47 protein-coding genes are annotated in these 57,671 nt (G+C 61.7%); 19 read left to right on the top strand and 28 right to left on the bottom strand.

Features of this window, described 5'->3' with window-relative positions; translation table 11 throughout:
* Nucleotides 1-70: 70 nt before the first annotated feature.
* On the bottom strand, nt 71-2,920 hold the full coding sequence (gene uvrA, locus OPV09_RS00235) for an excinuclease ABC subunit UvrA (RefSeq protein WP_034754422.1): 2,850 nt from the start codon (nt 2,918-2,920) through the stop codon (nt 71-73).
* A 381-nt stretch (nt 2,921-3,301) separates the two neighbouring features.
* Between uvrA and ssb the strand changes: the two genes are divergently transcribed.
* Together ssb and OPV09_RS00225 are read left to right on the top strand one after the other, a co-directional pair.
* The gene (gene ssb / locus OPV09_RS00230; RefSeq protein WP_034754418.1) at nt 3,302-3,817 is read left to right on the top strand and encodes a single-stranded DNA-binding protein; all 516 of its coding nucleotides are present in this window, start codon (nt 3,302-3,304) and stop codon (nt 3,815-3,817) included.
* A 191-nt stretch (nt 3,818-4,008) separates the two neighbouring features.
* Nucleotides 4,009-4,491, top strand: a complete 483-nt coding sequence (locus tag OPV09_RS00225; RefSeq protein WP_338680105.1) for a DUF1203 domain-containing protein — start codon at nt 4,009-4,011, stop codon at nt 4,489-4,491.
* Here OPV09_RS00225 and OPV09_RS00220 read toward each other — a convergent pair.
* Nucleotides 4,488-4,904 carry a hypothetical protein gene (locus OPV09_RS00220; RefSeq protein ID WP_072457520.1) on the bottom strand — a complete coding sequence of 139 codons (417 nt, stop codon included), beginning with the start codon at nt 4,902-4,904 and terminating at the stop codon, nt 4,488-4,490. The genes OPV09_RS00225 and OPV09_RS00220 overlap by 4 nt on opposite strands.
* A gap of 233 nt (nt 4,905-5,137) precedes the next feature.
* Here OPV09_RS00220 and OPV09_RS00215 point away from each other — a divergent pair, with 233 nt between their 5' ends.
* Nucleotides 5,138-5,917, top strand: coding sequence for an acetoin reductase (locus OPV09_RS00215; protein WP_034754412.1), 780 nt, complete (start codon nt 5,138-5,140; stop codon nt 5,915-5,917).
* A 54-nt stretch (nt 5,918-5,971) separates the two neighbouring features.
* Here OPV09_RS00215 and OPV09_RS00210 read toward each other — a convergent pair whose 3' ends face one another.
* Both OPV09_RS00210 and OPV09_RS00205 read right to left on the bottom strand, forming a co-directional pair.
* Nucleotides 5,972-9,553: an ABC transporter permease/M1 family aminopeptidase gene (locus tag OPV09_RS00210; RefSeq protein ID WP_034754408.1), complete on the bottom strand. Its 3,582-nt coding sequence runs from the start codon at nt 9,551-9,553 to the stop codon at nt 5,972-5,974.
* Nucleotides 9,554-9,562: 9 nt separating this feature from the next.
* Nucleotides 9,563-10,474: an ABC transporter ATP-binding protein gene (locus OPV09_RS00205; RefSeq protein ID WP_338680103.1), complete on the bottom strand. Its 912-nt coding sequence runs from the start codon at nt 10,472-10,474 to the stop codon at nt 9,563-9,565.
* Nucleotides 10,475-10,729: 255 nt separating this feature from the next.
* Here OPV09_RS00205 and OPV09_RS00200 point away from each other — a divergent pair, with 255 nt between their 5' ends.
* Complete coding sequence (locus OPV09_RS00200) at nt 10,730-11,236, top strand: GNAT family N-acetyltransferase (RefSeq protein ID WP_338680102.1); 507 nt, start codon at nt 10,730-10,732, stop codon at nt 11,234-11,236.
* Nucleotides 11,237-11,242: 6 nt separating this feature from the next.
* On the opposite strand, the gene OPV09_RS00195 is transcribed toward OPV09_RS00200, so the two are convergent.
* A complete protein-coding gene (locus OPV09_RS00195) occupies nt 11,243-12,091 on the bottom strand; it encodes a hypothetical protein (protein WP_080698671.1) in 849 nt (282 codons plus the stop codon).
* 168 nt (nt 12,092-12,259) lie between these two features.
* Between OPV09_RS00195 and OPV09_RS00190 the strand changes: the two genes are divergently transcribed.
* Nucleotides 12,260-12,835 (top strand): GNAT family N-acetyltransferase, encoded by a 576-nt coding sequence (locus OPV09_RS00190; RefSeq protein WP_425324015.1) that lies wholly within the window; start codon nt 12,260-12,262, stop codon nt 12,833-12,835.
* The gene (locus OPV09_RS00185; protein ID WP_338680101.1) at nt 12,832-13,575 is read left to right on the top strand and encodes a metallophosphoesterase family protein; all 744 of its coding nucleotides are present in this window, start codon (nt 12,832-12,834) and stop codon (nt 13,573-13,575) included. The genes OPV09_RS00190 and OPV09_RS00185 overlap by 4 nt, the downstream gene beginning before the upstream one ends.
* A 5-nt stretch (nt 13,576-13,580) precedes the next feature.
* Here OPV09_RS00185 and OPV09_RS00180 read toward each other — a convergent pair whose 3' ends face one another.
* From OPV09_RS00180 to OPV09_RS00155, 6 genes are all read right to left on the bottom strand, one after another.
* Entirely contained in the window at nt 13,581-14,219 is a 639-nt protein-coding gene (locus OPV09_RS00180) for a hypothetical protein (protein WP_338680100.1), read from the bottom strand.
* 89 nt (nt 14,220-14,308) lie between these two features.
* Nucleotides 14,309-15,652 carry a sigma-54 dependent transcriptional regulator gene (locus OPV09_RS00175; RefSeq protein ID WP_338680098.1) on the bottom strand — a complete coding sequence of 448 codons (1,344 nt, stop codon included), beginning with the start codon at nt 15,650-15,652 and terminating at the stop codon, nt 14,309-14,311.
* Nucleotides 15,645-17,555: a sensor histidine kinase gene (locus OPV09_RS00170; RefSeq protein ID WP_034754394.1), complete on the bottom strand. Its 1,911-nt coding sequence runs from the start codon at nt 17,553-17,555 to the stop codon at nt 15,645-15,647. Before OPV09_RS00170 ends, OPV09_RS00175 begins: the two co-directional genes overlap by 8 nt.
* Nucleotides 17,556-17,790: 235 nt before the next feature.
* On the bottom strand, nt 17,791-18,783 hold the full coding sequence (locus tag OPV09_RS00165) for a porin (protein WP_051991521.1): 993 nt from the start codon (nt 18,781-18,783) through the stop codon (nt 17,791-17,793).
* A 108-nt stretch (nt 18,784-18,891) separates the two neighbouring features.
* Nucleotides 18,892-20,205 (bottom strand): dicarboxylate/amino acid:cation symporter, encoded by a 1,314-nt coding sequence (locus OPV09_RS00160; RefSeq protein ID WP_034754392.1) that lies wholly within the window; start codon nt 20,203-20,205, stop codon nt 18,892-18,894.
* 383 nt (nt 20,206-20,588) lie between these two features.
* Complete coding sequence (locus OPV09_RS00155; protein WP_338680096.1) at nt 20,589-22,922, bottom strand: catecholate siderophore receptor Fiu; 2,334 nt, start codon at nt 22,920-22,922, stop codon at nt 20,589-20,591.
* 294 nt (nt 22,923-23,216) lie between these two features.
* On the opposite strand from OPV09_RS00155, the gene nudC reads away from it, so the two are divergent.
* Nucleotides 23,217-24,050, top strand: a complete 834-nt coding sequence (nudC, locus tag OPV09_RS00150) for an NAD(+) diphosphatase (protein ID WP_070302960.1) — start codon at nt 23,217-23,219, stop codon at nt 24,048-24,050.
* A 76-nt stretch (nt 24,051-24,126) separates the two neighbouring features.
* The gene (gene folE, locus OPV09_RS00145; protein WP_034754386.1) at nt 24,127-24,693 is read left to right on the top strand and encodes a GTP cyclohydrolase I FolE; all 567 of its coding nucleotides are present in this window, start codon (nt 24,127-24,129) and stop codon (nt 24,691-24,693) included.
* 46 nt (nt 24,694-24,739) lie between these two features.
* Here the strand turns inward: folE and OPV09_RS00140 are convergent, their stop codons facing one another.
* Nucleotides 24,740-25,582 (bottom strand): AraC family transcriptional regulator, encoded by an 843-nt coding sequence (locus OPV09_RS00140; protein ID WP_254671597.1) that lies wholly within the window; start codon nt 25,580-25,582, stop codon nt 24,740-24,742.
* A gap of 170 nt (nt 25,583-25,752) precedes the next feature.
* On the opposite strand from OPV09_RS00140, the gene OPV09_RS00135 reads away from it, so the two are divergent.
* Entirely contained in the window at nt 25,753-26,154 is a 402-nt protein-coding gene (locus OPV09_RS00135; protein WP_338680094.1) for a hypothetical protein, read from the top strand.
* A gap of 60 nt (nt 26,155-26,214) precedes the next feature.
* Here the strand turns inward: OPV09_RS00135 and OPV09_RS00130 are convergent, their stop codons facing one another.
* Complete coding sequence (locus OPV09_RS00130; protein WP_046683244.1) at nt 26,215-26,580, bottom strand: hypothetical protein; 366 nt, start codon at nt 26,578-26,580, stop codon at nt 26,215-26,217.
* 312 nt (nt 26,581-26,892) lie between these two features.
* Between OPV09_RS00130 and OPV09_RS00125 the strand changes: the two genes are divergently transcribed.
* Nucleotides 26,893-28,539, top strand: a complete 1,647-nt coding sequence (locus OPV09_RS00125; RefSeq protein ID WP_338680093.1) for a methyl-accepting chemotaxis protein — start codon at nt 26,893-26,895, stop codon at nt 28,537-28,539.
* Nucleotides 28,540-28,543: 4 nt separating this feature from the next.
* Here the strand turns inward: OPV09_RS00125 and OPV09_RS00120 are convergent, their stop codons facing one another.
* Nucleotides 28,544-28,969 (bottom strand): hypothetical protein, encoded by a 426-nt coding sequence (locus tag OPV09_RS00120; protein ID WP_034754379.1) that lies wholly within the window; start codon nt 28,967-28,969, stop codon nt 28,544-28,546.
* Between the two features lie 179 nt (nt 28,970-29,148).
* Between OPV09_RS00120 and OPV09_RS00115 the strand changes: the two genes are divergently transcribed.
* The gene (locus OPV09_RS00115) at nt 29,149-29,847 is read left to right on the top strand and encodes a glutathione binding-like protein (protein ID WP_034754377.1); all 699 of its coding nucleotides are present in this window, start codon (nt 29,149-29,151) and stop codon (nt 29,845-29,847) included.
* Nucleotides 29,848-29,854: 7 nt separating this feature from the next.
* Here OPV09_RS00115 and uraH read toward each other — a convergent pair whose 3' ends face one another.
* Together uraH and OPV09_RS00105 are read right to left on the bottom strand one after the other, a co-directional pair.
* Nucleotides 29,855-30,265, bottom strand: coding sequence for a hydroxyisourate hydrolase (gene uraH, locus OPV09_RS00110; RefSeq protein ID WP_070302951.1), 411 nt, complete (start codon nt 30,263-30,265; stop codon nt 29,855-29,857).
* A 16-nt stretch (nt 30,266-30,281) separates the two neighbouring features.
* On the bottom strand, nt 30,282-30,776 hold the full coding sequence (locus OPV09_RS00105; RefSeq protein WP_338680091.1) for a heme-binding protein: 495 nt from the start codon (nt 30,774-30,776) through the stop codon (nt 30,282-30,284).
* Between the two features lie 138 nt (nt 30,777-30,914).
* Here OPV09_RS00105 and OPV09_RS00100 point away from each other — a divergent pair, with 138 nt between their 5' ends.
* Both OPV09_RS00100 and OPV09_RS00095 read left to right on the top strand, forming a co-directional pair.
* A complete protein-coding gene (locus OPV09_RS00100; RefSeq protein WP_338680090.1) occupies nt 30,915-31,625 on the top strand; it encodes a heavy metal response regulator transcription factor in 711 nt (236 codons plus the stop codon).
* On the top strand, nt 31,622-33,031 hold the full coding sequence (locus tag OPV09_RS00095) for a heavy metal sensor histidine kinase (protein WP_338680089.1): 1,410 nt from the start codon (nt 31,622-31,624) through the stop codon (nt 33,029-33,031). The genes OPV09_RS00100 and OPV09_RS00095 overlap by 4 nt, the downstream gene beginning before the upstream one ends.
* A 111-nt stretch (nt 33,032-33,142) precedes the next feature.
* On the opposite strand, the gene OPV09_RS00090 is transcribed toward OPV09_RS00095, so the two are convergent.
* From OPV09_RS00090 to OPV09_RS00080, 3 genes are all read right to left on the bottom strand, one after another.
* On the bottom strand, nt 33,143-36,481 hold the full coding sequence (locus OPV09_RS00090) for a DEAD/DEAH box helicase (protein ID WP_338680087.1): 3,339 nt from the start codon (nt 36,479-36,481) through the stop codon (nt 33,143-33,145).
* Nucleotides 36,482-36,669: 188 nt separating this feature from the next.
* On the bottom strand, nt 36,670-38,376 hold the full coding sequence (locus OPV09_RS00085) for a methyl-accepting chemotaxis protein (RefSeq protein WP_072457552.1): 1,707 nt from the start codon (nt 38,374-38,376) through the stop codon (nt 36,670-36,672).
* A 208-nt stretch (nt 38,377-38,584) separates the two neighbouring features.
* Nucleotides 38,585-39,475 (bottom strand): LysR family transcriptional regulator, encoded by an 891-nt coding sequence (locus tag OPV09_RS00080; protein WP_319993490.1) that lies wholly within the window; start codon nt 39,473-39,475, stop codon nt 38,585-38,587.
* Between the two features lie 112 nt (nt 39,476-39,587).
* Here OPV09_RS00080 and OPV09_RS00075 point away from each other — a divergent pair, with 112 nt between their 5' ends.
* Both OPV09_RS00075 and OPV09_RS00070 read left to right on the top strand, forming a co-directional pair.
* Entirely contained in the window at nt 39,588-40,769 is a 1,182-nt protein-coding gene (locus OPV09_RS00075; RefSeq protein WP_338680086.1) for a serine hydrolase domain-containing protein, read from the top strand.
* Entirely contained in the window at nt 40,766-41,956 is a 1,191-nt protein-coding gene (locus OPV09_RS00070; protein ID WP_338680084.1) for an MFS transporter, read from the top strand. Before OPV09_RS00075 ends, OPV09_RS00070 begins: the two co-directional genes overlap by 4 nt.
* Here the strand turns inward: OPV09_RS00070 and OPV09_RS00065 are convergent.
* The 3 genes from OPV09_RS00065 to OPV09_RS00055 form a co-directional block, all read right to left on the bottom strand.
* The gene (locus tag OPV09_RS00065) at nt 41,921-42,466 is read right to left on the bottom strand and encodes a DinB family protein (protein WP_331779014.1); all 546 of its coding nucleotides are present in this window, start codon (nt 42,464-42,466) and stop codon (nt 41,921-41,923) included. The two genes, OPV09_RS00070 and OPV09_RS00065, sit on opposite strands and share 36 nt — an antisense overlap.
* 31 nt (nt 42,467-42,497) lie before the next feature.
* A complete protein-coding gene (locus tag OPV09_RS00060) occupies nt 42,498-43,097 on the bottom strand; it encodes a MarC family protein (protein ID WP_034754361.1) in 600 nt (199 codons plus the stop codon).
* A gap of 118 nt (nt 43,098-43,215) precedes the next feature.
* Nucleotides 43,216-44,004: an AraC family transcriptional regulator gene (locus OPV09_RS00055; protein ID WP_083292680.1), complete on the bottom strand. Its 789-nt coding sequence runs from the start codon at nt 44,002-44,004 to the stop codon at nt 43,216-43,218.
* A 101-nt stretch (nt 44,005-44,105) separates the two neighbouring features.
* Between OPV09_RS00055 and OPV09_RS00050 the strand changes: the two genes are divergently transcribed.
* The 3 genes from OPV09_RS00050 (at nt 44,106) to OPV09_RS00040 (ending at nt 48,108) form a co-directional block, all read left to right on the top strand.
* A complete protein-coding gene (locus OPV09_RS00050) occupies nt 44,106-45,020 on the top strand; it encodes a DMT family transporter (RefSeq protein ID WP_338680083.1) in 915 nt (304 codons plus the stop codon).
* A 41-nt stretch (nt 45,021-45,061) separates the two neighbouring features.
* Nucleotides 45,062-45,976 (top strand): hypothetical protein, encoded by a 915-nt coding sequence (locus OPV09_RS00045; RefSeq protein ID WP_338680082.1) that lies wholly within the window; start codon nt 45,062-45,064, stop codon nt 45,974-45,976.
* A gap of 401 nt (nt 45,977-46,377) precedes the next feature.
* Entirely contained in the window at nt 46,378-48,108 is a 1,731-nt protein-coding gene (locus OPV09_RS00040) for a methyl-accepting chemotaxis protein (RefSeq protein ID WP_034754357.1), read from the top strand.
* Nucleotides 48,109-48,238: 130 nt separating this feature from the next.
* Here OPV09_RS00040 and OPV09_RS00035 read toward each other — a convergent pair whose 3' ends face one another.
* Both OPV09_RS00035 and OPV09_RS00030 read right to left on the bottom strand, forming a co-directional pair.
* On the bottom strand, nt 48,239-49,390 hold the full coding sequence (locus tag OPV09_RS00035) for an AI-2E family transporter (RefSeq protein WP_338680081.1): 1,152 nt from the start codon (nt 49,388-49,390) through the stop codon (nt 48,239-48,241).
* 162 nt (nt 49,391-49,552) lie between these two features.
* Complete coding sequence (locus OPV09_RS00030) at nt 49,553-50,563, bottom strand: hypothetical protein (RefSeq protein ID WP_338680080.1); 1,011 nt, start codon at nt 50,561-50,563, stop codon at nt 49,553-49,555.
* A 235-nt stretch (nt 50,564-50,798) separates the two neighbouring features.
* Between OPV09_RS00030 and OPV09_RS00025 the strand changes: the two genes are divergently transcribed.
* Nucleotides 50,799-51,056, top strand: a complete 258-nt coding sequence (locus OPV09_RS00025) for a hypothetical protein (RefSeq protein WP_338680079.1) — start codon at nt 50,799-50,801, stop codon at nt 51,054-51,056.
* Here the strand turns inward: OPV09_RS00025 and OPV09_RS00020 are convergent.
* From OPV09_RS00020 to dnaA, 4 genes are all read right to left on the bottom strand, one after another.
* Entirely contained in the window at nt 51,035-52,096 is a 1,062-nt protein-coding gene (locus tag OPV09_RS00020; RefSeq protein WP_070302912.1) for a GGDEF domain-containing protein, read from the bottom strand. The genes OPV09_RS00025 and OPV09_RS00020 overlap by 22 nt on opposite strands.
* 271 nt (nt 52,097-52,367) lie before the next feature.
* Nucleotides 52,368-54,866, bottom strand: a complete 2,499-nt coding sequence (gene gyrB / locus OPV09_RS00015; RefSeq protein WP_338680078.1) for a DNA topoisomerase (ATP-hydrolyzing) subunit B — start codon at nt 54,864-54,866, stop codon at nt 52,368-52,370.
* A 153-nt stretch (nt 54,867-55,019) separates the two neighbouring features.
* Nucleotides 55,020-56,126: a DNA polymerase III subunit beta gene (gene dnaN / locus OPV09_RS00010; protein ID WP_034754341.1), complete on the bottom strand. Its 1,107-nt coding sequence runs from the start codon at nt 56,124-56,126 to the stop codon at nt 55,020-55,022.
* A gap of 150 nt (nt 56,127-56,276) precedes the next feature.
* Nucleotides 56,277-57,671, bottom strand: a complete 1,395-nt coding sequence (gene dnaA, locus OPV09_RS00005; RefSeq protein WP_034754339.1) for a chromosomal replication initiator protein DnaA — start codon at nt 57,669-57,671, stop codon at nt 56,277-56,279.

Below are 57,671 nucleotides of genomic sequence, written 5' to 3'. Positions count from 1 at the left end.
GTGCTATCAAAAAGAGAAACGGGGCGGATTGCATGAGCAATCCGCGCCGTTTTTTATTGCGCTGCCGTCGTTATTGCTTCAGCAGCGGCCCCAGGTATTTACCCGTCACGCTGGCCGGGTTCAGTGACACGTCTTCCGGCGTGCCCGTGGCGATGATCTGGCCGCCGCCTGCGCCGCCTTCCGGACCCAGGTCGACGATCCAGTCGGCCGTCTTGATGACGTCGAGGTTGTGCTCGATGATCACCAGAGTGTTGCCCTGGTCGCGCAGGCGGTGGATGACTTTCAGCAGCAAGTCGATATCGTGGAAGTGCAAGCCCGTCGTCGGTTCATCGAGGATGTACAGGGTGCGGCCCGTGTCGCGCTTGGACAATTCCAGCGACAGTTTCACGCGCTGCGCTTCGCCGCCGGACAGGGTCGTGGCGCTCTGGCCCAGCTTGATGTAGCCGAGGCCCACGTCGAGCAGGGTTTGCAGCTTGCGTGCGATCAAAGGGACGGGCTTGAAGAATTCATGCGCTTCTTCCACCGTCATGCCCAGCACTTCCGTGATGTTCTTGCCCTTGTATTGCACTTCCAGTGTTTCGCGGTTGTAGCGCTTGCCGTGGCACACGTCGCACGGCACGTAGACGTCAGGCAAGAAATGCATCTCGACCTTGATCACGCCATCGCCCTGGCACGCTTCGCAACGCCCACCCTTGACGTTGAACGAGAAGCGGCCTGCGCTGTAGCCGCGTTCCTTGGCCGTCGGCACCGTGGAGAACAGATCGCGGATCGGCGTAAACAAGCCCGTGTACGTGGCGGGATTGGAGCGCGGCGTGCGGCCGATCGGCGCCTGGTCGACGGAAATGACCTTGTCGAAGTGTTCCAGGCCGCTGATCGACTCGTGCGGCGCCGGTTCCGTCTGCGAACCATACAAATGGCGCGACAGGGCCGGATACAAGGTATCGTTGACCAGCGACGATTTGCCCGAGCCGGACACGCCCGTCACGCATGTCATCAAGCCCACAGGCAAGCTCAGCGACACCTTTTTCAGGTTGTTGCCCGTCGCACCAGTAATGACCAACTGCTTTTCCGGATTGCTGGCGTGGCGCTTGGCCGGCACGGCGATTTTCAGCTTGCCGTTCAGGTATTGCGCCGTCAGCGATTTCTTGTTTTTGAGAATGTCTTGCAAGGTGCCTTCGGCGATGATTTCGCCGCCGTGCACGCCCGCGCCGATGCCCATGTCGACGATGTAGTCGGCCGTGCGGATGGCGTCCTCGTCATGCTCGACCACCAGCACGCTGTTGCCGATGTCGCGCAAGTGTTTCAAGGTTTCGATCAGGCGGTCATTATCGCGCTGGTGCAAGCCGATCGACGGCTCGTCGAGCACATACATGACGCCCGTCAAACCGGAGCCGATTTGCGACGCCAGGCGGATGCGTTGTGCTTCGCCGCCGGAGAGCGTGTCGGCGCTGCGGTCCAGCGACAGGTAGTCGAGGCCCACATTGTTGAGGAATTTCAGGCGTGAAATGATTTCCTTGACCACGCGGTCGGCGATCTCTTTCTTGGCGCCCGTCAGTTTCAGTTTTTCAAAGAATTCCAGGGTCTCGCGCAGCGGTTTTCCCGCCACTTCATAGATGGCGCGCTGCTGCTTGCCCGTGCCGACCTTGACGAAGCGCGCTTCCACGCGCAGGCGTGCGCCATCGCATGAGGGGCAGCATTTTTCATTGATGAACTTGGCCAATTCTTCCTTGACGGCCATCGAATCCGTCTCGCGGTAGCGGCGTTGCAGATTGTTGACCACGCCTTCGAACGTGTGTTCCTTGATGACGGTGCGGCCCCGTTCGTTGACATAGGTAAATGGAATCACTTGCTTGCCGGAACCGTACAACACGGCTTGCTGTGAATTCAAGTCCAGCTGCTCGAACGGCATGTCCAGGTCGAACTCGTAATACGCGGCCAGGTTCGACAGCATCTGGAAGTAAAACTGGTTGCGGCGGTCCCAGCCCTTGACGGCGCCCGAGGCAAGCGACAGGTTCGGGAACGCGACGATGCGTTTCGGGTCAAAGAACTCAATGTGTCCCAGGCCGTCGCATTCCGGGCAGGCGCCCATGGGGTTGTTGAACGAGAACAGACGCGGTTCCAGTTCCTGCAGGGAATAGCCACACACATTGCAGGCGAACTTGTTGGAATACACGTGCTCTTGGGCCGTATCCATTTCGTAGGCAATGGCGCGGCCATCGGCCAGGCGCAGGGCTGTTTCGAAACTTTCCGCCAGGCGTTGCTTGATCTCCTGGTTCACCTTGACCCGGTCGATGACGACGTCGATCGTGTGTTTTTCCGTTTTCTTCAGTTTCGGGAGATCATCGACTTCATAGATCTTGGCCGCATGCGTGCCGCTTTGCACGCGGAAGCGCACGAAGCCCTGCGCCTGCATCTGCTCGAACAGGTCCACGTGTTCGCCCTTGCGGTTGGCAACGACGGGCGCAAGTATCATCAGCTTGGTGTCTTCCGGCATGGCCAGCACGGCATCGACCATTTGCGACACGGATTGCGCGGCCAGCGCGTTTTCCGGATGGTCGGGGCAGTAGGGCGTACCCACGCGCGCATACAGCAGGCGCAGATAATCATGGATTTCCGTCACGGTGCCCACGGTCGAGCGCGGATTGTGCGACGTTGCCTTCTGTTCGATGGAGATGGCCGGCGATAGGCCCTCGATCAGGTCGACGTCGGGCTTTTCCATCAACTGCAAAAACTGGCGTGCATAGGCCGACAGCGACTCGACATAGCGGCGCTGGCCTTCAGCGTACAAGGTGTCGAAAGCCAGCGACGACTTGCCGGAGCCGGACAAGCCGGTAATCACGATCAGCTTATTGCGCGGCAAATCGAGATTGATATTCTTGAGGTTATGCGTGCGAGCGCCGCGAATGCGGATCTGTTCCATGTGATTGCCTTGCTTTCAGTGAGTGGTGCGGCCGGCGCATTGTGCCTGGGTGCGGATGAGGAGCCACAACGGGTCAACCTGTAACTATAGCCGGGTTTTGCTCTGCATGCCTGAGGCGTCCATGGGCGGATTGCGCCGCCGGGCGAACGTGCCCTGACAAAGTTTGATGCAGATGCGTACTGACGTTTGAATACTGTATATAATACCAGTATTCAAGTTTCTTGTTTTCACCTGCCGTGAAAAAAACGTGCCGCCGCACGGGAGAGGGCGTCCGCCAGAAAGCGGGTGCTTTGCGCCGCGTGGTCGCTTATAATCCTCGTTTAGTACACTAAACTAACGCGCGGGACACCGGCTCCCGCTGCAGTTCATCAGGAGTTATTCATGGCATCAGTCAACAAAGTCATCATCGTCGGCAATCTGGGCCGTGACCCGGAAATCCGCTACATGCCTAGCGGCGACGCGATCGCCAACATCGCCGTGGCCACTTCGTACAAATCGAAGGACCGCAACACGGGCGAACAAAAAGAATTGACAGAGTGGCACCGTATCTCGTTCTTCGGCCGTCTGGCGGAAATCGTCGGCCAATACCTGAAAAAAGGCTCGTCCGTCTACGTCGAAGGCCGTCTGCAAACCCGTAAATACACGGACAAGGACGGCGTCGAGAAGTACGCAACCGACATCATCGCGGAACAGATGCAAATGCTGGGCGGCCGTTCCGGCATGGGCGGCGACGCCGGCGGTGGCGATGACAGCTACGGTGGTGGCGGTGGCGGCGGCTACGACGCCCCGGCCCCGCGCCAGGCGCCAGCCCCGCGTCCAGCTCCGGCACCGGCGCCACGCCCGGCACCGAAGCCAGCGCCGAACTTCTCGGATATGGATGACGACATCCCATTTTAAGCACGCTGTTCTGAGGCCTGCCGTCAGACACTGCCGATAAAGAGCCTGCTTCCTCCGTGAAGCAGGCTTTTTTTATGCGCACGGGGTAGTAGGCGATCCGGGGCGCATTCTCACATTCCATAGCAAGAAGTGGATGGCGGCGCCGTCCCGATGCTGGTCTGATGGTGGTTTTGACGACGCCGGAGAACAGTATGGATTTTCGTATTACGGGGCTGTCGCCCGAACCTTTTCTGCCCTATTTTTCCTTGTCCGATGCCGAGTTAACGGCGCTCGGCATGCGGCGCCAGGTGGTCGACCAACACCCCGGATTTCCTGACCGTGTAACGCTGATGGACGCCGAACTGGGCGAGACCGTGCTGTTATTGAATCATGTGTGCCAGCCCGCCATGACGCCTTACCGGGCTTGCCACGCCATTTTTGTCCGCGAGGGCGCCACGCAAGCGTACGATGCCGTCAACCAGGTGCCGGAATCGATGCGGCGGCGCCTGTTGTCGCTGCGCGCCTATGCTGCCGATGGCATGATGCTCGATGCCGACGTGGTGGACGGCACTGCCGTGGAAGCCCTCATTGCACAATTATTTGCCAATGCGGACGTCAGTTATATTCATGTTCATAATGCCATGCGGGGCTGTTACGCGGGCCGTATCGACCGTGTTGGCAGCTCCCTTGTTTAATCGCGCAAGCCGATATCGAGCGTGTATGCCGCCACCGCATTCCTGCGCGCCGCGTTGCGCATCAGGTAAACCTGTACCGTGTACTCGCCATCGGCCGGCAGTTTTGCCTGGTAACTGTTGCCGCCGGATGAACCGATGAACAGGGCTTCATCCTGGCCTGGCTGGCGGATGTTGAAGTAATTCGACGGTTGGTTGGTCTTGAGCGTGACACTGAGAGTCTGGCCGGCCTTGCCTGTCACCGTATATTCGGCCGTGGCGTAGCCCTTGATCTTGCCTTTCACGCTGTGCACGGTTTTTCCTGCCGTCAGTTCCACTGTTTCCTTGTGGACCGGGTCGGCGCTCCAGGCGGGCATGGTGAAAACGAGGGCCGCCAGCAGCAGGCTGGCGCGGATGGGCAGATGGCGATGCGGCATGGGGACTTCCTCTTGAACGTGGTGCCAGCGCGCTCGCCGGCGATGCCGGCCATGTTACGCCAGATGCCGCCATTGGCCAGTACGGCAGCGCTCGTATAGCGTGTGCCGGTGCGTTTTTTCCTCCTTTCTTGACCTGTGCGCTTTTTCCGGGCGCGCACGTTTCAATACGTGGAAAAAGACGAAATTCAGGTAGGCTGAAGCGTCTCTTCTCACTACTCTGAAAGGAACGCAGCATGGGTATTTCCGGAAAAGTCGCGCTCGTCACGGGGGCCGCGCAAGGTATCGGCAAGGCTATCGCCTTGCGCCTGGCCAAGGATGGCGCCGATATCGCGCTGGTGGATCTGAACCAGGAAAAGCTGGACACGGCCGCCGCCGAAGTGCGCGCGCTGGGACGCCGCGCCGTCACTTTCATTGCCGACGTGTCGCAGCTCGCTCAGGTCACCGAAGCGGTGGCGTTTGCCGAGCAGGAGCTGGGCGGCTTCGACATCATCGTCAACAACGCCGGTATCGCACAAGTGCAGCCGCTGCTCGACGTGACGCCGGAAGAGGTCGACCGCATCATGCGCATCAATGTGCAAGGGACGCTCTGGGGCATCCAGGCGGCCGCCAAGACCTTCAAGAAGCGCAAGCAGAAAGGCAAGATCATCAATGCCTGCTCCATCGCCGGTCATGACGGTTTTGCCTTGCTGGGCGTGTACTCGGCCACCAAGTTTGCCGTGCGCGCGCTGACGCAGGCGGCGGCCAAGGAACTGGCGGCCGACGGCATCACCGTCAACGCGTATTGCCCTGGCGTCGTCGGCACGGACATGTGGACCGAGATCGACAAGCGCATGGCTGAAGTGACGGGCGCCGAGCTGGGCGCGACGTATAAAAAATATGTGGACGGCATCGCGCTGGGGCGCGCCGAGACGCCGGACGACGTGGCAGGGCTCGTCTCCTTCCTGGCGGGGCCCGATGCCGATTACATGACGGGCCAGGCGCCGCTGATCGACGGGGGATTGGTGTACCGTTGATGGCGTGATTGGGGGGCTGGCGGGGAATCGGCGTCCCCGTCAGACCCCCATCGATTAATTCACGCTGACTTCCTTGCGATTGTCGCGCGGAACCCTGTCGATCATCTTGTTGTACGGATCGACGCCCACTTCAAACGGTTTGTCCTTCACCGTCATCGTCACCACGGGGTCGCTGCCCGACAACACGCGCTTGTCGGTGAACAGGACTTTTTCATCTTTTTCCTTGCCGCCCGCCGGGCGCGCGAAGATGGCGATTTCCACCGGCTCGTCGTAGGCGCGTGGGCTTTCCTTGCCCTTGCCGTCGGACTCCAGTTTGGCCAAGTGCAATTGCATGGTGACATCCCACTGACCGTCCTTGCGCTGCACGGCGCTCGCTTGCGTGACGCGGTTGTCGTAGAAGACGATTTTCTCGAACAGGTCCGTGATCAGCGCCTGCTTGTCCTGCGGCGCTTCGGCGCGGATGTAGGCCAGCAGTTCCGACGACGTGGTGAACGGCGCCTGCTGGTAGCCCTTGTCCTGCAGATAGCGTTTCAGCGCACGGTTCAGCGCTTCCTCGCCGATTTCATCGCGCAGGCGGTAGAACACCAGGCTGCCCTTGTTGTAGTGGATATATTGCTGTCCCTCCACGCGCGCCAGCGGCAGTTCCTCGATGGCTTCACCGCCGCGTCCGCTCAGGTAGCGGTCCAGTTCATAGCGCAGGAAGCGGCGCATCTTGTCGCGCCCGTATTCCTTTTCCATCACCATCAGGGCCGAGTATTGCGCCAAGGACTCCATCAGCATGGTGGCGCCCTGCACGTTGGCGCCGATCACTTGATGGCCCCACCACTGGTGCGCCATTTCATGCGCCGTGACGTAGAACACATAATCGATGTCATCCTTGTCGCGCAGGTCGGCGATGAAGCCGATGCCTTCCGAATACGGGATCGTATTGGCAAACGACTGCGCGAAGCTCTGGTAGCCGGGGAATTCCAGGATGCGCACCTGCTTGTGCTGGTAGGGCGTGAACTCGGTGGTGTAATAGTCGAGCGACTTTTGCACGGAGGTAATCATGCGCTGCGTATTGTAGCCATGCTTTTTATCGAAATAAATTTCGATCGGCAAGCCTTTCCACGCATCTTTCTTGACTTCCCAGCGCGCCGACAGGTAGGCGAAGAACGGCATCATCGGCTGGTCCATCTTGTAGCGGTAATAGCGGCGGCCATCCTTTTCCCAGCTCTTCTGCAGGTAGCCGGGCGCCAGGGCGATCTGCTCGCCGCTGGTGGACACCGTCGTGTCGAAATGGATCCAGTCCGCCTCGCCGCCAAAGACCGTATTGCCATACGCCGAGGTGTCTTCCAGCTTGGCCATGCGCTGCGGTTCGCCTAGTCCCCGCTTGCGGCGCTCGTTGCGATCCGTCAGCTCCATTTCCTTGGCATAGCCGAAGTGCGGGAAATACGCCTGGTTGTTAAAGAAACTGCCGTTCAGGTTGACCTGGTCAGGCGCGCCGCTGTTGGTAAAGCCCGCATGCGTGACGGCCACCGTGAAGTCGAGCGGAAGGGTAGCGCCAGGCGCCACGGGACGGGCCAGCTTGAGGATGCTGAAGCCCACTTCCTTGTCGTCCAGCGCCACCTTGTGCTCAGGCAAGTTCAACCAGTGCGTGTCCAAGTCCGGATTGAGTTGGATGCGCAAGGTGTCGAGCGGCTGCTGCGTCTTGTTTTGCAGCACGTAGTGGCCCTTGATCAAGACTTTGCGTTGCTCGGGATAGATATCCACGTCGGCCTGGATATCGGTGATCTTCAGCTGCGGCAAGTCCTTGTACTGCTTGTACAATTTTTCGTAGCGCGCCTGCTTGTCCATGCTGACATTCGCCGTTTCGTACTGGTTCAGCACATTCGTGTTGTAGAAGATCCAGCCGCCCGTGCCGGCCCAGCATAGCAGCACCAGGGCCAGCGCGGCGCCAGCTTTGCCGCTCAGGCGTTGGCGGGCCAGGCGCACGCGCGCACGCCAGTCGGCGGACAGGCCGCGCACCCAGAATGCCTGCGCCAGCATGACGAGGGCCACCGTGAACAGGCTCCAGTACAGCGCGAACCAGGACCAGCCGGCCAGGAAGTGGCCATAGCCGTTCATGTCCGAATACTTGATGGCCGGCGTGCCGCCGAACGCGTACAGATTGTGTTCGAAGTGCAGCATGCCCAGCACCATTTGCGCCACCATCAGCAGGATCACCAGCAGGTAGCCGATGAACTTGTTATTTGACAGCACTTGCAGGGTGAGGGCGCACAAGGCCATCAGCACGAAGAAGAGGGCCCCCAGCAGGGTGCCTTTCAGGTACAGCCCCAGTTCCACGGGCGCGCCGCCCTTGTAGAGCTGGAAACCGATGGCCGCGATGACGCCCACCAGCAGGTAACCGGCGATGACGCCGACCAGGGCCGTGCATTTGGCCAGCAGAGGGACCCAGCTGGGCACGGGCATGGCATCGCTGACGTCGGCGATCCTGGCTTGCCGCTCCTTGAAGATCAGTTCGCCTGCGTAAAAGGTGACGATGATGATCAGCATGAAGCTGAAGCTGTTGTTGATATTTTGCAGCATCAAATGCGTCATCGGATACACGGCCGTGCCGTACATGTTCTTGCCGATATTCGCTCCGGCGATCAGGTTGATTACGGCGAACAGCAGCATGACGAGGAAGGGCACGCTCTTGAACACGCCGACGGCGTCGAAGCGCAGGATTTGCCACCACTGGCGCCAGGCTGTCGCGCCCGTAAAGGTGGGGACGCTGCGCGGCAGGTGCAGCGGCGCCGCCACGGCCGGCGCGGTGGCCTCTGCCTTGTGCTTGCCGAACAGGCGCTTGCCCGTGCCCGTGCGCTGCGGCTTGAACAGGATCACGGTGGCGGCGAACAGCACCACCGTGATGGCCAGCCACAGCAAGCGGTTGGCCAGCAGGAAGCCGGAAAACGGCGGCAGGCCCGCGTTCGCTTCGGCGGACGTGAAGTAGCGCGTCATGCGGCCGAACGCGCGCATGCCGAACGGGTCGAGCAGGACGGCGATCCATTCGTTGTTGATGTCGCGCGTAAAGGCGCCGGCCATGCCCCACAGCACGAAAAAGCCCAGCACGCCCACGTAGACAAGCAACATCGAGCGCGTCGTGGCCGCCAGCAGCATCAGCAGGGCGCCGATGAAGAGCAGGTTCGGGATTACCATCACGCCGAAGCTCCACGCGTACGCATGCAGCGAGAACGCGCCCACGCGCTGCGGGTCGACCCAGGGCATGAGGGGGCCGAGCATGATGGCCAGGGCGATGGCGGCAAAGATCACCAGGCAGGCGACGAAGCCGGCGGCGAAGCGGCCGAACAGGTAATCCCACTTGCGCATGGGCGTGGCGAACAGCATGTCGGCCATGCCCACTTCGCTGTCGCGCAGCACGGCGCCGGCGATGAAGATGGTGATGAGCAGCATAGACAGCAGGCTGAACATCGTCAGCAACTGCGCCACCACGGTGGGCGCATTGCGGTTGATGTTGCCGATGGCGCCGCCGACCTGGATCGAATCGCTGCTGCTGGCGCCAAACGCCATCAAGGCGAGGATGACGGCAAATATCCACAGCAGCGGCTGTTTCAGCTGATAGCCGAGGTCAAACTTGAAAAATTCCTTCCACATGGCGGCCCCTTACGCTGCGGCTGCGGCTGCGGCCGGCGCGGCGGCGCCGTTGCGGGCGGCGTTGCGCACGTGCAGGAAGTACACGTCTTCCAGGTCCGGGGCGATCTGCGTGAAGCCGCTGTCGGGCTGGCTGTCGGCAAACACATTGATTTGCGGCTTGCCGCCCACCAGGCGCGTCGACAGCACGTGCAAGGTTTGCTGGTACTGCGCCAGCTCGTCCATGCTGATGCTGCGGCGCCAGACCTTGCCCAGCAGCGTATCGATGGCCGCCTGCGGCTCGCCCTGCACCAGCACCTGTCCCTTGACGATCATCGCCATGCGCGGGCACAGGTCCGTCACATCGTCGACGATGTGCGTCGACAGGATGACGACCACCTGCTCGCCGATCTTCGCCAGCAGGTTCAGGAAGCGGTTGCGCTCGTCCGGATCCAGGCCGGCCGTCGGTTCATCGACGATCACCAGGCGCGGCGCGCCCAGCAGCGCCTGGGCGATGCCGAAGCGCTGGCGCATGCCGCCCGAATACGTGCCCAGGTTGCGCTTGCGCGCTTCCCACAGATTGGTTTGCTGCAGCAAGGCTTCCACGGCTTCCTTGCGCGGGCCCTTTTCCGTCAAACCTTTGAGCACTGCAAAGTGGTTGAGCAAGGTTTCCGCGCTGACCTTCGGATATACGCCGAAATCCTGCGGCAGATAACCGAGCTGGCGGCGCAGGCCGGCCTTGTCCTGCAGCACATCGACGCCATCGAAATGGATGCTGCCGCTATCGGGATCTTGCAATGTCGCAATGGTGCGCATCAGCGAGGACTTGCCCGCGCCATTCGGTCCCAGCAAGCCGAACATCCCGTTGGGGATTTCCAGGCTGACATTGTTGATGGCCTTGACGCCATTGGCATACGTTTTGTTCAGCTGTTTGATCGATAGCATGTGCAGCACTCTCCAGAGCTTGGGTATGAAAGCCGGCAGATGCATGCCTGCCGGTCTGTGGAAGGGGATCACCCTTGTTTTTCAGCCGCGATGGCGGATGTTACTTAAAAACAATAATATATAACCAACTGGAAGGAAATTAATTTTTTTGCGACCAAGGGTGGAAATGCAGGGCTGGAATGCAGGAGGAAGCGATGAGCGACGTGGTGCTACACTCGCCATCTCAATGACGCCATGCGGCGGAAAGACGGGACCATGACGGTAATACAGAACATGACATTGCGCGCCGTTGCGCCCGGCGAAGAAGGGACGCTGGCGCGGCTGTTCCAGCTGTACTGCTACGACAATACCGCCTGGAGCGGTGAAGATGTGCTGGCCGGCGGCCGTTACGATGTGTGCGATGCCGGGCTGGCCGAGTATGTGCATGCGCCCGGACATACGGCCGTCTGGATCGAGGTCGATGGGGCGCTGGCGGGCTTTTTCATCACGGAGCCCGGCATGGCGGGCGAGTTGCCGGTGCAGGAGTTCAGCGACTTTTTTATTTTGAAGAAGTACCGGCGCCGGGGGCTGGCGCTGGAAGTGGTGCGGAGAGTGCTGCTGGACAGCACGCAGACGTGGATGGTGGCGACGTTCCACGCCGATGCGGATGCCTGCGCGTTCTGGCGGCAGGCGTTTGCGCGCCTGCCGTTTGCCAGGGCCGAGGCGTGGGACGATCCGGACTTGCCGCAGTTCCAGCTGACGTTGCTGAAACCGGCGGCCTGAGCTGGATTAGAAGCGTACTTTCACATATGCCGACGGTCCCGTCAGACGGATGTTCAGGTCGGCATCGCGTTCGCTGTCGCGGTGCAGCTTGATTTTCGAGATGCCGTAATCGGCCACGAAACCGATATTTTTGAACGGGAACCATTCCACGCCGACATTGCCGCCGTAGATGTGGCCATTGATGCGCCCGCCGTTTTTCTTGATGCCCGACGCTTCCGCATACATGCGCAAGTCCGGCGTGAAGGCGTGGCGCCAACCCACTTCCAGCAGCGGCGCAAACGCGTGCTCACTGATGGAATCGCGCGCCGTGGCCGTTTCACCATTGACGACGCCGGTGGCCGTGCCTTTCAGGTTGGCGTGGTAGTAGGCGGCGCCCAGGCCGATGCCGAAGGTATCGTTGCCGCTGCCCAGCCACCATTTATAGGCCAGCTTGGCCAGGTCCAGCTTCAGATCGGCATTCGCCGTGGCCGTGCCCGTGACGGGCTGGCCATTGATGATGGTTTCGCCTGTCAGGCTTGGCGTGTAGGATTTGTCGTAGCGGTAGTAATCGAAGGCCAGGCCATGGCGGTCGCCGATCAGCAAGTCCGCCTTGACGCGCGGGATGGTGGTATGGCTTGGCTTCGATTCGGGCGCGTCGATGCGGCCAAATTGCGTGTCGGCGCCGATATTGATGCGCGGATCGGCGGAAAACGCACCCACGGAAATGCTGGCGCGGTCCAGGGTGGGCGACGGTTCAGCCCGCGCCGTGGCAGCCGCCGTGGCAATACCCAGCACGCCCAGCATCATGGCGCCGCGCAAGGCAAGGTGGTGCGGGCGTGGTGGGGACAGGCGGGTGAACACGGACATGGCAGACATGGGGCAACTCCTCAAGATAAAGTGAAAACTGTCGCGACGTTTTGGGCAACAGTGCAATAAGGAAATGGTAGCAACTGTTACATTTAGATCACGTAGCCGCACGGCGCAACTGTCCGTCGGACTTGTCCTACCGCCGGTCAAGCAACTGTAAAAACTGGTAATGAAGGGATGTCAACGATGCAGGAAATCATGGAACTGGTGACGCCGCGGCTGGTACTGCGGCAATGGCGCGACAGCGACTTCGCGCCGTTCGCGGCGCTGAATGCCGATCCCCGCGTGATGGCCTATTTCCCCGCGGCCCTGTCGCGCGACGCCAGCGACACCATGGCGAAGCGCTGCAGCGGCCTGATCGCCGAGCGAGGCTGGGGCTTGTGGGCCGTGGCCTTGCGAGAAAACGATGCCTTCATCGGCATGACGGGCTTGCATATTCCCGCTGTGCAACTGCCATGTTCGCCGTGCGTGGAAATCGGCTGGCGCCTGGCGTTCGATTACTGGGGGCAAGGTTATGCACAGGAAGCGGCACGGGCCGCCCTGCAGGCAGGTTTTGAACGCTTGCAATTGCCGGAAATCGTCGCGTTCACGGCGTTGCCCAACTTGCGCTCAAGCACGCTGATGGCGCGCCTGGGCATGCGCCGCGATGCGGACACGTTCGAGCATCCGGCCCTGGCGCCAGGACACGCATTGCGCACGCATTGCCTGTATCGTCTGACGCGCGCAGAATGGTGTGCACAGGAGGGAACATGAGAATCGCCGCCATATCCGATATCCACGGCAACCTCGACGCGCTTGATGCCGTGCTGGCCGATATCGCCCTGCGTGGCGTGGACGTGACCGTCAACCTCGGCGATATCGTCTCGGGCCATCTGCAGCCGCGCGCCACGGCGGCGCGCCTGATGGGGCTCGGCTTGCCGACCATCCGCGGCAACCACGAACGCCAGCTGCTGGGCGATCCGGCCCGCATGGGTGTGTCGGACGCCTATGCGCGCACGCAACTGTTGCCGGAGCAACTGGATTGGATTGCGGCGCTGCCCGCCACCTTGCGCCTGCGGCACGATGTGTTGCTCGTGCATGGCACGCCCGCCAGCGACCTTGTGTATTTTCTCGACAGCGTCACGCCGCAAGGCAGCCGCGCCGCCACGCCGATGGAAGTGGCCGAACGGGCCGGCGAGACGGACGCCGCGCTGATCCTGTGCGGCCACACGCACATGCCGCGCCAGGTACGCCTGGCCGACGGGCGGCTGATCGTCAACCCGGGCAGTGTCGGTTTGCAAGCCTATGACGACGACCATGGTTATCCGCACGTGATGGAAAACGGCACGCCGCACGCGCGCTATGCGATCGCCGAACAGGGGACCGATGGCCGCTGGACGGCGCAGTTATACGCCGTGGAATATGACTGGGAAAAGGCGGCCCGGCTGGCGCTGGCCAACGGCCGGCCCGACTGGGCCACGCCCTTGCGCACGGGCCGCGTGGGCGCCGCCTGAGCTCTTTAGCAGCTTGGGGCGCGCGTGACGGGCACGGGCACCAGTTCCGTCTTGCCGTCCTTGGCGATCACCTGGTTGATGCTGATGCTGCAGCGCTTGCCTTCCCACGAGAACGCCGCTTCGTAATCTTCGCCGGCGCGCGGCGTGAAGGTGATGTCGCCATGGCAGCTGGGTGATACGCTGTCATAGCGCACGCCGTTGGCCACGTAAAACGAGGACACGTCTTGGAAGCCCAGGCGCAAGCTGCTGGGCTTGTCGGCGGGAACTTCATATTCGCGGAAATAGGCTTTCGAGAAAAAGCCATCCTTGCGCGACAGGTTTTGCGACGTTTCCGTTTCCGGGATGCCCAGGCTGGTATTGCTGACAGTGCCGATCAGGGAGCCGAAGGCGGAACTCATGCCGCCGCTGGCCTTTTCCACGCCATCGCTGAACATGCCGCGGATGCAGCTGCTGTCGCGGTACAGGAAGGCCGTGGCGCCATTCTGGCCGAACAGGCGCAGGCGGCTGATGGCCGATGTTGCCTGTGCGGCTGGCGCGCTGGCCGCTTCGGCGGCTGCAGCTGCGGGGGCGTCGGTGGTGACGGCATCCTGGGCAAAACCGGAGGCACTGAGTAACAGGGAAAACAGGACGGCAGGTTTTTTCATTGTGAATTTTAAATTATCAAAAAGAAACAATATATACCATACGGCAATATATTGCTGCTCTTTTTGATAAGTTTCCCCCGCGCCGCTCCCTAGCGGAATTCTTCCGCCACCAGGTTGTACTTCTGCATCTTGTGATACAAGGTCTGTTTCGGCAAGCCGAGCACCGCACTCACTTCGCTGACGTTGCCCGCATATGCGCGCAGTTCCTGCTCGATCAGCGCGCGTTCGAACCCGTTGACCTGTTCCGCCAGCGACAGCGGGCTCGCCTGGCCGCTCGCCAGCAGGCTCGATGCGCCACCGGCGATGCCCAGCACGAAGCGGTCGGCGATATTGCGCAGTTCGCGTACATTGCCGGGCCAGGAATGGGCCATCAGATTGCGCATCTGCGCGCTGGAAACGACGGGCGCGGCGCGGTTGTAGCGGGCGGCGGCAGCCAGCACGAAGTGTTCGAACAGGATGGGAATATCCTCGCGCCGTTCGCGCAGCGGCGGCAGGTGCAGCACGATCAGGTTCAGGCGGTAGTACAGGTCGCTGCGGAATTTCTGCTGCTGCGACAAGTCTTCCAGGTCCAGCTTGGCCGCCGCGATGACGCGCACGTCGACGGGCGTGGGCACGTTCGAGCCGAGCCGCTCGATATAGCGTTCCTGCAGCACGCGCAGCAATTTCACTTGCAGCGACAGGGGCAGCGATTCGATTTCGTCGAGGAAAAAAGTGCCTTGGTCCGCGTGCTCGATCTTGCCTACCTGCCGCTTGGCCGCACCCGTAAACGCGCCCGGTTCGTGGCCGAAGACTTCGCTCTCGAATATGCTTTCGGGAATCGCGCCGCAGTTGACGGCGACGAAGTTGTGCTTGCGGCGGTGGCTGAAGTCGTGCAAGCAGCGGGCCACCATTTCCTTACCCGTGCCCGTGTCGCCATAGATCAGTACGTCGGCTGGTTCGTCGGCAACGTCGAGTATCAAACGCCGTATGTCGCGCATCGCCACGGAATTGCCCAATAGGCGCGCTTCGATGCCGCCGCCGTCCTCTAGCTGGCGGCGCAGGCTGTGCACTTCCAGGGTCAGGCGGCGCGTTTCCAGCGCGCGCAAGATGACGTCGACCAGCTGGTCGGACGAATACGGTTTTTCGATGAAATCGTAGGCGCCCGTGCGCATGGCGTGCACGGCCATCGTGATGTCGCCATGGCCCGTGACGAGGATCACGGGCAGGTTGGCATCGAGCGTCTTGACCGCCTGCAGCAATTCCAGGCCGCTCATGCCGGGCAGGCGCACGTCGCTGATGACGATGCCGGGGAAATCGGGCGTGAGCAGTTTATAGGCCAGCTCGGCCGAGTGAAAGGCCAGCACGTCCAGGCCGGCCAGTTGCAATGCCTGCTCGCTGCCTTCGCGTACGGTGGGGTCGTCTTCGACCAGCAAGACCTTCAAGCCGTCAAACATGTTTTTCCTCCTGCGTTGCTATCTGTAGTTCGATGGTGAAGATGGCGCCGCCGCCGGGGGCGTTTTCGGCGCGCAGCACGCCGCCGAACTGGCGCGTGATCTGTTCGGAAATGGCCAGTCCCAGGCCCAGTCCCAGTCCTTGCGGTTTTGTCGTGAAGAACGGTTCGAACAGGTGCTCATACACTTCCGTCGACAGGCCCGGGCCCGTGTCGGCCACATGGATCAGTACGTGCTCGGGCGTGCATTCGACGGACACGCGCAGGCTGCGCACGTCGCTGCCATTCATGGCGTCGAGCGCATTCGCGTACAGATTTACCAGCACCTGTTCCAGGCGGTTGCTTTCGCACATGGCGAAGATGTCTTCGGGCGGCAGTTGCAAGGTAAAACGCACATTTTCCACCTGCAGCCGGCGCTCGACGAGGAACAGGGCGTTGCTGATGGCCGTGGGAATCGACACGGACGTCAGGCTGGTTGTCGACTTGCGCGCAAAAATCTTCAATTGTCCCGTAATGGTCCCCATCCTGGCCGCAATTTGCGATATCTTCGCCAGATTGCGCCGCGCATCGTCGAGCCGACCCCGCTCGAGCAGGATGACGGCATTGTCGGACATGGTGCGCAGCGCCGTCAGTGGCTGGTTCAGTTCATGCGTGATGCTGGCCGACATCTGCCCCAGCACGGCCATCTTGCCAGCTTGAAACAGTTCGTTTTGCGTGATGTGCAGCTTTTGCTCGGCTTTGCTGCGCACCTCGATTTCCTGGCTCAGGCTTTGCGTCATGGCATTGAGTTCCGACGTGCGTTCCTCGACCATGGCTTCCAGGTTGTCATAGGCATGCTGCAGATCTTCGCGGGCGCGCAATTTTTGCGCCACGGCCGCGCGGCGCTGGCGCAGGTAAAAGAACAGCAGCATGAAAAAGCCCAGCAGTACGCACGAGAAGGCAGCCGCCGCGCGCGCGCTGGCCTTGGCCTGGGCCAGGTCGGACAAATAAATGAAAGTCCAGCCTTGCGGCGACTTGAGTTTGATCTGCGTCATGACGCTCGAGCTGATCTTCGGCGGCGTGTCGGCGTGTTCCTGCTCGCGCACGCTGATCACGCGGGCGCCATTGCCCAGCTGGCGGTCGGAAACGAAAGGGATGGCGGCCAGCTGCTTCGAATAATACTGGCGCGTGCGGTTGAGTTCTTCGACGATGGCGGGCGACAGCGGCGCCAGGGTCTTGTACTTCCAGTCCGCCATGGAACTGAGAAAGATCACGCCGTGCTCGTCGGCCAGCATGACCTTGTCGGCGCCCTGCACCCAGCGTTTTTCCAGGGTTTCCAGGTTCACCTTTACCGTTGCCAGGCCCAGCATGTGGCCATTCTGGTAGATGCCGTGGGCAAAGAAGTAACCGGGTTCCAGCCGTGTCGTGCCGACGCCATAGAAGCGGCCCGGCGTGCCGCGCAGCGCATCCTGGGCGTAGGGGCGGAACGAGATATTGTCGCCAATAAAGCTGTCGGGCTGCTGCCAGTTGCTGGCGGCCCGCGTGTTGCCATCGAGGTTGCTGATGAAAATCGTCGACGATTTCGCCTGGGCATTCATCTGCTCGAGATAATGGTTGACCGTATCGACGAGGACCGGATCTTCCGGGTGCTGCAGCAGGCGGATCACGTCGCGGTTCAGCTCCAGGGTCTTGGGCAGGAAGTCGTATTTCTCCAGCGCATTTTCCAGGCTGCTGACATACACCTCAAGGCGCTGCGCGCCGCTGGCCTGCAGCTTGCCGATGGCAATGCGTTCGGTCCAGAAATACACGAGCCAGACGGTGGCCAGGCAGGCGGCCAGCACCACGCCCCAGGCCAGCGTTTCGCGGCCCGACCGTTGCGACAGGCGCTGGCGCCAGGAAAGGGAGGGTTTGGTAGTACTGCTATTCATAAAATCAGCTGCCAACTTGCAAGAACCCACAGTATCGCATTTAAATATTGCGTAAAAAGAAAAAGCCGCCGGATATGCATCCGGCGGCCCACACTTCTATTTTACGGACATCTCAACGTCCGACAAAATCGTAGCGAGCGGCAGTGATTTGTGGCCGAGAAGCGCAACCGTACTTTAGTACGGTGAGCATCGCCGGCCGCAAAGCGCGCCGCGCAGTAGATTTTGGCCGACGTCCTTAGAACGTGTGGCGCATGCCGAGGTTGAAACCGCTGTTGCCGGTGCCATCGTCGGTGGCATTGCCAACCTTGTAGGTAGCGCCGTTCTTGTTGCTGATGTGGCCGTAACCGGTGTACAGGTCGCTGCGCTTGGACAGTGCATAGAAGGCGCCGATGGCCCACTGCTGGGCGTCACGGTTGGCATTGCTCTTGTCGTTGTGGCGGATGTACGACGCGACCAGCTTGGTGGCGCCGAACGGGGCGCTGAAGCCGACGAGGATGTCATTGCTCTTGCTGTCGTCGAGGGCGCGGTTGTCGGCGTAGCCGAAGTTACCTTGCACCACGCCAAAGTCGTAGCGCGTGGCCAGCAAGGTGTTGCGCGTTTGCTGGGTCGCCAGCGCATTTTCCTGGCGGTGGTGTGTCAGGGTCACGTTCAGCGGACCGTCGATGTAATGCACGGCGCCGCCCATGCTGCGGTTTTTCGCATTGTCGCCGGCCACTTCGCCAAAGCCATACGCCAGGTCGGCCGACAGCTTGCTCCAGGTCGGCGTGCTGTATTGCACCATGTTGTCGATGCGATAATTCGTCGCCATAATGTTCGATGCCGTGCCGGCCAGGCCGATGACAAACGGATCGGCCACGTCGCGCAGGGCCAGGTAGTACGGCGTATATTGGCGGCCCAGGGTGAGGGCGCCGGCGCTGCCGGTCAGGCCCACATACGCCTGGCGGCCGAACAGCCGGCCGCCCTGGCCCGAGGTACCGGTATCGATATTGAAACCGCTTTCCAGCACGAAGGTAGCGGCCAGGCCACCACCGAGGTCTTCCTTGCCCTTGAAGCCGATGCGCGAGCCCGAAGCGACGCCGGAAGCGACGCGGTTCAGGCGGTCTCCGGACGCATCCTTGTCGAACACCAGGCCGGCGTCAGCCACGCCATACATGGTCACGCTCGATTGGGCCATGGCGCCGGTGGAGGCTGCGCCGAGGGTCAGCAGGGTAAACAGGACTTTTTTCATGAAAATCTCTCTAATAAGTTGGAATGACTACTGATCGCACTACCTGACTGCTTGTTACTCAACATCGACAACAAATAAATGGCCCGCTTGTGGCGGGCCATGGCGCTATCAGGCTTTGCTAGCGTGATCCGCTTCGCCCCAATGGCTTTCCGTGTTCTGGCTGGCCGCGTTGGCCGCGGCTGCTTCTTCCTCGGTGGCCAGGCCACCTTCCCACTTGGCGACGACAGCCGTGGCGACGGCATTGCCGACCGCGTTGGTGGCCGAACGGCCCATGTCGAGGAATTGGTCGACGCCCATCAGCAGCAGCAAGCCCGCTTCCGGGATATTGAACTGGTTCAGGGTAGCGGCAATCACCACCAGCGAGGCGCGCGGTACGCCGGCCATGCCTTTCGAGGTCAGCATCAGCAGCAGCAGCATGGTGATCTGCGTGCCGATCGACAGGTCGATACCGTAGGCTTGCGCGATGAACAGCACGGCAAAGGTGCAGTACATCATCGAGCCATCGAGGTTGAAGGAGTAGCCCATCGGCAGCACGAAGCTGGAAATCTTGCGGTCCACGCCGAACTGGTCGAGCGCCGTCAGCAGTTTTGGATAGGCCGCTTCCGAGCTGGCCGTCGAGAATGCCAGCAGGAATGGTTCGCGGATCAGGCCGACCAGTTTGAAGACGCGCGGGCCGATGACGACGAAGCCGGCGCCGATCAGCAGTGCCCACAGGCACATCAGGCCCAGGTAGAAGCCACCCATGAACTTGGCAAACGTGACCAGCACGCCCAGGCCGTGCGTGGTGATGACGGAAGCCATCGCGGCGAACACGGCCAGTGGGGCCAGGTTCATGATGGTGCCGGTGATGCGCAGCATGACTTGCGCCAGCTGGTCGACAACGGCCGTCAGGGTCTTGCCCGATTCGCCCAGGCCGGCCAGTGCGCCGCCGAAGAAGATCGAGAACACCAGCACTTGCAGGATTTCATTGTTGGCCATGGCCTCGATCGGCGACTTCGGCACCAGGTGCGTGAAGAAATCTTTCAAGGTGAAGGCGGCCGTTTTCAAATTCGTCGAAGCGTGTACGTCCGGTAATGGCAAGCCCAGGTTGGTACCCAGCTGCATCAGGTTCGACAGCACCATGCCCAGCGCCAGCGAAACCAGCGAGGCAACGACGAACCAGCACATGGCTTTCAAGCCGATGCGGCCGGCCGTCTTGCCGTCGCCCATGTGAGCGATACCGACTGTCAGGGTCGAGAACACCAGCAGCGCAATGATCATCTTGATCAGGCGCAGGAAGACGTCGGTGACGATGGAAATATTGCCAGCGATCTGAGCGCTGAGCTTGGCATCAGGGAAAGCGGTGTTGCATCCATAGCCGACAATAATGCCGAGGACCATGGCAATCAGGATGTACAGGGTTAATGGCCGTTTCTTTTTCATTTTGACTCCTCCGGTGAAACGCCGCTGTGAGCGGATTATTGATAGCGAGCAACTCAAGCTTGGAGTCAATATTTCTCAAAAACAAGCCCTTGCGTGCTAGCGATTATTTGCAGCAAAACCTGTACATAGCAAAGGATATGCCTGAAATTGGCATTTGGCGCATAACTTCTTAAGTTGTTGATTTAAGGAAGCTTTTTTGTTGTTAGGATGTTGCAACTTCGCGTGCTTGCGCGAAATATTGGACGCGGCGGGCCATCGCTGTATGACTTTTCATACGCTAGTCGCGGCAGGGCGGCAGTGCGTCAAAAAGGCAAGATTATCAGGACAATAAAAAAGCCCCTCCGAAGAGGGGCTGATGTCGCGTAATACTTGTTTTCTTGACGTTAGAACTTGATATTGGCCATCAGACTGAACGAACGGGGCTGGCCTGGCGTGTAGCGGAAGCCGGACTTGTTGATGGCCGCCACATAGGTCTTGTCGGCCAGATTGTAGGCATTCAACTGCAGGTCGAGGTTCTTGTTGACGGTGTAGCTTGCCATGGCATCGAAGACCCAGTAGGCATCGACGCGTGCCGGCGTGCCGACGGCGCCATCGGTGCCGCGCAGCATTTCACCCACGTAACGCGCGCCGCCGCCGATCTTCAGGCCGAATGGCAGGGTGTACGAGGTCCAGCTGGTGAACGCCTGTTTTGGCGTGTAGCTGAGGTTGTTGACGCCGCTGGCCGTGACGACCTTGCCCGACTCGACCTTGGTATTCATGCGCGTGTAGCCGGCGCTGACCAGCCAGTTCGGCATGATCTCGCCCACCACGCCCAGTTCCAGGCCTTCCACGCGTTTCTTGCCGGTCTGGTAATAAATGGTCGGGATCACAGGATCTTGTTCCACTTCATTCTTGACGGTGGTCTGGTAGACGGCGGCCGAGAACGACAGTTTTTGTTTCAGGAAGTCCCACTTGGTACCGATTTCCTTGGTAATGGTTTCCTGCGGGTCATATTTTGGATTTTGCGCGCTGTTGGCGCCCGCGCTCAAGGCGAAGTTGACGCCCGGCGGCGCTTTCGACGTGGCCAGCAAGGCGTACACGCTGCTGTCCGGCGTTGGCTTGTACATGGCCGAGATCTTGCCGTTGGCCAAGGTGTCGCTCAGGGTCAGATGCGTCGGAATCGGCGTGCCGACGGGCAAGGGCTGTACCGCAGGCGCAGTCACGGCCCCTTGCAGAGCGACGGCATCATACGTGGTGTTGAAATGGTCGAAACGCACGCCGCCGTTGAACAGCCACTTGTCGCCGAACTTGATGGTGTCGAACACGTACAGGCTTTGCGTATTGACTTCGCCTTCGGTGAAGGCGCCGCTGCGTACGGGGTTATGGCCGGTGACGGTGTCACGCGGGTTCGGGTTGTACAGATTGGCATCCTGCAAAGTGCCCAGGCTGGCGGGCACATAGCTGTAGTTGGTCTGTTTTTCGCTGGTGAACTCGGCGCCGGCCACCACGGAGTGCTTCAGCACGCCAGTGTCGAATTGTGCGCTGACCACGGTCTGGTTGGTCAGGATCGTGTTTTCCTGGTCTTTCACGGTGCGCAACGAGCGCGCCATGGTCCAGGTCGACGGATCGGTGGCGACCGGTGTCTTCAGGTTGACGGTGCTGCCCATGAAGGCCGTCAGCAGGTAGTCCTGCTTGGTCTTGCCGTAGCGCGTGGTGTTCTGGATTTGCAAGGTTGGCGAGAAATCATGGTCGATACGCAAGGTGCCCATATCGGCCTTGACCTTGTTGTAGTCCGCAGTGGAGCCGTAGAAATTCTTCGGATCGACCTTGGCCGCGCCGTTCAGGAAAGTGCGGATGACCGGGTTTGTCTTCGTGATGGTGTCCGGCGTCGAGTAGCCAGGCAAGCCGATGGTCGGCACGCCGCCGTCGGGTACGTTGTCCTGATCCACATGCAGGTAGCTGGCCGTGATGCGCGTCGGTTTGCCGATGCCGAAGGTGACGGTGGGCGCGAAGGCCCAGCGCTTGTTCTTGACTTCATCGCGCGCCGGATCGCCGCTGTCCTGCGTCATCAGGTTCAGGCGCAATGCCGTGCCGGTATCGCTGTCGAGAACGCGGTTCCAGTCGGCCGTGGCGCGTTTCTGCTTGCCGCTGCCCACTGTCAGCAGGGAGTTGAATTTGTTTTCCATGGTGGCCGTCTTGCTGACCAGGTTGATCGAGCCGGTCGGCGAACCGCGGCCGCTGTCGGTGCCCGCCGGGCCCTTCAATACGTCGATCTGTTCGATGTTGAAGACGTCGCGCGAGATGGAGCCCACGTCGCGCACGCCATCGACATAGATGCTGCCCGACGAATCGAAACCGCGCATGTAGACGGCGTCGCCCGTATTCGTGTTGCCGTTTTCACCGAGGAAAAAAGTACCCACGCCTGGCGTGTTGCGCAGCGCGTCCGTCAGGGTCAGCGCACCTTGCTGCTCGATCAATTCCTTCTTGATCACGACGATGGTTTGCGGCGTATTGACCAGCTCTTCCGTGTATTTCGGCGACGAGGCTTTTTCGGCCTTGAAATCATTTTCCTTGGAGCCCACGACCTTGATTTCGTTCAGGGTTTGCTGCGATGCGGGCGCGCTTTGGCCGGCAGGGTCGGCCGCCTGGGCGGCAACGGGCAGCAGCATCACGGCCAGGGCGGCGCCGATGTGCTGGTTGAAACGGGTGGGGGCGTGTTTGCGGCTCTTGATTGCCATCTTGCTCTTTCGAAAAGGTCAGGGTAGTGGTTCCTGGCTGGCTCTGCGCCGCAGTGCTTGGGCACGCGGGCAAGTGGCTGGCGATGGAGACGGAATAGGCCGTATTGTAATAACTGGGCGCTATTTCGTAAATGAGAATCGTTATCAGTATCATTTGCGCAACGGATTGGGCGTGCCGCAAAAAAAACACTGTCATGGCTGATGAATGCTTGCTTTGCGGCCCGGCCGCTGCTATGCGCGCAAGCGTCCGCCGGCGGGAGTATGATGAGCAACCTTTACAAATTTCCTTTCAGAATGCTGCAGACTCCCGATGCCTTTGTCCCCCTGATCGATGCGCCCGAACCGGCCCCGGCCGCCACGGATACGCTGACGTTTGTCTTTCACCGCGGGCGTTTGTTGTTGCGTACGCCAGAGCTGACCTTGCCCACGGCCGCCGAGGTAGCCGCGTACGATATCGATCTGAGCCGCGCACAGCCCGTGGGCTGGTGGCAGGGCCGCTATTGCCAGACGGTCTGGGCCGACGAAGAGTTGCCGCCGGGTGCCGGCCTGGCCTGGCACGGCATGCGCTCGCTGTTCAATGCCGTCGACGATGCTTTCCTGGGCTTGGCCAGCCGCGCCGTGCAACTGGCCGAGTGGGCGCGCACGCACCGCCATTGCGGCGTGTGCGCCACGCCCATGCAGCGCACGCGCGGCGAACGCTGTTTCACCTGCGCCGCCTGCGGCATGCTCGCGTATCCGCGCATTTCGCCGGCCATGATGGTGCTCATCCGCAAGGGCGAACAGGTGTTGCTGGCCATGCACAAGCACTCGCCATCGCAGCGTTTCAGCCCGCTGGCCGGTTTCCTGGAAGCGGGTGAATCGATCGAGGAAGCCGTGCACCGCGAAGTGATGGAAGAGGTGGGCTTGCGCGTGCACAATCTGCAGTACTTCATGAGCCAGTCCTGGCCGTTTCCCCATTCGCTGATGATCGCGTTTACGGCCGATTACCTCGACGGCGAGATCCGCCTCGACGAGAACGAGATCGCCGAGGCGCGCTGGTTCGGCCCCGGCGATGCGTGGCCGGAGGCGAGTTCGAGCGTGTCGATTTCCGCGTTGCTGGTGGGCGCCCACCGTCCGCCAACGGCATAGAAAGCCGGGGCTGCTCGGGCAGCCTGCCGCATTTTCTATATACTGGCGGCAATTGAAAATTTTAGGGTGGTGTAGCATGTCTCAAGAAGAATTCTCCGAAAACGACTGGCGCCGGCTGATCAGCAGCTTTGGTGAAGATCCGCAGCGTCCTGGCTTGCTGGAAACGCCGGCACGCGTGGCCAAGGCGTGGAAGCACTGGACGTCCGGCTATGGCCAGGATCCGGTGGACTTGCTGAAAGCGTTTGAAGATGGCGCGGAACAGTACAACGAGCTCATCGTCGTGCGCGGGATTCCCGTCTACAGCCATTGCGAACACCATCTGGCGCCGTTCTTCGGCAAGGCCACCATCGGTTACGTGCCAAACGGCAAGATCGTCGGCCTGTCGAAACTGACGCGCCTCGTCGATTGTTTCTCCAAGCGCCTGCAAGTGCAGGAACGCATGACGATGCAGATCGCCAATGCCCTGATGGAAGTGCTGGAACCGAAATCGGTGGGCGTGGTCGTACGCTGCCGCCATCTGTGCATGGAAAGCCGCGGCATCCGTACGCCGGGCGAAGAAACCATCACCTCGGCCATGCTGGGCGAGATGCAGCCGAACCTGGCGCTGCGTACGGAATTTCTGGCACTGGCGCGCGAAAGCTGATTGTTCGGCGATGATGCGTGACGAAGGCGGCAGATGCCGCCTTTTTTTATGCTCTTCCCGATTCCCGTTCCGCCAGGTAGCGCGCTGGCGGCTTGCCCGCCGCCTTGCGGAACATGGTGACGAAACCGCTGGTATTTTCATAACCGAGTTCCAGCGCCACCGCTTTTACGCTGTGGCCTTGCGCCAGCCGTCGCAAGGCCAGGATGACGTGCAATTGCCGGCGCCAGCGGCCCACGCTCATGCCCAATTCCTCCAGTGACTGCCGGGTCATGCTGCGCTCGCTCATGCCGATGCGGCCGGCCCACTCGGCCAGGGTGCTTTTATCGGCGGGCTGCGCCAGCAGCAGGGCGGCCAGGCGGCGCAAACGCGCATCGCGCGGCATCGGCAGATGCAAGTCTTCCACGGGCGCGGCCGCCAGTTCGTCGAGCAGGGTGAACACCAGGCGTTCCTGCGCGCCATGCAGCGCGGCCAGGGTAGGAAAACCGGCCGCCTTGGCGATCAGTTCGCGCAGCAGGGGCGAGACGGCCACGGTACAGCAGACGGTGGGCAAGGCCGGCGCCATGGCCGGTTCGACAAACAGGCAATAACATTGGGCCTCGCCCACGCCCTGCGCGGAATGCATCAGGCCGCCCGGTATCCACACGGCGCACTGGGGCGGCACGATCCACACGCCGCTGTCCACCTCGCAATGAATCACGCCGCGCGTGGCATACAGCAACTGCCCCTTGCGGTGCTGGTGCGGTGCCTGCTCGGCCTCCTCGGGCACGCTGGCCAGGCCCACGGCCAGCAGCGGGCGCAACACGCCATCGACGTCGAAATCCATGAGGGAGGCGCTGGCGTCAAGGCCCAGCTCGGTGGTGAGCATGTTGGGCTGCAATGGATGGGACATGGGTGGATTCTGGCTGGATTGAATAATATTGTGGCTATTTTATGCAATGACGCGCGGTACCGCCAACGGTATTGTATGGAGATCCGCAGCCCCGCTTCAACGGCAACCGCCGCCGCCAGTGTTCTGATGAAGGTAAGGAGGAACGGCAACCCCTTGAAGGAGTCATCACCATGCAGCTTGATCTATCCACTTTTCCCCTCGTCTGGATGCGCCGCGAGGCAGCGCCTGCCCAGCCCGATATGCTGTTTGCCCAGTTTGACGCGCTGCTGGCGCGCCGCCAGGCGTTTGTCATTCTCAGCGAGGAAGGCTTTGACGAGGATGGGCACGAACACTCGCAGGAAGAGCGCAAGCGGGCGTCACTCTGGATGAAGCAGAACAAGGCGGCCATCCGCGCGTATATCCAGGGCATGGTGCTGGTCGAACCGAGCGCCGCCAAGCGTCTGGCGGGCAAGGCCTTTGCCGTGATGTTCGGCAAGTTCTGGGGTTATCCCCTGCATTTCGGCACCAGCCGCGACGACGCGCTCGACATCGCCCAGCATTTGCTGCACGCGTGGCTGCCGCCCCAAAAATGATCTGACAAGGCTACACAACGCCTGACAAAACCGACGCGCAGCAGGTTTGGTCAGGTGTTCCTAATAGCGATAGTCGTTGATAAAGTGTTTTGTAAAATTGTACTTGCTGCCGCCGTCGAGCAAGTCGACCAGGCGCTTCGGCGCCGAGGCCGACATGAAGGCGTCGGCCGCGCCGCCCGTGCTGCGAAACTTCATGCCGGGGCTGAGGATCTGGTTGGCGCCGATTTTCAGGTGCTGGAAACTTTTCGTTTTCTCATTGTTGAGAATAAAATGCAATTCCTGCTTGAAGGTCAGGAAGGGGATCTTCAGCCACCAGCCTTCGTCCGTGCCATAGCTGGCGACGCTGGCAAAATGCGTGTTCTTGTCCGTCAAGGTGGGTTTGCCCAGGCGGTCGTTGATGCGTTTCATGGCTTCATTCTTGGTCATGCTGTGCTTTCGTGATTCATCTTATATCCGGCGTGCATTTTGACACAGGCACGCCACCCCCGCCTGCCTTGCCGCCCCTATCTGCATGCTTTTTTACTGCAATGCAGCATCAATTCTCATCAATTGTCGCAACGCATTAACAACACCAAGCAAAAATCATTGCCTCCCGGCATTGTAAATACCGGTATTTCGAGCGTATGCTGGTGTCGTCTGAACGGTGCCGCCAGAGCATCGTCGCCGCCGCATTCCTGGCCTGCCGGGCAGGAAGCGGGCCACGCCCCACCGCCGCAAATAGATAGTTGGAGACACAGCATGAAGAAATTGACGTTCCAGCAGAAGTTATGGATTCCCCTGATTTGCAGCCTGTTGTGCATCACCGTTATTTTTGTCTATAACGCCCTGGAAGTGCGCAAGATCCGCATCGAAGAGCGCAGCGCCGACCTGAGCAATGCCGCCGACCTGGGCCTGGGCGCCGTCAAGATGTTCGGCGACCTGGCCGCCAGCGGCGCCTTGACGAAGGAAGAAGCGCAGAAGCAGGCCACGGCCGTCATCAAGAGCATGCGTTTCGGCGAGACCGGTTATTTGTCCATCATCAACCTCGACGCCGTCGTCGTGATGAATCCCGCCGCGCCGCAAACCGATGGCAAGAACATGTCGGATTTTAAAGATGCCAACGGCACCTATCTGTACCGTGACATCGTGGCTGTCGGCAAGAGCGATACGGGCAAGGGCTTCGTTCATTATTATTTCCCCCGTCCCGGCCAGAAGACCCCCGAACCGAAGATGAGCCGCGTGGCGGCCTACAAGCCATGGAGCTGGACCCTGGTGGTGGGCGTGTACATGGACGATATCGACGCGGCCTTCCGCCAGTCGCTGCTGACCTCGCTGGGCGTGCTGGTGCTCGTGTGCGGCTTGCTGGCCGCCGTCGTCGTGGTGATCAACCGTAGCTTGCGCCATGCGCTGGGCGGCGATCCCGAGTATGCGGCCGACGTGGCGGAAAAGATCGCGAATAACGATTTGAGCGGCGTCGTGCGCACGCATGCGAACGACCGCCACAGCGTGCTGTACGCGATGAAAACCATGCAAACCAACCTGGTCGATGCGATCAGCGAAATCCGCCACAGCGCCGAGACGATCGCCACGGCGTCGAGCGAGATCGCCAGCGGCAATATGGACTTGTCGGCGCGCACGGAAATGCAGGCCAGCTCGCTGGAAGAAACGGCGGCCTCGATGGAGGAATTGACCTCGACCGTGACGCAAAACGCGGGCAACGCCGTGCAGGCAAATGAACTGGCGCAGTCCGCTTCCGCCGTGGCACGCCAGGGCGGTGCCGTGGTGGCGCAAGTGATCGGCACCATGGACACCATCAACGCCTCGTCACGCAAGATCGTCGACATCATCGGCGTCATCGATGGCATCGCCTTCCAGACGAATATCCTGGCCTTGAACGCGGCCGTGGAAGCGGCGCGCGCCGGCGAACAGGGTCGCGGCTTTGCCGTCGTGGCATCAGAAGTGCGTAATCTGGCGCAGCGCTCGGCCGGTGCGGCGAAGGAAATCAAGGAGCTGATCGGCGCTTCCGTCGACAGCATCGCGGCCGGCAGCACCCTCGTCGCACAGGCGGGCACGACCATGGATCAGGTAGTCGCTTCCGTTTCGCGCGTGACCGACATCATGGCCGACATCACGGCCGCCTCGCACGAGCAAAGCACGGGCATCGGCCACGTCAATCAGGCGATCACGGAAATGGATAGCGTGACGCAGCAAAATGCGGCACTGGTGGAAGAGGCGGCGGCAGCGGCGTCGAGCATGCAGGACCAGGCGGCCGTGCTGGCGCAACTGGTGGCGCGCTTCAAACTGTCGGCGCAGGAGCCGGGCACGTCGCCGCGCCTGGCGGCCACTTCGGCTGGCGCACCGCGCGCCGCGGCGAAAAAGCCGCTGCGCAGCCTGGCGGCGCGCTAGGGTTCTACTGGGCTGGTGCCGCCGCTGGCGGCGCCGGTTCGAATTCCAGCTTGTCATCGACGACCACGAATTGCCCGACCGGCTGGCCCAGGTCGGCTTTCGGGTCGTTTTCCATTTCCGTCAGCTCATTGCAGGTATTCGTTTCCGCCTGCCACAACTGCTTGCCCATGCGGATATTCCACAGGCCATCGCCGGCCGCGAACAGCTCGACGGTGATGTCGGCTGGCGCATCCGTGGACAGGGTATGCAAGCGCTGGCATTGCGGCAGATTGGTCGCCATCAGCTGCACTTCCACGGTATCTTGCCAAAAATAACGTTGCTGGCGGCGCACGGTCAGGGAATGGTCTTGCCCATCGAACATGTAGATGGCGAAGTCCTGGACACAGCCTGACAGCAGGACGGACAGCGTGACGATCAGGAGTTTGCGCATGGTCGGCTTTCTTTGTTTTGTGCTCGGGAATGTCGGGATGCCTGCGTGACGGCGCTAGTGGGTGCTTGCGCCGCCTTGTTTTTCGCTTACGTGGCATTATATCCATGCATATCAGTTGCGGCGCGACAATAGTTATGCCAAGTTCGCCTGCCCCTACTTATCTACCTGGAAAGACCACGATGATCGACCTGTATTACTGGACCACGCCCAACGGGCACAAAGTGACGATGTTCCTGGAAGAAGCGGGCATCCCCTACAACCTCATTCCCGTGCATATCGGCAAGGGCGAGCAGTTCAAGCCCGAGTTTCTCGCCATCGCGCCGAATAACCGCATTCCCGCCATCGTCGACCAGGCGCCGGAAGATGGCGGCGCGCCGCTGTCGCTGTTCGAGTCTGGCGCGATTTTGCAATACCTGGCCGAGAAAAGCGGGCAATTCCTGCCGATGGATGTGCGGGGACGTGCCGAAGTCATGCAATGGCTGTTCTGGCAAATGGGCGGCCTTGGCCCCATGGCGGGACAGAATCACCATTTCGTGCAATATGCGCCCGAACCGATCGACTACGCCATCACGCGCTATGTCAACGAAACGAACCGGCTATACGGCGTGCTGAACAAGCGCTTGGCGGACCGTGCATTCGTGGCCGGCGACAGCTATTCCATCGCCGACATGGCGATCTATCCGTGGATCGTGCCGCACGAACGCCAGCGCCAGAAGCTGGAAGATTTCCCGCATCTGGCGCGCTGGTTCGCGGCCATTGCCGCCCGTCCCGCCACCGTGCGCGCGTATGCGCGGGCGGCGGAAATCAATGTGCAGCCGACCGTCAGCGGCGATGCGAAAAGCGTGCTGTTCGGGCAGACGGCGAAGACGGTGGCTTGAGCAACAGTTAATTTCCCCGATACGTGGAAAAGCCGAAAGGGCTGAGCAGCAGCGGAATGTGATAGTGCTGGTCAGTCTTTTCTACGTGGAATTGCACGGGGATTTCCGGGAAAAAGGTTTCCTGTTTCAGGCGCGCATAGTGCTCGCCTGTCTTGAACACGATGCGGTAATCGCCCGCCTGCATGGGCGCATCCACCGGATACATGGCCGCGATGCGCCCCTGCGCATTCGTCACGGCACTGCCCAGTTGTTGCCAGCCTTCACCGTTCTTTTGCTCCAGGGTGACCGTTACGCCCGCCGTCGGCTGTCCGCTCTGCAAGTCGAGAATGTGCACGCTCAAGGGATTGGCGGCGGCCAGGGCCATGCTGGACAGGCTGGCGAAGGCCAGGGCGGCGGTGAATTGTTTCAGTGTGCTCATCGTCGTATCTTTCAGTTTAAAGGGGAGGGGAATCGAGTTCAGGGATGGCGGCCAGGGCGGCATGGGCGCAGGCCCGGTCTTGCAGGGCGCCACCGCCACCGGCCACGCCGATGGCGCCGACCACTTCGCCCTTGGCTCGCAAGGGCAGGCCGCCGCCCAGCAGCAACAGTTCCGGCACGGTGGTCAGATTGGCCATGTCGGGATTGCTACGCGCGGCCACGGCCAGCGCCTGGGTATCATTCTTGGTGGACAGGGCCGTGTAGGCCTTGCGCCGGCTCGCATCCGTGTTGTGCGGCCCGACGCCATCGGCGCGCTGCACAGCGACAATATTGCCGCCACGATCGAGCACGGTGACGACGATGTGCCGTCCTTGCGCCTGGCATGCTGCCATGGCCGCATCGGCCAGCTTGTTGGCCGCCGCCAGCGAGAGGTCATCGACCTTGCGCAATTGAGCGTGGGCTGGACCGGCCAGCAGGCACAGCAGGGTACTGCCGAATAACAGGGTTTTCATGTGGCTGTCCGTTGAGTAAAGTGACGCCAGTATGGCCAGTGTTGCCCTACGAGAAGATGATCGCCGCATGACATTTTTATCATCCGCAGCGGTTTGCACGCGGCGTAAAATGGTTTTATATTCTTTTAGAAAGTGGCCATGCGCATCCTGGTAATCGAAGACGAACCGAAGACGGGCGACTATCTGCTGCGTGGCCTGGCCGAGTCCGGCTTTACGGTGAGCCTGGCGCGCAATGGCCGCGACGGCCTGCATATGGCCAGCAGCGAGGCGCCCGATCTCATCGTGCTCGACGTGATGCTGCCCATCATGGACGGCTGGCAAGTCTTGCGCGCGCTGCGCTTGCAGGAGGGCGGCGCCGACGTGCCCGTGATTTTCCTCACGGCGCGCGACGAAGTGCAGGACCGGGTCAAGGGGCTGGAACTGGGCGCCGACGATTATCTGGTGAAACCGTTCGCGTTTGCCGAACTGGTGGCGCGCATCCGCACTTTGCTGCGGCGCGGGCCGCCGCGTGAAGACGACGTCATCCGCATCGGCGACATGGAAATCGACGTGATGAAGCGCAAGGTGAGCCGGCAAGGCCAGCGCATCACCCTGACGGCCAAGGAATTCGGCTTGCTGCATCTGTTGGCGCGCCGCCAGGGCGAAGTCTTGTCGCGCTCCATCATCGCCTCGCAAGTGTGGGACATCAATTTCGAGAGCGACACCAACGTCATCGACGCGGCCATCCGCCGCCTGCGCAGCAAGCTCGACGATCCGTTCGAGTCCAAGCTGATCCACACTTTGCGGGGTATGGGCTATGTCTGCGAATTGCGCGCGCCTGCCGCACCTGACAGTGGCGCGGCCGCATGAAGCTGGCGCAACTTCGCCGCTCGTTGACCCTGCGCGTCACGCTTGTCTTCGTGCTGATCGTGGCGCTCGTGTCGGCCGGGCTGGGCATGCATTTATACCGCTCTTTTGTGGCGGAAATCGAGCGCCGCGACGACATATTATTGCTGGGTAAACTGCGGCAGATCCAGCAGCTGCTGGGCAATGCGGGCACTCTCGACATCATCCGCGAGCGGCCCCAGTATTTCCGCGACACCATGAGCGGCCAAGAAAATTCCCTGGTGCGCATCGTGCGCGCCGATGGCACGCGTTTGATCGATGTCAACCCGAACGGCGAGGCGGTGGCGCATCCTGTGCCCGTGGCCGTCGATGCGCCCGTGACGAACAGCGACATCGTCAGCTGGACCAGCCGCGACGGCTATCCGGCCAGGGTCGTGGCGGCCAGCGCGCGCATCGGCGACCCGGCGCAGATGGCGGACATTTCCGTCGCCCGGGTCTACGGCGACCGCACGGCCATGTTTGCGGCCTACCGTTGGCAAATCGTCGTCTCCGTGGCCGTCAGCGCGCTGGTGGCGGCACTGTTGGCGAGCTTGATGCTGCTGCGGGGATTGCGGCCGCTGCGCAATATCGCCGCCCATGCGGCCCTCGTGCGGCCGGGCAAGCTGGAGCAGCAGCTCGATGCGCGCGGCGCGCCGACGGAACTCTTGCCGCTGATCCAGGCCCTGAACGCCATGCTGGCGCGGCTGCAGGAAGGCTATGCGCGGCTGTCGCAATTTTCCGCCGACCTGGCGCATGAATTCCGCACGCCCGTCACCAATCTGCTGGGGCAAAGCCAGGTGATGCTGGCCCGCCCGCGCAGCGCGCACGAGTATGAACAGCTGGTGTCGTCGAATGTGGAAGAGCTGGAACGGCTGTCGCGCATGATCGACAGCATGCTGTTTTTGGCCCGTGCGCAGCAGGATGAAATGGTGCTCGTCAAGCAAGTCTTGCCCGTGCAGGACGAGTTTTTGCGCCTGGCCGATTTCTTTGAGGGACTGGCCGAAGAGCGCGAGCTGGCGCTGGCTTGCCACGGCAGCGGCACGGTGACGGCCGAGCCGCAACTGCTGCGCCGTGCGCTCGGTAATTTGCTGTCGAACGCGATACGCCACGCGGCGCCGGGCAGCACGATACTGCTGCGTTCGCATGCGACGAACGAGGGTGTAGAACTAAGCGTGAGCAACCTCGGCCCCGCCATCCCCGCGCGCCACTTGCCCCATTTGTTCGAGCGCTTCTACCGCGCCGACCCGGCCCGCAGCGACTCGGCCGCTTCCACAGGCCTGGGCTTGGCCATCGTTACGGCCATCATGCAGTTGCATGGTGGCAGCGCGACCGTGGCGTCGGATGCGGCCGCCACGACGTTTACCCTCGTTTTCCCCGCTGAGAACGCCTGATAAAACCGTAGCGAGCGGAAGAGAGTTGCTGTCGAGAAGCGGAGCTGTGCGAATGCACAGTGAGCATCGGAGACGGCAAATCGCGACGCGCAGTAGGTTTGATCAGGTGTTCTACCCCATCTCCACCAAAAACTCATGCATGCCCGTATGCGGCAACTGCGCACACGCGGGCGCGAAATGCGGCAATTGGCCCCACAGCAGCGGGTTGCCGACGATGTACACATGGTGCTGCGCGCGCGTGAGGGCGACATTGAGCAAGTTCGGCGTGGCCGCCGCCCACTGGGCCGCACCCGCCGTGCTGTCATCGGCGCCGAGAACCAGCATCACCACGCTTTGCTCCTTGCCCTGGAACGTATGCACGGTGCCCACCATCTGGCTGCTCCACTGGCGCAATTCGCGCGCCGTCGGCGCCTTGCCATAGCCGAGGCGGCGGTCCCAGTCCATGTCGACGATGCGCGAACGCAATTCGTTGCGCACGGCCTTGAATGGCGTGATCACATACATGTCGGGCAGCTTGCCGTCGCGGCGGTACAGTTTCAGCAGCACCTCCAGCACGAAATCGAGTTGCACGGGCACGACCTGCTTGTAGCTGACAGGACCGGCGGCGTCGATCCAGCAGCTGGGGCCACGCGTGAGTCCGCGCGCGCCGGCCGGCGGCGTGCGCTCAGCCAGCCCATAGACCATCTTGTCTTCGTAGGCGATGCTATTGGCCAGCGAAAACATCGGTTCCACGCAGCGGCGGTGCACGCGCAGGGGGCTGCCGATCCACAGGGGCTGCGCGCTATTGGCGCCGACAGTCGCACCATAGCGGTTGGCCTTGTCCGCCAGAGTCTGCACGGAAACGGAAGTTGGCGCGTAACTGCCATCCTGCGTGTGCGGCGACAGGGCGGACAAGGTTTGCACGAGGCGGCCCGGCACCGTGAACACGGGCTCGATCTGCAGCGGGTCGCCCACGACGACGGCGCGCTTGGCACGCCACAGGCTGCCCAGCGCCGCTTGCGGCACGGCCTGGCCCGCCTCGTCGATGAACAGCCAGCCCAGCGATTCGGCACCCATGCCCTGGAACTGGCGCGCGAACGAGGCAAACGTCGTCGACACGACGGGCACCACCATGAACAGGCTGTGCCAGACCATGGCGATGTGCGACTGGTCGTAGGCGCGCTTGTTTTTCAGCAATTTCGACACGGCCAGCAAGTTGCCGCCAAAGCCGGGTCCGCCTTTCTTTGCCACTTCCGCCAGCCATGCTTCATGCAGGGCCAGGGCCTTGGCAAACAGGCGCGAGCGCAGGCGCGCCAGGGCCGGTTCATGCCACAGGCCGCCAATTTGCAGCGCGTCGCCATCGAGCTCGTCCAGGGTCGCCGGCGCGGCGATGGTGGGGAAGCGCATGCGCGCGCGGCGCAGCAGTTCCGTGCTGTCATCCCATTCGCGCTGGCGCGATTGCGCCGTGCGCAGGGCGATGTGCAGGCTGTTGCGCGCGCGTTCGCAGCGCGGCTCCAGCTCGCCCTTCAGCAGCAGCTTGATGGCGGACACGTCGCGCGCAGCCTGGCGCTGCGCCTCGGCGTTGGCGACGACGGCGTCCTTGTAGGTGCGCGCCGGTGCCGTGCGGAACAGGCGGGCAAAGAAACCGGGCTGTGTCAGCGCCACCAGGCGTTCTTCTTCCAGCAATTCCTTTTTGCTGGCGAGCAGGGTGTCTTGCTGCGCCAGCGCGTCGGACAGGGCGCCATTCGCCGCATCCATTTCTTGCTCAGCCGCAATCAGCGCCTGCTGGCTGCTGTGGATGAATTCGGCTTCCGTGCACGTGCCCACGGCTTGCCACAGGGCCGCGTACTGGGCGTGCTCGGCCAGCGCCTTTTCCACCACGTGTTCCGTCTCGCGGAATTCGCGCGCCGCCTGGGCGAAGCTCACGCCCTGGTGGCTGGCCAGCCACTGGCGGATATTTTGCGCATTCGGTGTCTTGCGCGCCGTGGTCTTGTCCCAGTCGTCGTCATAAAAATTGCTGACGAAGCGGCGGCGGTTCGCGCTATTGCCCAGCGCGCAGGACATCAAGCCCCATGGCGCTTCCGCCTCACTCAGCGCACGGTTGGCGCCATTGCCGTCCGCCACGACCCGGCGCGCCACGCTTTCAAAGTAGCGCGTGCGCGCCCATTCCTTGCCCAGCTGCTTGGGTTTTGGCAGGTCGCCGGAAATGTTTTCCACGGCCGCGTTATTCGATGAAGCGACGACCATTTCAAAGCCCGTCAGTTCCGGGCGCAAGCGGGCGATGGTAATCGGGTCGCGCACGCCTTCAAAGGCGACGGCCACCTTGCCGATGAAGGCGTCGCCCGCGCGGTCCAGGCAGGACAGCACGCTGGCGCGGCGCACGATGTTGTCGGCAAACAATTCACGCAGCAAGGTCGTCTTGCCCGTGCCCGGTGGGCCATTGACGGAAAAGATGCCCCGCTCGTGCAAACCCGTGCGCGCGCCGTGGATGGCGAACTGCTGCATCAGGCTCATGGCGTAGCTGGCGTCTTCCAGCCAGTGTCCCCGGTTCATATTGGCCGGGTTGAGCATGGCGGCCAGCGCCTGGCGTCCGGCCGGGCTGTACAGGTCGATGCGCTCATCCTGCGCCAGCGGCGTCAGATAGGCGGCGACCGTCGCGGGCAGCTTGCCGCCACGCAAGGCACGGATGATCTGTTCCAGGTCATCGAGGTAAAAACTGTTGAGGATATCGATCGACGGTTCCACCGCGTCGCCAAAGTCCAGGCTGCGGTTCTGGCTGGATTCAAGCGCATCGGTTTCCGTGGCCGTTGCGCGTTTCTTGCGCGTACGCAATTCCAGCACGGCCAGCGGCTGGCCGGCGGACGGGTGGAAGCCGGCCCAGTCGCGCAACAGGTCGGCCAGGGCCGCGATTTCCATACCGGACAGGGGAGACGAGACATTGCCGGCCTCGTCCGTCACTTGCTGTGGCGTGCGGCTGGCCGCGAAGTTGCGCAGGCTGTCTTCCAGCGCCAGCTGGCTGTCGCTGAAGGCGTCCAGGCTCAGGCCAGACCAGTCCGGCGTGCGGGCGCGGCCCAGCGCCCACGGCAAGGTTGACACGGACACCGGATCGAACTGCGGCTCGCCCAGCGCATTGAGATTGAGGCGGGCAAAGCACGAGCGTCCCAGCAGTTCTGTTTTTTCTGTTTCGGCAATGTTTTCCGGGCCAGTGGCTGGCGGACAAGCCTTGTTGATTTCCGCCTTGTCGAACACGCCGAGGAACAATGAAAAGCCGTCGATCTCGCGGTCGGACGGTACTTGCCATTGCGTGGCGAACTGCGGCGGCAATTGCGCCAGCTGTTCGCGGTGCAGGAGACGCACGGTGGACTGGTCTTCAACGTCCGTGATTTGATTCAGGTCAAACGGGATAAAAAATTCGATCTTGTGCCAATACTCCAGGATAGCCAGGAGGCGCTGCTGTTCTGCCTGATTCATGATGACCAATATTTTGTAAAGCGAGCGAGGATTGTAAAGCGTATGCGCGCTGCACGTTTTGCACTTTTGTCTATTGCGCGGGCTTTGCGGCAAAAAAAAGTGGTATTGGCAGACGAAAAAAAGCCAGGCAGCAACTTCCTGCCTGGCTTTCCCCCGTTGCGATGTTGCTGAGGGTTAAAACTCGTGCATTAAAACTCTTCCCATTCGCTCTCTGCAGCCGCATTGCTGCGGCGTGCCGGCGCGGCTGCGACGGCCTTGCGCGCTGGCGCTGGCTTGGCCGCGGGGCGCGCGATGGCGGCCGCGGCCGGTGCCTTACGCACAGGCGCCAGCTTGGGTGCGCTGGCGACATGGTTGCCGGTTTTAAAGAAGCCGACCACGTGGGCCAGTTCGCCCGCCTGGTCCTGCATGCTTTGCGAGGCGGCTGCCGCTTCTTCCACGAGGGCCGCGTTTTGCTGCGTCACTTCATCCATTTGCGCGATGGCCATGTTGATCTGTTCGATGCCGATGGTCTGCTCGTGCGTGGCGGACGTGATTTCGCCCATGATGTCGGTCACGCGCACGATGCTGTCGACGATGTCGCCCATGGTCTGGCCCGCTTCATTGACGAGGCGCGAACCCGTGTCCACGTTGGCGACGGAGGCGGCGATCAATTCCTTGATTTCTTTCGCCGCGCCGGCCGAGCGCTGCGCCAGGTTGCGCACTTCCGAGGCCACGACGGCAAAACCGCGTCCCTGTTCGCCCGCGCGCGCCGCTTCGACGGCCGCGTTCAAGGCCAGGATGTTGGTCTGGAAGGCGATGCCGTCGATGACGCCGATGATGTCGACGATCTTGCGCGACGAGGCGTTGATCGTGCCCATGGTGTCGACCACTTGCGAAACGATGCTGCCGCCGCGCACGGCCACTTCCGATGCGCTTTTCGCCAGCTGGTTCGCCTGGCGCGCATTGTCCGCGTTCTGCTTCACGGTCGAGGTCAGCTCTTCCATGGCCGACGCCGTTTCTTCCAGCGAGCTAGCTTGTTCTTCCGTGCGTGACGACAAGTCGAGGTTACCGGCGGCAATTTCGCTCGATGCCGTGGAGATCGCATCCGTGCCGTTGCGCACTTGCGCCACCACGCCCAGCAGGCTGGTGTTCATGGCTTTCAGGGCGCCCAGCAGGCGGCCCGTTTCATCGCTGGAATTGACGACGATGTGCGACGACAAGTCGCCCGAGGCCACGGTTTCGGCCACGCTGACGGCCGCATTGATGGGCTGGGTAATCGAGCGCGTGATGATCCACGCAACAAAAGCGCCCAGCAGCACGGCCACGCTGCCCAAGGTAATCATGGAGGCGCGCGCGCTGTTGCTCAGCGTTTCGGCTTCCGTTGCCGCCTGCGCCGCCTGCTCGCCTTCATACGCGACCAGGCTGTCGAGCGCGCCCAGCACGCGTTTCAGGCTCGGTGCCGCCTGCTGCGTCAGGAAGGCGATCGCTTCGTCTGTCTGGCCCGCATTGCGCAGTTCGATGACCTTGTTGTTCAGCGGCGCGCCCGATTTCAGGGCCGCATCGAGTTCGGCCATCAGCGCCGTTTCCTTGTCCGTCGAGATTTTCTTTTGCAAGGTTTCCTTGGCGGCGCCGTATTTCTTGCGCGACTCGCCAATCTTTGCCAGTTCCGCCTGCACCAGCGCTTCCGTCGGCGCCACCACAATGCTCGTGATCGCCAGGGTAATGTTACGCACGTTGTCGCTCATGGTATTGGCGGCCGCCATTTTGACGTTCTTGTCGGCCACGATGTCGTGCGTGCGCGCGCTCAGTTGTCCCATGGAATACAAGCCGACGAGCAAGACGGCCACCAGCAGGCCGAGGACGACAGCAAACCCGATCCCGAGCCGGGTGCCGATTTTGAATTGTGTGAGTGACATGATTGCTTTCGTATTGCGGAAGTGAGGGAAAACATCGGACAGGCCAGCGCTACGGGTTTATACGTAGCGGCGGCTAGCCTGTAATTGTTCCTCAAAATTCCGCACTGCAATACAAAAACTTGTATCAAGTCCGTGAAAAGCTGAAAAACTGGTAGCAACTTGACTAAGTTGTCGTGTGGAAACAACGAGCGCGGCGCCGGATGCGGGCTCAGCTTTCCGGAAATACGTGGGTGGCAAGGAAATCGATGAAGGCGCGCAGTTTCGGCGTCAGATGGCGGCTGCTGGGCCACAGGATGCGAAAGGCGCCGTCGTGCTGGCGGTGCGCGTCCAGCACCGGCTGCAAGCGGCCTGCGGCCAGCGCGGCGCGCACGGCAAAGTCGGGCAGGGCGGCGATGCCCAGGCCGCTTTCGGCAAAGTGCAGCAAGGTGTCGACATTGTTGCAGTGGAGCAGAGACGGCAAGCCGGCCGCATGCAGGGCAGGCCACTCGGGCAGGGGCCAGGCCTCGACCTTGCCGCTGCTGGGAAATTTGTACAGCAAACAAACGTGATGTACGAGGTCGGCGGGAAGCAGCGGCATGCCGTGCTGCGCCAGATAGGCGGGCGCGGCCACCAGCTGCAGCTGGAACTGGCCCAGCTGGCGGCTCATCAAACGGCTGTCGGCGCTCTCTCCCGCGCGCACGACGGCGTCGTAGCCTTCCTCGATCACGTCGACCCGGCGGTCGCTGAAGTCGAGATCGAGCTCCACCAGCGGATAGGCGCGCGCGAACGCGGCCAGCACGGGATTGAGCAGGCTGCCCACCTGCGGCAAGCTGACGCGCAGCCGGCCTTGCGGCGCGCTCTTGCTGTTCGATAACTCCAGTTCGGCCGCTTCGATCTCGCCGAGGATGCGCCGGCAGCGTTCCAGGAACACCGTGCCCTCGCTGGTGAGCGCGATGCTGCGCGTGCTGCGGTGAAACAGGCGCACGCCGAGGCGCTCTTCCAGCCGCGCGATGCTCTTGCCCACGGCCGAGGCGGAAATACCGAGCACGCGGCCCGCCGCGACAAAACTGCGCGTTTCGGCCGCCTGTACGAAGGCCGTGAATCCCGCCAGGTTATCCATTTTTTACCTTTGATTGCGGATGCCAACGTCCGCACAGACAGAAACTATAGCCTGTTTTTCTTTGATCGCGCCTGCCTTACCTTGGCAGCCTGATCATTTGAAAGGCTACGCCATGATGTACAACTTCTCTCCCGCGGCCCTGTCCGCCCGTATCGATCCCTTGCTGGACGCAGTCTTGCAGCAGCAGCGCCTGGTGGGCGCCGTCGTGCTGGTGCGCCAGCGCGGCAAGGACGTGTACCGCCGCGCGGCCGGCCACCTGGACCGCGAGGCGGGTACGCCCATGGTTGAGGACGCCCTGTTCCGCCTGGCGTCCGTCAGCAAACCCATCGTCTCGACGGCCGCGCTGGCGCTGGTGGGGCAGGGCCGGCTGGGCCTGGACGACCTGGTGACACGCTGGCTGCCGTATTTTGCGCCGCGCCAGCCGGACGGGATGGTGGCGCCCATCACCGTGCGGCATCTGCTCACGCACACGGCCGGCCTGGACTATGGCTTCTTCCAGCCGCCGGGCGGTGCGTATGCGCAGGCCGGGGTGTCCGACGGCATGGATGCGTCCCGCATTTCCCTGGAGGACAACCTGCGCCGCCTGGCCACCGTGCCGCTCGCATATGCACCGGGCGGGCGCTGGGCGTATTCGATTGCCACCGATGTGCTGGGCGCCGTCATCGAGCAGGCGGCCGGTATGCCGCTGGCGCACGCCGTGGAATATCTGGTGACGGTGCCGCTGGCCATGCGCGACACGGGTTTTGTGGCTGCCGACCCGGCGCGTCTGGCCGTCGCGTACGCGGACCGGGCAGCGGGAGAATCCCTGCCGCGCCGCTTGCGCGACGAGGGTGAAGACCATCTGCCGTTTCTCGATGGCATGGCAGGTTTTACCCTGTCACCGGCGCGCGCCCGCGACGCGCAGGCGTATCCATCGGGCGGCGCGGGCATGGTCGGCTCGGCGCCCGATTTCATGCGTTTGCTGGAAACCCTGCGCCTGGGTGGCGCGCCCTTGCTGCCAGCCGATCTGGCGCAGCAGATGGGCACCAGCCAGACTGAGGCGTTCGACTTGCCGTTCTGGCCGGGCCGCAGCTTTGGCCTCGGCTTTACCGTGTTGACGGACCCGCTTGCCGCTGCCACGCCGGAGTCCGTCGGCAGCTGGCGCATGGGCGGCACATATGGCCATTCGTGGTTTGTCGATCCGGCGCAGGAATTGTCCGTGGTGGCGTTTACGAATACGGCACTGGAAGGCATGGCGGGACCGTTCGTGACGGAACTGTGCCAGGCGGTGTATGGCGTGATGGAGGCGCCATGACACGGCCGCACCCGATCGTCTTCCTCGCGCTGGGTCTGTTCGGCGTGTACTGCATCGAGTTTGGCGTGGTCGGCATCTTGCCGATGATCATGCAGCGCTACGGCGTGACGGCCGCGCAGGCGGGTTCCTTGGTAAGCCTGTTCGCCCTCGTGATCGCCGTGGGCGGCCCCTTTCTCGTGCTGCTGGCTACGCGCTGGCGCCGCAAGCGCGTGCTGATCGTTTCCCTGCTCGTGTTTGCGCTGGCCAGCGTGGTGTCGGCGTATGCGCCCCGCTTCGAGCTGCTGCTGGCGCTGCGCATCGTGCCGGCCCTGTTTCATCCTGTGTATTTCTCGCTGGCCATGGTGGCGGCCGCCGCCCTGTACCCGCCGCAACAGGCGGCGCGGGCCGGCGCGCACGCATTCACGGGCACCAGCATGGGCATGGTGCTGGGCATCCCGCTCACCACCTGGATTGCCGCACAGTATGGCTACGAGGCATCGTTCCTTGCCTGCGCCCTCGTCAATGCGCTGGCAGCGCTGGGGCTATATTTGTTCCTGCCCGACACGCCGCAGGAAGCGCCAATGGCATATGGACGCCAGCTGGCCGTGCTGCGCAAACCGGCCCTGTGGCTGACCATTGCCGCCGCCGTGCTCGTGTTTGCCGCCATGTTTGCCGTGTATGCGTATGCGGCCGCGTATCTGCAGCAGGAAGCGGGCTTGTCGGCGCGCCAGACGGGGCTGGCGCTGGTGGTGTTTGGTATCGGTGGCGTGGCGGGCAATCTGTTCGCGGGGCGCCAGCTGGGCATGCACGTGTTGCGCACGGTGCTGCTGCAGCCCGTGCTGCTGGGGCTGGCGTACTGGCTGCTGTACCAGTATGCGGGCACGGGTATCAGCTGGCTGGCGCTGTCCGTCTTGCTGCTGTTCTGGGGCGCGGCGCATACGAGCGGGCTGATCGTCACGCAAGTGTGGCTCAGCAGCGAAGCGCGCGAGGCGCCGGCGTTCGCCATCGGCGTGTATATCGCCGCCATCAACCTGGGCGTAACGGTGGGCGCAATGGCAGGCGGCATCGCCATCGAGTCCTACGGCATGCCGGGGGCGCTGGGCTGCGGCGCGCTGCTCGGTGCCTTGGCGCTGGCGGCGATTGCCGGGAAAGCGTGGTTGTACCGCGCGCCTTCAGTCGGCAAGATGGTTGGGGATGCGAAACAGTAAATCCGTGTCGCCAATGTCCACGCCCGCTTGCGACAGCAGGGTGCTGGCCTGGCCCCGGTGATGGGTCTGGTGATTAAAGAAATGCATGAGCAGGCTGAAAAACTCGCGCCGGTTCGGCCCCTTGCTGTTGCGGTAGTCGAGCAAGTGGTCCAGGTCTTCTTCGCGGATGGAGGCGGCCCAGTCGATGATGAGCTCATCCAGCCATTGCCGGTGCGCGTGCATGGCGGCAAAATCCTCGGCCGCGAACAGCGGGTGCGTGAGCGACGCGGGCGGCGTGATGGCGCGGATGGGGTCGAGCAGGGGGAAGCTGGCCGGGTGCTTCGCATAGCGCTGCAGCCACAGGGTGTCGCCCACCATCACGTGATTCAGGGTGGCCAGCAGGGAGCCAAAAAAGGCACCCCGCTCGCGCTGCAGCTCTTCCGCCGGCAGGCTGGCCGCCGCCGCATAGACCTTGGCATTCATCCACTGGTTGTAATCGGCCATCAGGCAAATGTGGGCGCAACGGCTCATGCTGGACTCCTTCAGTGGATGAATGCTGATGTTAAACGGATTTCAGGAATGCGCGTATGCCGGCCAGCAGCATCTCAATGGCCATGGCCGTCAGGATCAAGCCCATCAGACGCTCGAATGCCGTCATGACCCTTGGACCGAGCGCCCGCTGCAAGCGTTCGGCGCACAGGAAGACGGCTAGCCAGACGACGGCCACGGCCGTCAGCCCCGCCACGTGGGCGATCACTTCATTCATTTCATGCGAGGAAAACAGCAGCACGGTGGCCAGCGCCGACGGGCCGGCCAGCGCGGGGATGGCCAGCGGCACGATGAACGGTTCGCCGCCCATCTCGTGGTCGCTATTGCCCGCGTTTGGCTGCGGAAACACCATGCGCATGGCGATCAGGAACAAAATCACGCCGCCGCCGATGCGCAGCGCCACTTCCGACAATTGCAAGGCGTTCAGGAAATGGCGGCCGAAGAACATGAATAACAGCAAGATGCCGAAGGCGATCATGCACTCGCGCACCACGACTTTCCAGCGCCGCTCGATGGGCACCCGTTTCAGGGCATTGACGAACAGGGAAACGTTGCCGAACGGGTCGGTGACGAGCAAGAGCAGGATAAATGTCTGGAAGAAATTCTGTGTCATGGTGGTGTGGAGATGAGGTCAACACCGTTGCCAGGATGGGCGCGGTGCGATAAGGCTTGCGATGATAACAAGCCTGCTCCCAATCGCCCATGATTATTGATGCATAGCAGCATTTTTTTTACGCCGCAATGACTTTAGCCTGGTAAAACGCGGTGGGCGTGGTGCCGAAATGTTTTTTAAACATGGCCGTGAACGCGCTTTGACTCGTGTAGCCGTTGTCCATGGCCACGTCGATGACCTTGACGCCTTGCGCCAATTGCTCGAGTGCCCGCAGCAATCGCGCCTGCTGGCGCCACTGGCCAAAGCGCATGCCCGTCTGTTTCTGGAACAGCCGGTGCAGGCTGCGCTCGGTGATCGCCAGTTCCTGCGCCCAGTGCGCCACCGTCTGCTGTTCACCCGGTTGTTCCATCAGCCGTGCGCAAATGCCGCGCAGGCGCGCATCCATGGGCAGCGGCAGATACAGGGGCAGCACGGGCAGGCTGTCGAGCTCATGCAACAGCAATTGCAGCAGATGCCAGTCGCGGCTGCCTTCCGTGAAATCGGGCGCGATGTCGACGGCCGCCACGATCAATTGCCGCAGCAAAGGACTGATGTCGAGCACGCAGCTGTGACCAGGCAGCAATGGCGAATTGGCGCAGTTCACGAACACCGTGCGCATCTTGACGGCGCCGCTCATGCGCACCTTGTGCGCGATGCCGGGCTGCAGCCACACGCCGCGCGTGGGCGGCACTACCCAGCGCCCGCCTTGCGCTTCGATGGTCATCACGCCCTCGATGGCGTACAGCAATTGCGCATGCGTGTGGCGGTGCGCGGAAATCACGTGGCCGTGCGCATAGTCGACGGCCAGCGCCATGGCACGCGCCGTGACGGGCAGCAATTCCTGAAAGGCCGGAGAGGAACAATCCATCAAATAAGGTCAGTTTTGCGATAGGTTCGGACATCTTAGCGCGAGAAGGCGCGACGCGCCTGCGGCATGATGGTTTCCCGTAACTATTCCCGGAGTTTCGCATGCCTGTACGCGCCTATCTGTATCCGTTTTTGGCCATGTTGCTGTGGGCCGGCAACGTCGTCGTGTCCAAGCTGGCCGCGTCCAGCATCGCTCCCACGGCCATCACTTTTTACCGCCTGGTGCTGGTTTTGCTCGTGATGACACCGTTTATCGTCCGCCCCCTGTGGCGCAACCGCGCCGCCATCCGCCGCCACTGGTGGCAGCTGGCCCTGTGCGGCCTGATGTCGATGGCCCTGTTCCAGAGTTTGTCCTACCGCGCCGCGGAAAGCACCACGGCGACGAATATGGCCATCGTTACGGCGCTGGCGCCTCTGATGACGGCCCTGCTCAGCGTGCTGCTGCTGGGCGAGCGCCTGACGGTCGGCATGGCGGCCGGCGGCGTGCTGTCGTTTGGCGGCTTGCTGTACCTGGTGGGGCGTGGCGACGTGCTGGCCTTGCTGCACCAAGGCGTGCATGCGGGCGATGCGCTGATGCTGCTCGCTTCCCTGAGCTTCGCCCTGTACGGCGTGCTGCTGCGCCGCTGGCGGTTGTCCGTTCCCGCGTGGCAAGCCATTTATTGCCAGGCGCTGGCAGCCCTGGCGTGCATGCTGCCGTTCTTCCTGCTCTTGCCACCCGGCAGCGCCAGGCTGGACGCCACCACCTTGCCCTTGATCGGCTATGCGGGCATCGGTTCGTCCATCGTGCTGTCCTATCTGTGGATCGAAGGCGTCAAACTGCTGGGACCGAACCGCTGCAGCATCTACGTCAACCTGCTGCCCCTGCTGACGGCCTTGCTGGCCATCGTCTGGTTGCATGAAAGCATGCATGTGTACCACTTGGTCGGCGGCGGCATCTCGCTGCTGGGCGTGCTGCTGGCGCAGACGGTACAGCGCCCCCTGTTCGGCCGGCGTCCTCGCGCGTCCGGTCTTGCCTGAACGGCCATGCATAATGGCGGTTTTCAGGCAGTGGAGTGGGCATGCGGCAAACATTTTGGATGAGCACGATGGTGGCGCTGCTGGCGCTGGGAGGTTTGGCGTCAGCGCAGGCGGCGCGGTTCTACGAGGGTAAACCGACGGCCACCGCCAGCACCGTCGAGCGCGGCGCGAAAACCATGGACGAGGCGCAGGTGCGCACGGCGCTGGCCCATGTGCCGCAGATCGACGACAGCATAGCCTACGCACCCACGGGCGTGGCCGAGTTCGACGCCATCGAGCATGGCCATGGCAAGCTGGTCGGCTATTTCAATATCGATGGCGATTTATTGCCCGGCAAGCCGGCCGATGCGCCGGCGTTTGCCTATAAAAAAACCTTCGTGGAAAAGGATGGCCATTTCCTCACGGTCACGTATCTGCTGGGCAAGGGCTGGAAAGGGAACCGCGCACCCAGCTATCACATCAAGTGGATCACATGGGAAACGCAGCCGCAGCGCTTTGCCGCCAGCCAGGATGGGCTATTCATCGAGTACAACGTGAGTTGCTGCGTGGGCAGCGTGTATGCCCGTGGCCAGTATGCACAGGGCAAGCGCACGGGGCAGTGGCACTACGAGGAGCCGAACACCATCCGCTCGTTTGGCGCCTTTGTCGATGACAAGGCCGAAGGGCCGTGGACGTATGAAAGCGGCGATGAAACGACGACGGGCATGATGCAGCGTGGCCAGCGCACAGGCCGCTGGGAAGTGAGCCCGGGCGTGGACGAATGGCGCGAAGTGGACATGCACAGTTTCACCGGCTACGACACGTTTGTGAAAGACCGCTTGAACGGCCCCAGCGAACGGCGCATCGACGGCGTGGTGCAATGGCAGGGCAACTATGTCAACGGCAAGAAGCAGGGCCAGTGGGTGGAACCTGGCGGTGGCGGCCTGTATGTCGATGACGTGAAACAGGGGCCGTAAAGGCGACGCCGGACGGTGGCTGGCAAATGCTGACCATGCTCGATTGCAGAAACCGTCTATTAACATAACTGGCATTCCCACGCGACCGCGCACGATTGCGGAATGCCAGTTCTGCGCAAAAAACATCATCTACTTGTTACAAAGCGTGAAAATCCATGCTGGATGTTGCTACTAGTAATCTTTCCCTGTATCTTGCAGTCAGGAAATAAAAGTACAGGAAACCTCGACCTCGTTGCCCTGTCTTGCACTCCTGACGATATGCGCGGGCCGCCTTCCCCCCTGCCGCCGCACACGCCGTATCCATCTGTCCTGAACAATTCACGTGACCCGCCCATCAGGCGTTTGCTGCTATCCCGTTTGGCGGGCGCAGGCATGGTTGCGCCCCTACCAAGGAAAATTGCATGCTGTCGAACATAACAATAAAGATGCGCCTGATTGCCACCATGAGTGTGCTGGGCTTGCTGATCGCCGTGCTCGGCGTCATGAGTATCATCAGCCTGAAATCGGCCAACAACAGCCTCAACGAGGTCTACAGCAATCAGCTGGCATCGACGCAAGCGATCGGCGAATCGCAGATTCTGCTGGGCCGCGCCCGGTTCACAATGGACCGCGTGATGGTGCATCCCGATGCAGCCGACGCCAAGGATATCCTGGCCCGTGCCGAACAATTCATGGAAGCGTCGAACAAGTCCTGGAAGGTGTATTTGGCCTTGCCGCAAAGCGCGGATGAAAAGCGCCTGTCCGACGACATGGACAAGAAGCGCAGCGATTACATGAGCAACGGCTTGCTGGTCATGAGCAAGGCTTTGCGTGAAGGCAACGTCGCACAAGCGGACGGTTTGATGATGACGGGACTGACGCCGCTGTACCGCACCCTGGACCAGGCCGCTGAAACATTGACGCAGTATCAGGCCACTTCGGCTGCCCGCATGTATGCGGAAAGCCAGTCCAGCTATCGCACCCAGTTGGCCATGGCCATCGGCGGCGTGCTGGTGGGCGCCTTACTGACGATTATTTCCAGCATCTTGCTGCTGCGCGCCATCTTCGGCCCGCTGGACCAGGCCCTGCGCCATTTCGGCGCCATTTCCGACGGCAATCTGGCCAACGACATCGTCATCACGCGCAACGACGAGATGGGCGCCTTGCTGACGGGCTTGCAGAAGATGCAGGAACGCCTGTCGACCACTGTGCGCGGCGTGCGCGACGGCAGCGGCGCCATCGCCACGGCCAGCAATGAAATCGCTTCGGGCAACCTGGACCTGTCCAGCCGCACGGAGCAGCAAGCGTCGAGCCTGGAAGAAACGGCCTCGTCGCTGGAAGAGCTGACCTCGACCGTCAAGCAGAATTCCGACAATGCGCGCCAGGCGAACCAGCTGGCCGTGTCGGCATCGGATGTGGCGGTAAAAGGCGGCGCATTGGTGGCGCAAGTGGTCGATACCATGGGTACCATCAGCGAATCGTCGAAAAAGATCGCCGACATCATCGGCGTGATCGACGGCATCGCCTTTCAGACGAACATCCTGGCCTTGAATGCAGCCGTGGAAGCGGCGCGTGCCGGCGAGCAAGGCCGCGGCTTTGCCGTTGTCGCCACCGAAGTGCGCAACCTGGCGCACCGCTCGGCCAGCGCCGCCAAGGACATCAAGCTGCTGATCGAAGCGTCGGTACAGAACGTAGGCGCCGGCAGCGAACTGGTCAGCCAGACGGGCACGACGATGGACGAGATCGTGGCCAGCATCCGCCGCGTGACGGACATCATGGGCGAAATCAGCGCCGCCGGCCGCGAGCAGGAACTGGGCATCGGCCAGATCAACCAGGCCGTGGCAGAAATGGATACCGTGACGCAACAGAATGCGGCCCTGGTGGAAGAAGCGGCAGCTGCCTCGGAAGCCATGCAGGAACAGGCGGCGGCGCTGGCCGAAATGGTCAGCATCTTCAAGCTCGATGCCAACCATAGTGGTCCTGCCGCCAAGCCTGCCTTGCGCAAGCCTGTCGTGGCCGCCGCCAGCACGGCCTTGAAACGCCCGGCGCTGCGCCTGGCGCCAACCCGCGCCGCGGCAGCACCTGTCGCTGCCGCAAAACCGCGTCCGGCCAAGCCTGCAGCGGACAATAGCGGAGAGTGGGAAGAGTTCTAACAACACCTAAAAACCTACTGCGCGTCGCAATTTGCGGCCTGCGATGCTCACTGTGCTCTAGCACAGTTGCGCGTCTCGGCCACAACTTGCTGCCGCTCGCTACGGTTTTTTAGGCGTTGTTGATTCTAGATTATTGTTGTTCCAGGGCTACCTTTCTGCCCTGTTCCTGCAGCATCGCCGCCTCGGCCAGGGCCTGGGCGCGCGCTTCCTCCGCGGCCTGTTCCGCTTTCTCCAGCGCATCATGGCGCGCCTGCAAGGCTGCCCGCGCGCGCACGAAGACGATCTTGATGGCCGCCATCACGGGCACGGACAGGAAGATGCCGACCACGCCACCGAGCTGGTCGCCGGCCAGCAGGCCGACGATCACCATCAGCGGGCTCACTTCCACGCCTTCGCTCATCAAATACGGGTTGACCACGTAATCCTGGAACAAACGGTAGGCGGCGATAAAGCCGATCAGCCAGAACACGTGCTCGAAGCCGCTGAAACCGGCCACGACCACGGCGATAACGGCCGCCGCCAACGGGCCCGCAAACGGGATGAATTCCAGCAAGGCGGCCGCGCCGGCCAGCAGCAGGCTGTACGGTACGCCCATCAGGGAAAAGGCAATGCTGTAAGACACAAAGGTGGCGATCGACAACAGCAGCAGGGCGCGTACATAGCGCGACAGCAGGATGTCGAGGTCATCGATGATGGCGCCCCAGAGTTTCTTGTTTGGACGGTTCAGCAGGGACAGCAAGCCGTCGCGCATGTCCGGCCCTTCCTTGATCAGCAAAAAGCTCAGCACGGGCACCAGCACCAGATAGATCAGGTTGCTGGCCGCATGCATGACGGTCAAGCCCAGTTCTTTCGCCAGCGGCATCGCTTGTCCCGTACCGCTGCTCAGCTGCGACTGCATGAACGACAGCAGGCGCGCACGCAACGGCTCCATGAATTCCGGCAACGGGATGCGCTCGGCAAAGTTATTGCCCTTGAGCAGGGTCGGCAATTGATCGCTGAGCTTGATCGCCTCTTCCTCGATGCGCGCGCCGAAGATGGAGCCCAGTATCGCCACCAGCAAGATCACCACGAGGAAGACGATGCCGATGGCGGCCGTGCGCGGCAAGCGCTTTGGCCCATGGCGTTCGAGCAGGCCGATCAGCGGATACACGAGGTAGCTGAAGAAAATCGCAAAGACCACGACGATCAGGGTCGATGAAACCTTGTAGGTGAGAAACAGCAGGAAGGCGATGAGGAAAGCCGTCCACACCATCTTGGCAACGCGCAAGTTAAAACCGAACATATGAATTCCTTAGGGGCAGGATGCGACGCAAGCGTGACTGGCTTGAAGGGCAGGGTGGGCAAGGCAGGGACAGGGCCGCGCCGCACGGCCGGAAATCATAACGCAAAATGCCAAAATGCCATGTTCTTGTGCGTAATGGCAATGCTTTCCCTGCTCTTGCGCTTATTTTTCCCGCCAGCTGGCCACGGTGATGAAGACGCCATCGTCCTTGTTGGGTTCGCGCAAGGTCACCGTATAGCGGCCGCTCGTATCGTTGCCCGTAAACACCACCTTGTCGTCATGGCCTTTCACTTGCGCGCCCTTGGCCAGCTTGGCGTAGGTGTTGAGCACCCAGTGGAAATCAGCATAGCTGCGCAAGGTGATGTCGGCATCGGGCATGGGCTCGTCACCGGCCTCGGCCGCTTCCGTGGGCGTGCGCATGGGCAAACCGGCCAATCCTGCCGGTGTGACGATCTTGCCGCCGCTGGAGCTGCTGTTCAATTCCGCATTCGGCAGCAGCAGGTGCAGCAGGCTGGCGGAAAAGCCGGGCGGCACGTCGCGCGGTTCCCAGCCGGGCTGGCCGGGGCGGGTCGTGATGTATTCCACGGCAGCAATGCTTTGCCGCTGTTCCTGCGCAGCCTGTGCCAGCATGGTCGGCAACTGCCGTGCCCACACGAGCAGCGGCGCGGCCATCTCATCCTCCGCGCCCGGTGGCAGGAACACCGTCAGCACGGCGTGCGTGGGTGGCAGGCAGGCGGGGGCGGCGTCACCGGTGGCGGCTTGGCAATGGCCGTTGACCAGGCCCAGCGCCAACAGCTTGCGTTGCGGATCGAACAGCATGGCGGCGCGCCGTGCACCGTGCGTGCCGGCATCGATGGAGGCCAGCACCGAGCGCCCGTCGGGCAGCATGGTGCGCGTGATGTCGTCGAGTGAATACATGCTGTCGAGCACCTGGCGCGCGATCAGGGTGTTGCCCTGCGTATAGCTGCCGCGCGCATAACCGAGCAGCTTGAAGACGTCGGCGCGGATCTCCGGATGCGCACTCAGGCGCAGTGGCGGCGATGGCACGGGCACGGTGGCGGCCACGAAGGCGGCATCTTCGGCAGAAATAGTTTCTGCCATGGTGGAAAGCGGCAGGCACAGCGCGGCGCACAGCGACAGCATGCGTAGAGTGATTTTTCCTGGGGTGTTCAATGGCCATCCTTGTCGAGACGCCATGCCGGACCGGTTGCCGGCATGCGCGGGCCGCGATCTTAGCATTTCAGGAATAAATCCCTTTCTGCCAAGCTTGGCTATTGAATCACTGTCCCCCGTTGCCATGGCCCAGATCACTATTTTCTGCAGCATTCCCGTTGACGATGAGACAGTGACCGAGTTCTTGCACAAGTATGTGCTCCACTCGCGTGTCGGCGCGGCCAGGAAATTGCGCATGGGTGAGAAGGGCTGTTTCTATACCTGTTCCTTGTATAGCGATGACCATGCTAAGGTGAGCCATTTGATCCGCCCCATGCTGGCGTTCTTTGAGAGCAAGCACATCCCTTTGACCATCCTCAAGATCGGCGCCCAGGACAGCTGGTACGAGGTGGACCCCGAGCAGCGCAATCCCTGGAAGATTTCCCCGCAGGCCCTGCTGGCGCTGCTCGACGCCAGGCCCAGCGGCAATACTCAGGCAGCGTTGAGCACGTAGCGGTTCTTGCCGCTTTTCTTGGCTTGGTACAAGGATTCATCGGCGCGCCGGTAGCTGTGCGACAAGTCCGCTTCCTTGAGCAGCTCTGCGACGCCGATGCTGACGGACACCTTGCGTTCCGGCACGAAAGCCGCCTCGACGCTGTCGACCAGCTGCGCGGCAAAGGCGCAGGCCGCGTTCTTTTCGCCCAGGTAAATGACGGCAAACTCCTCGCCACCAAGACGTCCGCACAGGTGCTCGCCAGACAGTTTGGCGATCACATCGGCGATTTTTTTCAGTACTTCATCGCCCACGTCATGGCCGTACACGTCGTTGATCTGCTTGAAGTCGTCGATGTCGATCATCAGGAAATAGGCGGGCGTGCGCGCCGTGCGCTGCAGGGTGCGGGCGCCCTGCGTGAACATGCGGCGATTGTTGAGCCCGGTCAAGCCATCCTTGTAAGCCATCGTCGCCAGCTCGCGCTGGGCGCGGTAGTTATGGATGCGCAGGACGAGAAAATAGATATTCAGCGCCAGGCCGATGATGACGCTGATGGTGACGGCCAGCACGGGCCAATGCTGGTCGGCCTGGCCCGCATGCACGGGAAATTGCCCCAGCCCCAACATGGCCCACACGCACAGTGATACGCCCAGGTAATACGCGATGCCGCTGAAGATGGGCGCCGTCGTCAGGGTGATCATCACCCCCAGCGGCAACACCCAGAAAGCAGGGTCTTCCGTGCTCAGCATCAGCACGCGAAAGCCGAACGCGATGAACAGCACACTGATGGTGCCGCTGGCGATAATCGCCTGCAAGGACTTCGCATACACGGTCAGCAGCAGCCCGCCCAGCATGCCCGTCACACCCAGCGCCGCCTGCGCATGATCGAACGAAGCGCGCGGCAAGGTCAGGCTGAACGTGACCAGCCAGCAAGCCAGGCCAAACGTCAGGATGGCTATCGAAATGAAATGCAGTTCCTTGAAAAAGCGCTGCTGCTGCTCCCGTTCTCCTGAAAAGAACAGGTAATAGAAGGCAGGAGACAGACTGCGCGAAGTGAACATTCCATTCGTCCAGGCAGACAACAGGCCTTGCGGCAGGGACGCCTCCCGGCAACGGCAGGCGGCATGGCGCGCGTACAAAATTAGTTGCGCTCAGGAACTAGTGTACTGGTTTCTTGGGGGTAGTGGGGACGGAGAGCGTGGAAATGCGGCGGTATGGATACAGGTACTGTGAGCGTGATCGCTGCATCCCCGAAGGGCACGGTCTGGACGTTGAAAAAGAAAGCGGCCCTGCAAGAGGGCCGCCATGGCAACATCTCGTTGCTGTTATGTCTTAAACGTCAATATTGCCCGCACGCAGCGCGTTGTTTTCGATAAACGCGCGGCGTGGTTCCACGTCGTCGCCCATCAGCGTAGTGAAGATCTGATCCGCAGCAATCGCGTCTTCGATCTGCACCTTCAACAAACGGCGTACGGTTGGGTCCATCGTTGTTTCCCACAGCTGGTCCGGGTTCATTTCGCCCAGACCTTTGTAGCGCTGTTTCGAAACCGTGCGTTCGGCTTCGTCGCGCAGCCATTGCATGGCCTGGTGGAAGTCGACCACGGCGATTTCCTTCATGCGCTCGCCTTCGCCGCGGCGGACAAACGCGCCTTCGCCGATCAGGCCTTCGAAGGTGGCGGCGCCGCTGCTCAGTACGGCGTAGTCCGGACCTTGCACGAAGTCGGCGTCGATGGCCGTGACTTTGACGTTGCCGTGGTACATGCGTTCGATGTGCAGCTTGTGTTTTTCCGACAAGTCGTCGGAACGCACATGCACGCGCACGGCGCTGTCGTTGATGGCCGTCTGCAGGGCCAGGGCGGAGGCTTCCGCCAGGTCCAGGGTCGACAGGTCCAGCTGCACGCCCGTCATGATGGCCGTCAGGGCGGCGCGGTCGATGACGCGCGTCAGACGGGTCATGATGGTGTTCGACAGGTTGAACTTGCGCACCAGTTCCGTCAGGGTCTCGCCGGAAATGCCTTCCGCGCCTTCGCGCGGCACCAGCACGGCCGTGTTCAGCGCCACGGTCATCATGTAGCTCGCTTCCTCGGCGTCATCTTTCAGATAGCGCTCGTCGCGGCCGGCCTTCACCTTGTACAGTGGCGGTTGCGCGATGTAGATGTGGCCGCGCTCGACCAGTTGCGGCATCTGGCGGTAGAACAGGGTCAGCAGCAGGGTACGGATGTGGGCGCCGTCGACGTCCGCATCGGTCATGATGATGATGCGGTGGTAGCGCAGTTTTTCGACGTTGAATTCGTCCGGTCCGATCGAAGTGCCGAGCGTGGCGATCAGGGTGGTGATCTGCTCCGACGACAGCATTTTCTCGAAACGGGCTTTTTCCACGTTCAGCACTTTACCGCGCAGCGGCAGGATCGCCTGGAACTTGCGGTCGCGCCCTTGTTTTGCCGAGCCACCTGCCGAGTCACCCTCGACGATGTACAGTTCGCACAGGGCGGGATCTTTTTCCTGGCAGTCGGCCAGCTTGGCCGACAGGCCCAGGCCGTCCATGATGCCTTTGCGGCGAGTCAAATCGCGGGCCTTGCGGGCGGCTTCGCGCGCACGTGCCGCTTCGACGATCTTGCCGCAAATGATCTTGGCGTCGTTCGGTTTTTCTTGCAGGTAATCAGCCAGGGTCTTGGCAACGATCTCTTCCACCGGGCCGCGCACTTCGCTCGATACCAGCTTGTCTTTCGTCTGTGACGAGAATTTCGGTTCCGGCACTTTGACCGACAGCACGCAGGTCAGGCCTTCGCGCATGTCGTCGCCGTTGATTTCCACTTTCGCCTTTTTGGCGAACTCGTGTTCATCGATGTATTTGTTGATCACGCGCGTCATCGCCGCGCGCAGGCCCGTCAAGTGGGTGCCGCCGTCGCGTTGCGGGATGTTGTTCGTGAAGCACAGCACCTGTTCATTGTAGGCATCGTTCCACTGCATCGACACGTCGACCGAGATGTTCGTGTTCTGGTCCGACATGCGCTCGCCCGTGGCCTGGAAAATGGTCGGGTGCAAGACCGACTTGGCCTTGTTGATGTATTCGACGAAGCCGCGGGTGCCGCCTTCGAAGGCGAACACTTCTTCCTTGCCTGTGCGCTGGTCGGACAACTTGATGTTGACGCCATTGTTCAGGAAGGACAATTCGCGGATGCGCTTGGCCAGGATTTCGTAGTGGAATTCCACGTGCGTGAAAATCTCTTCGTCAGCCCAGAAATGCACGTCGGTGCCGCGCTTGTCCGTTTCGCCGATGACACGGATCGGGGAGGTGGCGATGTCGCCGACCATGACGATCTGGCGGTCTTGCGGCACGCCGCGCACGAATTCCATGTGATGCACTTTGCCATCGCGGCGGATGGTCAGTTTCAGCAGTTTCGACAGGCCATTCACGCAGGACACGCCCACGCCATGCAAACCGCCCGAGACTTTATAGGAGTTCTGGTCGAACTTGCCGCCCGCGTGCAATTCGGTCATGACGATTTCCGCCGCCGAACGCTTCGGATCGTGCTTGTCGTCCATTTTCAGGCCGGTCGGTACGCCGCGGCCATTGTCGGTGATCGAGATCGAATTGTCGCTGTGGATGGTGACGTGGATTTCCGTGCAGTGGCCGGCCAGCGATTCATCGATGGAGTTGTCCAGCACTTCGAAAACCAGATGGTGCAAGCCGGTGCCGTCCGAGGTGTCGCCAATGTACATGCCCGGGCGTTTGCGTACGGCTTCCAGGCCTTCCAGGATCTGGATGGAGGCGGCGCCGTATTCTTCCGTTTTGGCCTGGATCGGGGTGTCTTGTGGATTCTCGGACATGGACTGCTTTCTCAAATAACGATTGCTGATTGATTCGGGGCTGCTGGCTGATGACCGTAGGTCGGGTTAGCCGGAACGGCGTAACCCGACAGACGGCGCTTCAGCATGTCGGATTACGCTGCGCTAATCCGACCTACGTCACTGCTGTGGTCTTTAGATGCGCATCGGCATGACGACATACTTGAAGTCGGCATTGTCGGGGATGGAGATCAGGGCGGACGAGTTCGAATCACCGAGCGCGATGTTGACGTATTCGCATTTCAGGTTGTTCAGCACGTCCAGCAGATACGTCACGTTGAAGCCGATGTCGACGGAGTCGCCGCCGTAGTCGATTTCCAGTTCTTCGACGGCTTCTTCCTGGTCTGCATTGGTCGAGCTGATCTTCATGCTGCCCGGGGTGATGATGCAGCGCACGCCCTTGAACTTGTCGCTGGTCATGATGGCGGCGCGTTGCAGCGAGCGCAGCAATTCATCGCGGCCGATGGTGAAGTCGTTTTTGTAGCCTTTTGGAATCACGCGCGTGTAGTCGGGGAACTTGCCTTCCACCAGCTTCGAGATCAGCTCGATGTCGGCAAAGGTCAGTTTCACCTGGTTGGCGGCGATGTCCAGTTGGACCGGCTCATCGTTCTCTTCCAGCAGACGCTGCAGTTCGATGATGGTCTTGCGCGGAATAATCACTTCCTGGCGCGCAAACGTCTGCTCGGTGGCGACCTGGCAAAACGCCAGACGGTGGCCGTCGGTAGCCACGGCGATCACATTATTGCCATCCAGAACCAGCAACAAGCCGTTCAGGTAGTAGCGGATGTCTTGCTGCGCCATCGAGAAATGCACCATGTTGAACAGGTGCTTCAGCGTTTTTTGCGGCAGGGTGACGGAGGCGTTGTAGCTTTCCGCCTGTTGCACGGTTGGGAACTCTTCAGCCGCCAGGGTTTGCAGGGCGAAACGCGACTTGCCCGTTTGCACGGTCAGGCGCTTGTTCAGCAGGGTCATCGTGACGTCGCCCGATTCGGGCAGGGCGCGCAGGATGTCCAGCAGCTTGCGCGCGGCCACGGTGGTGCCGGTGACATCCGCGCCGGAACCGATTTCCGCGTGCGTGGTGATCTGCACTTCGGTGTCGGTCGACAGGAAGGAGACATTTTCACCGTCTTTGCGGATGAGGATATTGGCCAGAATCGGCATAGTGTGCCGACGCTCGACAATACCGCTCACGATCTGCAGTGGCCGGAGAAGGGTATCTCGGGTGGTTTTGACCAATTGCATATTTATCCTCAATGTATAGGTTGAACAGTACGACGTTTAACGTATTAATTTAACAATTGTTGCCATAGGGAGCCCCGACAGACCGGCTGCGGTGCCCTCCCAGATGATAAGGGTAAAGCACGTTTTGAGCCAGTCTTGCTCAAGCGGCGCTTAGCCTTTTAATGTTTGCTCCAGCACATGCAATTCATGGTTGCATTCCGGATTCTTGGTGCGGTCCAGCGCGATCTTGCGCACGGCATGCAGCACCGTGGTGTGGTCGCGGCCGCCGAACAGTTCGCCGATCTCCGGCAGGCTCTTCTGTGTCAATTCCTTGGCCAGGTACATGGCGATCTGGCGCGGCCGGGCGATATTCGCGGGGCGGCGTTTCGAATACATGTCGGCAACCTTGATATTGAAGAAGTCGGCCACGGTTTTCTGGATGTTTTCCACGGAAATCTGGCGGTTCTGCACCGACAGCAAGTCCTTCAGGGCTTCCTTGACGATATCGATGGTGATGTCTTTGCCATGGAATCGCGAGTACGCAAGGATCTTGCGCAGCGCGCCTTCGAGCTCGCGCACGTTCGAGCGCAAGTGCTTGGCGACAAAGAAGGCCACGTCGTCGGAGAATGTCACGCCTTCCTGCTTGGCTTTTTTCAACAGAATCGCTACGCGCATTTCCAGTTCCGGCGGTTCGATGGCCACCGTCAGGCCCGAGTCGAAGCGCGAGATCAGGCGGTCGTCCATGCCCGTGATTTCCTTCGGATACGTATCCGAGGTGATGATGATCTGTTTCTTCGCTGCAATTAATGCCTCGAACGCATAGAAGAACTCTTCCTGCGTGCGGCTCTTGCCGCCAAAGAACTGGATATCATCGATCAGCAGCATGTCGAGCGAGTGATAGTAGTGCTTGAAATCGTCGAAACCCTTGCGCTGGTAAGCGGTCACTACGTCGCGAACGTACTGTTCCGCGTGGATGTAGCGAATTTTTGCGCCCGGATTGTCGGCCATCACCTGGTTGCCGATGGCGTGGATCAAGTGGGTTTTACCGAGGCCGACGCCGCCGTAGAAGAACAGCGGGTTATACGACACGCCCGGATTGTTCGCCACCTGGATGGCGGCGGCGCGCGCCAATTGGTTGGCCTTACCCGTAACAAAGCTGTCGAAGGTCAGGTCGGTGTTGATGCGGCTCTGCTCGCGGCGCGGGGCGGCGCCGATGCTCAGTTCCGGCACGCTGGGCTGCGGCTCCGCGGCGCGCGCGCTGGGCGCGCCGCCATTCGGATCGCTGGCCGGGGTGCTGGCGGCAACGGGCTTCTTCGGCAAGGCCAGGCGCGGGTCGAGCACGAACTGCACTTCCGTCGGCGCTTCGAAGTACTGAATGGCCAGGGCAGTGATGCGGCTGGCGAACTGGGTCTTGACCCAATCGAGCTTGAAGCGATTGGGCGCAGCAATGCGCAGCTTGCCCTCTTCGTAATCGAGAGGGATAAGCGGTTTGATCCACGCACTGAATTGTTGCGGTGTCAGCTCCAGTTCCAACTGCGCGGAACAGGCCTGCCAGAAATTATCCAT

Origin of the sequence: Janthinobacterium sp. TB1-E2, from assembly GCF_036885605.1 — a bacterium.
Classification (GTDB): Bacteria; Pseudomonadota; Gammaproteobacteria; order Burkholderiales; family Burkholderiaceae_D; genus Janthinobacterium; species Janthinobacterium aestuarii.
Note: the sequence above shows the minus strand (reverse complement) of the source record. Positions and strands in the feature narration are given on the sequence as shown.

Coding starts and splice junctions, on each gene's coding strand:
- OPV09_RS00065 (WP_331779014.1), bottom strand. CDS start 42,466: ATGAGCCGTTGCGCCCACATTTGCCTGATGGCCGATTACAACCAGTGG.
- OPV09_RS00075 (WP_338680086.1), top strand. CDS start 39,588: ATGATGTACAACTTCTCTCCCGCGGCCCTGTCCGCCCGTATCGATCCC.
- OPV09_RS00180 (WP_338680100.1), bottom strand. CDS start 14,219: ATGAAAAAACCTGCCGTCCTGTTTTCCCTGTTACTCAGTGCCTCCGGT.
- dnaA (WP_034754339.1), bottom strand. CDS start 57,671: ATGGATAATTTCTGGCAGGCCTGTTCCGCGCAGTTGGAACTGGAGCTG.
- OPV09_RS00225 (WP_338680105.1), top strand. CDS start 4,009: ATGGATTTTCGTATTACGGGGCTGTCGCCCGAACCTTTTCTGCCCTAT.
- OPV09_RS00200 (WP_338680102.1), top strand. CDS start 10,730: ATGACGGTAATACAGAACATGACATTGCGCGCCGTTGCGCCCGGCGAA.
- OPV09_RS00215 (WP_034754412.1), top strand. CDS start 5,138: ATGGGTATTTCCGGAAAAGTCGCGCTCGTCACGGGGGCCGCGCAAGGT.
- OPV09_RS00080 (WP_319993490.1), bottom strand. CDS start 39,475: ATGGATAACCTGGCGGGATTCACGGCCTTCGTACAGGCGGCCGAAACG.
- OPV09_RS00160 (WP_034754392.1), bottom strand. CDS start 20,205: ATGAAAAAGAAACGGCCATTAACCCTGTACATCCTGATTGCCATGGTC.
- OPV09_RS00140 (WP_254671597.1), bottom strand. CDS start 25,582: ATGTCCCATCCATTGCAGCCCAACATGCTCACCACCGAGCTGGGCCTT.
- nudC (WP_070302960.1), top strand. CDS start 23,217: ATGCTGCAGACTCCCGATGCCTTTGTCCCCCTGATCGATGCGCCCGAA.
- OPV09_RS00135 (WP_338680094.1), top strand. CDS start 25,753: ATGCAGCTTGATCTATCCACTTTTCCCCTCGTCTGGATGCGCCGCGAG.
- OPV09_RS00100 (WP_338680090.1), top strand. CDS start 30,915: ATGCGCATCCTGGTAATCGAAGACGAACCGAAGACGGGCGACTATCTG.
- OPV09_RS00125 (WP_338680093.1), top strand. CDS start 26,893: ATGAAGAAATTGACGTTCCAGCAGAAGTTATGGATTCCCCTGATTTGC.
- folE (WP_034754386.1), top strand. CDS start 24,127: ATGTCTCAAGAAGAATTCTCCGAAAACGACTGGCGCCGGCTGATCAGC.
- OPV09_RS00040 (WP_034754357.1), top strand. CDS start 46,378: ATGCTGTCGAACATAACAATAAAGATGCGCCTGATTGCCACCATGAGT.
- OPV09_RS00120 (WP_034754379.1), bottom strand. CDS start 28,969: ATGCGCAAACTCCTGATCGTCACGCTGTCCGTCCTGCTGTCAGGCTGT.
- uraH (WP_070302951.1), bottom strand. CDS start 30,265: ATGAGCACACTGAAACAATTCACCGCCGCCCTGGCCTTCGCCAGCCTG.
- OPV09_RS00025 (WP_338680079.1), top strand. CDS start 50,799: ATGGGTGAGAAGGGCTGTTTCTATACCTGTTCCTTGTATAGCGATGAC.
- OPV09_RS00185 (WP_338680101.1), top strand. CDS start 12,832: ATGAGAATCGCCGCCATATCCGATATCCACGGCAACCTCGACGCGCTT.
- gyrB (WP_338680078.1), bottom strand. CDS start 54,866: ATGTCCGAGAATCCACAAGACACCCCGATCCAGGCCAAAACGGAAGAA.
- OPV09_RS00205 (WP_338680103.1), bottom strand. CDS start 10,474: ATGCTATCGATCAAACAGCTGAACAAAACGTATGCCAATGGCGTCAAG.
- OPV09_RS00170 (WP_034754394.1), bottom strand. CDS start 17,555: ATGAATAGCAGTACTACCAAACCCTCCCTTTCCTGGCGCCAGCGCCTG.
- OPV09_RS00050 (WP_338680083.1), top strand. CDS start 44,106: ATGCCTGTACGCGCCTATCTGTATCCGTTTTTGGCCATGTTGCTGTGG.
- ssb (WP_034754418.1), top strand. CDS start 3,302: ATGGCATCAGTCAACAAAGTCATCATCGTCGGCAATCTGGGCCGTGAC.
- dnaN (WP_034754341.1), bottom strand. CDS start 56,126: ATGCAATTGGTCAAAACCACCCGAGATACCCTTCTCCGGCCACTGCAG.
- OPV09_RS00055 (WP_083292680.1), bottom strand. CDS start 44,004: ATGGATTGTTCCTCTCCGGCCTTTCAGGAATTGCTGCCCGTCACGGCG.
- OPV09_RS00020 (WP_070302912.1), bottom strand. CDS start 52,096: ATGTTCACTTCGCGCAGTCTGTCTCCTGCCTTCTATTACCTGTTCTTT.
- OPV09_RS00095 (WP_338680089.1), top strand. CDS start 31,622: ATGAAGCTGGCGCAACTTCGCCGCTCGTTGACCCTGCGCGTCACGCTT.
- OPV09_RS00195 (WP_080698671.1), bottom strand. CDS start 12,091: ATGTCTGCCATGTCCGTGTTCACCCGCCTGTCCCCACCACGCCCGCAC.
- OPV09_RS00085 (WP_072457552.1), bottom strand. CDS start 38,376: ATGTCACTCACACAATTCAAAATCGGCACCCGGCTCGGGATCGGGTTT.
- OPV09_RS00060 (WP_034754361.1), bottom strand. CDS start 43,097: ATGACACAGAATTTCTTCCAGACATTTATCCTGCTCTTGCTCGTCACC.
- uvrA (WP_034754422.1), bottom strand. CDS start 2,920: ATGGAACAGATCCGCATTCGCGGCGCTCGCACGCATAACCTCAAGAAT.
- OPV09_RS00070 (WP_338680084.1), top strand. CDS start 40,766: ATGACACGGCCGCACCCGATCGTCTTCCTCGCGCTGGGTCTGTTCGGC.
- OPV09_RS00115 (WP_034754377.1), top strand. CDS start 29,149: ATGATCGACCTGTATTACTGGACCACGCCCAACGGGCACAAAGTGACG.
- OPV09_RS00175 (WP_338680098.1), bottom strand. CDS start 15,652: ATGTTTGACGGCTTGAAGGTCTTGCTGGTCGAAGACGACCCCACCGTA.
- OPV09_RS00045 (WP_338680082.1), top strand. CDS start 45,062: ATGCGGCAAACATTTTGGATGAGCACGATGGTGGCGCTGCTGGCGCTG.
- OPV09_RS00210 (WP_034754408.1), bottom strand. CDS start 9,553: ATGTGGAAGGAATTTTTCAAGTTTGACCTCGGCTATCAGCTGAAACAG.
- OPV09_RS00035 (WP_338680081.1), bottom strand. CDS start 49,390: ATGTTCGGTTTTAACTTGCGCGTTGCCAAGATGGTGTGGACGGCTTTC.
- OPV09_RS00220 (WP_072457520.1), bottom strand. CDS start 4,904: ATGCCGCATCGCCATCTGCCCATCCGCGCCAGCCTGCTGCTGGCGGCC.
- OPV09_RS00090 (WP_338680087.1), bottom strand. CDS start 36,481: ATGAATCAGGCAGAACAGCAGCGCCTCCTGGCTATCCTGGAGTATTGG.
- OPV09_RS00155 (WP_338680096.1), bottom strand. CDS start 22,922: ATGGCAATCAAGAGCCGCAAACACGCCCCCACCCGTTTCAACCAGCAC.
- OPV09_RS00165 (WP_051991521.1), bottom strand. CDS start 18,783: ATGAAAAAAGTCCTGTTTACCCTGCTGACCCTCGGCGCAGCCTCCACC.
- OPV09_RS00130 (WP_046683244.1), bottom strand. CDS start 26,580: ATGACCAAGAATGAAGCCATGAAACGCATCAACGACCGCCTGGGCAAA.
- OPV09_RS00105 (WP_338680091.1), bottom strand. CDS start 30,776: ATGAAAACCCTGTTATTCGGCAGTACCCTGCTGTGCCTGCTGGCCGGT.
- OPV09_RS00190 (WP_425324015.1), top strand. CDS start 12,260: ATGTCAACGATGCAGGAAATCATGGAACTGGTGACGCCGCGGCTGGTA.